Source organism: Leeuwenhoekiella polynyae, from assembly GCF_004104075.1.
GTDB classification, from domain to species: domain Bacteria; phylum Bacteroidota; class Bacteroidia; order Flavobacteriales; family Flavobacteriaceae; genus Leeuwenhoekiella; species Leeuwenhoekiella polynyae.
On the sequence record NZ_QOVK01000012.1, the window covers coordinates 57672 to 114492 of the forward strand.

Annotated in this window: 44 protein-coding genes and 1 pseudogene (1 of these 45 running past the window's edge); 19 read left to right on the forward strand and 26 right to left on the reverse strand. The window is 37.2% G+C overall.

Annotated elements, in window-relative coordinates:
- Positions 1 to 2092 carry the 5' portion of a transglycosylase domain-containing protein gene (locus DSM02_RS12930; RefSeq protein ID WP_128766040.1) on the reverse strand. 416 nt of this gene lie to the left of the window's left edge, so 2092 of the gene's 2508 nt are visible here — the first part of the coding sequence; its start codon is at positions 2090 to 2092; its stop codon lies beyond the left edge, outside the window.
- A gap of 373 nt (positions 2093 to 2465) precedes the next feature.
- Complete coding sequence (locus DSM02_RS12935) at positions 2466 to 4277, reverse strand: SLC13 family permease (RefSeq protein WP_128766041.1); 1812 nt, start codon at positions 4275 to 4277, stop codon at positions 2466 to 2468.
- Positions 4278 to 4413: 136 nt separating this feature from the next.
- Here DSM02_RS12935 and DSM02_RS12940 point away from each other — a divergent pair, with 136 nt between their 5' ends.
- On the forward strand, positions 4414 to 4995 hold the full coding sequence (locus DSM02_RS12940) for a Crp/Fnr family transcriptional regulator (RefSeq protein ID WP_128766042.1): 582 nt from the start codon (positions 4414 to 4416) through the stop codon (positions 4993 to 4995).
- Between the two features lie 99 nt (positions 4996 to 5094).
- On the forward strand, positions 5095 to 5838 hold the full coding sequence (locus DSM02_RS12945; protein WP_128766043.1) for an SDR family oxidoreductase: 744 nt from the start codon (positions 5095 to 5097) through the stop codon (positions 5836 to 5838).
- A gap of 101 nt (positions 5839 to 5939) precedes the next feature.
- Here the strand turns inward: DSM02_RS12945 and DSM02_RS12950 are convergent, their stop codons facing one another.
- From DSM02_RS12950 to DSM02_RS12990, 9 genes are all read right to left on the reverse strand, one after another.
- The gene (locus tag DSM02_RS12950; RefSeq protein ID WP_128766044.1) at positions 5940 to 6314 is read right to left on the reverse strand and encodes a hypothetical protein; all 375 of its coding nucleotides are present in this window, start codon (positions 6312 to 6314) and stop codon (positions 5940 to 5942) included.
- A gap of 1 nt (position 6315) precedes the next feature.
- A complete protein-coding gene (locus DSM02_RS12955; RefSeq protein ID WP_128766045.1) occupies positions 6316 to 6762 on the reverse strand; it encodes a hypothetical protein in 447 nt (148 codons plus the stop codon).
- A 150-nt stretch (positions 6763 to 6912) separates the two neighbouring features.
- Positions 6913 to 7752, reverse strand: coding sequence for an OmpA/MotB family protein (locus tag DSM02_RS12960; protein ID WP_128766046.1), 840 nt, complete (start codon positions 7750 to 7752; stop codon positions 6913 to 6915).
- 162 nt (positions 7753 to 7914) lie between these two features.
- Positions 7915 to 8364, reverse strand: a complete 450-nt coding sequence (locus DSM02_RS12965; RefSeq protein WP_128766047.1) for an FKBP-type peptidyl-prolyl cis-trans isomerase — start codon at positions 8362 to 8364, stop codon at positions 7915 to 7917.
- Between the two features lie 131 nt (positions 8365 to 8495).
- Complete coding sequence (gene lepB / locus DSM02_RS12970; protein ID WP_128766048.1) at positions 8496 to 10067, reverse strand: signal peptidase I; 1572 nt, start codon at positions 10065 to 10067, stop codon at positions 8496 to 8498.
- A gap of 82 nt (positions 10068 to 10149) precedes the next feature.
- Positions 10150 to 10848, reverse strand: a complete 699-nt coding sequence (gene dapB / locus DSM02_RS12975; protein WP_128766049.1) for a 4-hydroxy-tetrahydrodipicolinate reductase — start codon at positions 10846 to 10848, stop codon at positions 10150 to 10152.
- 3 nt (positions 10849 to 10851) lie between these two features.
- Positions 10852 to 11442, reverse strand: a complete 591-nt coding sequence (locus DSM02_RS12980) for a DUF5683 domain-containing protein (RefSeq protein WP_128766050.1) — start codon at positions 11440 to 11442, stop codon at positions 10852 to 10854.
- Entirely contained in the window at positions 11432 to 12337 is a 906-nt protein-coding gene (locus DSM02_RS12985) for a ParB/RepB/Spo0J family partition protein (RefSeq protein ID WP_128766051.1), read from the reverse strand. Before DSM02_RS12985 ends, DSM02_RS12980 begins: the two co-directional genes overlap by 11 nt.
- A 2-nt stretch (positions 12338 to 12339) precedes the next feature.
- Positions 12340 to 13107: a ParA family protein gene (locus DSM02_RS12990; RefSeq protein ID WP_128760931.1), complete on the reverse strand. Its 768-nt coding sequence runs from the start codon at positions 13105 to 13107 to the stop codon at positions 12340 to 12342.
- A gap of 513 nt (positions 13108 to 13620) precedes the next feature.
- Between DSM02_RS12990 and DSM02_RS12995 the strand changes: the two genes are divergently transcribed.
- Together DSM02_RS12995 and DSM02_RS13000 are read left to right on the forward strand one after the other, a co-directional pair.
- Positions 13621 to 14433 carry a hypothetical protein gene (locus DSM02_RS12995; RefSeq protein ID WP_128766052.1) on the forward strand — a complete coding sequence of 271 codons (813 nt, stop codon included), beginning with the start codon at positions 13621 to 13623 and terminating at the stop codon, positions 14431 to 14433.
- A 1-nt stretch (position 14434) separates the two neighbouring features.
- A complete protein-coding gene (locus DSM02_RS13000) occupies positions 14435 to 15601 on the forward strand; it encodes a hypothetical protein (RefSeq protein WP_128766053.1) in 1167 nt (388 codons plus the stop codon).
- Between the two features lie 228 nt (positions 15602 to 15829).
- Here DSM02_RS13000 and DSM02_RS13005 read toward each other — a convergent pair whose 3' ends face one another.
- From DSM02_RS13005 to DSM02_RS13055, 11 genes are all read right to left on the reverse strand, one after another.
- Complete coding sequence (locus tag DSM02_RS13005; protein WP_128766054.1) at positions 15830 to 16711, reverse strand: SDR family oxidoreductase; 882 nt, start codon at positions 16709 to 16711, stop codon at positions 15830 to 15832.
- Between the two features lie 76 nt (positions 16712 to 16787).
- Positions 16788 to 19019 (reverse strand): TlpA family protein disulfide reductase, encoded by a 2232-nt coding sequence (locus DSM02_RS13010; RefSeq protein ID WP_128766055.1) that lies wholly within the window; start codon positions 19017 to 19019, stop codon positions 16788 to 16790.
- 100 nt (positions 19020 to 19119) lie between these two features.
- Positions 19120 to 21249: a methylmalonyl-CoA mutase gene (gene scpA, locus DSM02_RS13015; RefSeq protein WP_128766056.1), complete on the reverse strand. Its 2130-nt coding sequence runs from the start codon at positions 21247 to 21249 to the stop codon at positions 19120 to 19122.
- Positions 21242 to 22603 carry a methylmalonyl-CoA mutase subunit beta gene (locus DSM02_RS13020; RefSeq protein WP_128766057.1) on the reverse strand — a complete coding sequence of 454 codons (1362 nt, stop codon included), beginning with the start codon at positions 22601 to 22603 and terminating at the stop codon, positions 21242 to 21244. Before DSM02_RS13020 ends, scpA begins: the two co-directional genes overlap by 8 nt.
- On the reverse strand, positions 22596 to 22886 hold the full coding sequence (locus DSM02_RS13025; protein WP_128766058.1) for an FtsB family cell division protein: 291 nt from the start codon (positions 22884 to 22886) through the stop codon (positions 22596 to 22598). The genes DSM02_RS13020 and DSM02_RS13025 overlap by 8 nt, the downstream gene beginning before the upstream one ends.
- Before the next feature lie 58 nt (positions 22887 to 22944).
- Positions 22945 to 23553 carry a uridine kinase gene (gene udk / locus DSM02_RS13030; RefSeq protein WP_128766059.1) on the reverse strand — a complete coding sequence of 203 codons (609 nt, stop codon included), beginning with the start codon at positions 23551 to 23553 and terminating at the stop codon, positions 22945 to 22947.
- 174 nt (positions 23554 to 23727) lie between these two features.
- Positions 23728 to 24141, reverse strand: a complete 414-nt coding sequence (locus tag DSM02_RS13035; protein ID WP_128766060.1) for a DUF6691 family protein — start codon at positions 24139 to 24141, stop codon at positions 23728 to 23730.
- Positions 24141 to 24698 carry a YeeE/YedE family protein gene (locus tag DSM02_RS13040; RefSeq protein ID WP_128766061.1) on the reverse strand — a complete coding sequence of 186 codons (558 nt, stop codon included), beginning with the start codon at positions 24696 to 24698 and terminating at the stop codon, positions 24141 to 24143. Before DSM02_RS13040 ends, DSM02_RS13035 begins: the two co-directional genes overlap by 1 nt.
- A 284-nt stretch (positions 24699 to 24982) precedes the next feature.
- Positions 24983 to 25348 carry a nuclear transport factor 2 family protein gene (locus DSM02_RS13045; RefSeq protein WP_128766062.1) on the reverse strand — a complete coding sequence of 122 codons (366 nt, stop codon included), beginning with the start codon at positions 25346 to 25348 and terminating at the stop codon, positions 24983 to 24985.
- Between the two features lie 35 nt (positions 25349 to 25383).
- Entirely contained in the window at positions 25384 to 26421 is a 1038-nt protein-coding gene (gene cydB / locus DSM02_RS13050; RefSeq protein ID WP_128766063.1) for a cytochrome d ubiquinol oxidase subunit II, read from the reverse strand.
- Positions 26422 to 26431: 10 nt separating this feature from the next.
- The gene (locus tag DSM02_RS13055) at positions 26432 to 27820 is read right to left on the reverse strand and encodes a cytochrome ubiquinol oxidase subunit I (RefSeq protein WP_128766064.1); all 1389 of its coding nucleotides are present in this window, start codon (positions 27818 to 27820) and stop codon (positions 26432 to 26434) included.
- Between the two features lie 578 nt (positions 27821 to 28398).
- Between DSM02_RS13055 and DSM02_RS13060 the strand changes: the two genes are divergently transcribed.
- Positions 28399 to 29181 carry a transglutaminase-like domain-containing protein gene (locus tag DSM02_RS13060; RefSeq protein ID WP_128766065.1) on the forward strand — a complete coding sequence of 261 codons (783 nt, stop codon included), beginning with the start codon at positions 28399 to 28401 and terminating at the stop codon, positions 29179 to 29181.
- 101 nt (positions 29182 to 29282) lie between these two features.
- Here the strand turns inward: DSM02_RS13060 and DSM02_RS13065 are convergent, their stop codons facing one another.
- Both DSM02_RS13065 and DSM02_RS13070 read right to left on the reverse strand, forming a co-directional pair.
- A complete protein-coding gene (locus DSM02_RS13065; protein WP_128766066.1) occupies positions 29283 to 30620 on the reverse strand; it encodes an MBL fold metallo-hydrolase in 1338 nt (445 codons plus the stop codon).
- Positions 30621 to 30700: 80 nt separating this feature from the next.
- Positions 30701 to 31582: a sterol desaturase family protein gene (locus DSM02_RS13070; RefSeq protein ID WP_128766067.1), complete on the reverse strand. Its 882-nt coding sequence runs from the start codon at positions 31580 to 31582 to the stop codon at positions 30701 to 30703.
- A gap of 184 nt (positions 31583 to 31766) precedes the next feature.
- On the opposite strand from DSM02_RS13070, the gene DSM02_RS13075 reads away from it, so the two are divergent.
- The gene (locus tag DSM02_RS13075) at positions 31767 to 32720 is read left to right on the forward strand and encodes a lipid A-modifier LpxR family protein (protein WP_128766068.1); all 954 of its coding nucleotides are present in this window, start codon (positions 31767 to 31769) and stop codon (positions 32718 to 32720) included.
- Here DSM02_RS13075 and DSM02_RS13080 read toward each other — a convergent pair whose 3' ends face one another.
- Positions 32721 to 34436, reverse strand: a complete 1716-nt coding sequence (locus tag DSM02_RS13080; RefSeq protein WP_164918313.1) for a SulP family inorganic anion transporter — start codon at positions 34434 to 34436, stop codon at positions 32721 to 32723. It abuts the gene before it with no gap.
- Positions 34437 to 34680: 244 nt separating this feature from the next.
- Here DSM02_RS13080 and tilS point away from each other — a divergent pair, with 244 nt between their 5' ends.
- The 8 genes from tilS to DSM02_RS13120 all read left to right on the forward strand — a co-directional run bounded on the left by tilS (position 34681) and on the right by DSM02_RS13120 (position 47986).
- Positions 34681 to 35994, forward strand: a complete 1314-nt coding sequence (gene tilS / locus DSM02_RS13085; protein WP_128766069.1) for a tRNA lysidine(34) synthetase TilS — start codon at positions 34681 to 34683, stop codon at positions 35992 to 35994.
- Positions 35987 to 37999 (forward strand): protein-disulfide reductase DsbD family protein, encoded by a 2013-nt coding sequence (locus tag DSM02_RS13090; RefSeq protein ID WP_128766070.1) that lies wholly within the window; start codon positions 35987 to 35989, stop codon positions 37997 to 37999. The genes tilS and DSM02_RS13090 overlap by 8 nt, the downstream gene beginning before the upstream one ends.
- 113 nt (positions 38000 to 38112) lie before the next feature.
- Positions 38113 to 39927, forward strand: a complete 1815-nt coding sequence (locus DSM02_RS13095) for a CocE/NonD family hydrolase (protein ID WP_382403027.1) — start codon at positions 38113 to 38115, stop codon at positions 39925 to 39927.
- A gap of 9 nt (positions 39928 to 39936) precedes the next feature.
- Positions 39937 to 41760, forward strand: coding sequence for a DUF885 domain-containing protein (locus tag DSM02_RS13100; RefSeq protein WP_128766072.1), 1824 nt, complete (start codon positions 39937 to 39939; stop codon positions 41758 to 41760).
- Between the two features lie 204 nt (positions 41761 to 41964).
- Entirely contained in the window at positions 41965 to 42183 is a 219-nt protein-coding gene (locus DSM02_RS13105; RefSeq protein ID WP_128766073.1) for a hypothetical protein, read from the forward strand.
- A 330-nt stretch (positions 42184 to 42513) separates the two neighbouring features.
- A complete protein-coding gene (gene clcA, locus DSM02_RS13110) occupies positions 42514 to 43866 on the forward strand; it encodes a H(+)/Cl(-) exchange transporter ClcA (protein WP_128766074.1) in 1353 nt (450 codons plus the stop codon).
- 410 nt (positions 43867 to 44276) lie between these two features.
- Positions 44277 to 46106: an alpha-amylase family glycosyl hydrolase gene (locus tag DSM02_RS13115; RefSeq protein ID WP_128766075.1), complete on the forward strand. Its 1830-nt coding sequence runs from the start codon at positions 44277 to 44279 to the stop codon at positions 46104 to 46106.
- A gap of 89 nt (positions 46107 to 46195) precedes the next feature.
- On the forward strand, positions 46196 to 47986 hold the full coding sequence (locus tag DSM02_RS13120) for an alpha-amylase family protein (RefSeq protein WP_128766076.1): 1791 nt from the start codon (positions 46196 to 46198) through the stop codon (positions 47984 to 47986).
- On the opposite strand, the gene DSM02_RS13125 is transcribed toward DSM02_RS13120, so the two are convergent.
- Positions 47983 to 48789 carry an MIP/aquaporin family protein gene (locus DSM02_RS13125; RefSeq protein WP_128766077.1) on the reverse strand — a complete coding sequence of 269 codons (807 nt, stop codon included), beginning with the start codon at positions 48787 to 48789 and terminating at the stop codon, positions 47983 to 47985. The two genes, DSM02_RS13120 and DSM02_RS13125, sit on opposite strands and share 4 nt — an antisense overlap.
- Positions 48790 to 49026: 237 nt before the next feature.
- On the opposite strand from DSM02_RS13125, the gene DSM02_RS13130 reads away from it, so the two are divergent.
- The 5 genes and pseudogenes from DSM02_RS13130 (at position 49027) to DSM02_RS13150 (ending at position 56590) form a co-directional block, all read left to right on the forward strand.
- Complete coding sequence (locus tag DSM02_RS13130; protein ID WP_240674056.1) at positions 49027 to 50721, forward strand: FAD/NAD(P)-binding protein; 1695 nt, start codon at positions 49027 to 49029, stop codon at positions 50719 to 50721.
- Positions 50722 to 50812: 91 nt separating this feature from the next.
- A complete protein-coding gene (locus DSM02_RS13135) occupies positions 50813 to 52351 on the forward strand; it encodes a YifB family Mg chelatase-like AAA ATPase (RefSeq protein ID WP_128766079.1) in 1539 nt (512 codons plus the stop codon).
- 129 nt (positions 52352 to 52480) lie between these two features.
- Positions 52481 to 53161: a hypothetical protein gene (locus tag DSM02_RS13140; protein WP_128766080.1), complete on the forward strand. Its 681-nt coding sequence runs from the start codon at positions 52481 to 52483 to the stop codon at positions 53159 to 53161.
- Positions 53162 to 53335: 174 nt separating this feature from the next.
- Positions 53336 to 53575: pseudogene (locus DSM02_RS13145) on the forward strand (magnesium chelatase subunit ChlI family protein); the annotation flags it as partial.
- A 147-nt stretch (positions 53576 to 53722) separates the two neighbouring features.
- Positions 53723 to 56590 carry a M16 family metallopeptidase gene (locus DSM02_RS13150; RefSeq protein ID WP_128766082.1) on the forward strand — a complete coding sequence of 956 codons (2868 nt, stop codon included), beginning with the start codon at positions 53723 to 53725 and terminating at the stop codon, positions 56588 to 56590.
- The last annotated feature ends 231 nt before the right edge of the window (positions 56591 to 56821 follow it).

The following is a 56821-nucleotide window of genomic DNA, read 5'->3' on the forward strand; positions in this document are numbered from 1 at the left end:
AGGTCACTGCTACCATATAAGGAGTAATCCCTACGAACCAACCATCTTTGTTATCCTGAGTGGTTCCGGTCTTTCCTGCAATATCGTTTTTAAGCTTATATGTATACCTTAGTCGGGTTGCGGTCCCTTCACTTACAGTCCCACGCATCATTTCTATCATTGCTTGCCTTGTAAAATTACGCATTACAGATTTTTCTGATGTCTCTGGCGTGAAATCTGCAATAGTTTTACCTGTACGGTCCACAATCTTAGTGATATAGAAAGGCTTCATTGGTTTACCTCCATTTACAAATGAAGTATAAGCAGAAGCCAGATCGCGCATTTTTATTTGTGCTGTTCCTAAAGCAAGTGAAGGTACTTGAGGTAATTTTGAAGGAATCCCCATTTTATGAGCTTGATTGATAACTTTACCAATGCCTACATCTAGCAAAACTTTTACAGCAACGGTGTTAACCGAATTACTCAAAGCTCCTTTTAAAGAATATTGTAAATCTTCACCCTCACCACCTGAATTTGATGGTGACCATTCTTTATTGTTGAAATAGTAAAGTTCTTGTTCTCCACTGTAATAAGTACACGGATCAACTCCTTGTTCTAATGCAGTTGTGTAAACAAATGGTTTAAAAGTAGATCCTACCATACGCTCACTTTGACTCACATGATCGTATTTGAAATTTTCAAAATCAATACCTCCAATATAGGCTAATACGCCACCAGTCTCAGGATCAAGAGCTACAAAACCACAATTGAGTAATGATAGGTAGTGTGCTAAGCTATCTTTAACCGAAATTGATTGTATTGTTTCATCGCTATTCCAGTCAAATATTTTTCGATTTTTTTTAAAATTGAGAGAGTCTTCAAGTGCCTCACCAGAAATACTATCTTTTGTCAATTTTTGATAATAGGGTAGTTTCTCTAAGCTAGGTTCTAAAATTGATTTGCGTTTCCAAGGAGCATAATTTCCATATGCTTTTTCATATTGAGTTTGCAAAGCGGCCATATGCTCACGCATTCCGGCCTCTGCATATTCTTGCATTTGCTTATCTAACGTAGTATGTATAATCAACCCATCCTGATAGAGGTCATAAGCGCTTCCGTCTGCTTTAGAATAATTTTTAAGAAGTTTTTTAGCCTCTTTACGTATAAGTTCTCTAAAATAGGGCGCTATGCCTAAATCTGTTCTTTGCTGATAACTCAAAACGATCGTATCTCGCTCCATGCCAATAGTATCCTGAGGTTTTAGATACTTATACCGAAGCATTTGGTTGATTACCACATCTCTTCGTTTTCTAGCACGGTCAGGATGTACACGCGGGTTATAGCTGTTATTTGCTTTTAGAGAACCAACTAATATTGCCGCTTCGTTTAAGGTTAAAAGTTCTGTGTTTTTATTGAAAAATTTCTGACTAGCACTCTCTATTCCATACGTGTTATCAGGAAACGGAACAGTGTTGAGATAGAGATTTATTATTTCGTCTTTAGTGTAAACTTCTTCAATACGCTGTGCAACTATGAACTCTTTAAATTTTGAAACAATAAGATTGAAAGTTCCTCCGCCGGGTCTTCCGTAGATATTTTTAACTAACTGTTGCGTGAGCGTACTACCACCTCCTGAAGACTCATTTTGCATAAGAAGTGTTTTGAAGAATACACGCATTAAACTTAGTTTGTCAACACCATCGTGTTTGTAAAAACGAGCATCTTCGGTAGCTATTAATGCATCTTTTAAATGTGATGGAATTTCATCAAAACCTACTGGTCTACGATCAAAAATATAATATTTGCCTATGTTCTTTCCGTTGCGATCAACAAGCTGTGTAGCTAGCGATTGCTCTAAATGTGTAAGTTCATACTTAGAAGGAAGATCTCCCCAAACTCCCATATAAATACTCAGAAAGAATATTGAAAATATAAAGAACAAAGACCCTATAACGAGTAAAGGATAACGAACCCATTTTCTTTTTATAGCACTGTGAAATTTTAAAGCAGCAAATCTAAAACTGATTTCTAGATACTTTAAAACCTTTGTAAAAAGTGTAAAAGCTTTGTTTTTAAAAGAAGTGATATTCTTATTTTCTAAGGGGTTCTTCATAAAAGAACAAATGTAATGGTAATCTTTAAAGCTATCTACAGTGGTTTACATTACTTTAACAACTATTTTTTGATTTTAGTGTAACAAAATTTGGACTGGTCCGTCTTCTTTATATAACATCAATCAAGAAGTTCTTTAAAATTCAGATTTTGTATAAAACTAATTGTCGGCTCTGTTGGCGAGATGTTTTAGAACGTGTTAGGCTTGCTTCTTTTTATTAAGGAAAAGAGCTCAATAATAGGAAGCTGATTTTTCAAGATACAATCAAATCAATCACAAACGGGCAGTTATCTGATTCTTTTAGATAGCTGCTTTTTTAGTGGCATAACCAAAAGGGTTTAATATTCTGAGGTGTTCCCCAGGTTAGTTTACTTTACAAAAGTGTGGCAAGTAGAAGCGTACCGGCAACACAAAGAATGATTGAGAGAATTCCACCTATAATAAAAAAGTGTTTGAATTTGTAAATACCCAGACTGTAAATCAAGGTGTTAGTCTGATAACCTACCGGAGTAAAAAAACTAAAATTCGCTGCAAACATAACTGCGAGTATAAAAGGTTTTGCAGAAAGATCTAAGCCACTAGCAACTGTAATAGCAATTGGGGTCATAATTACCGCTGTAGCATTATTTGAAATACTGCCACTTAAAACCATCGTTATTAAGAATAAAGCCCCCAATACAAATAAATTATCCTTCCCCTCAAAAAGCATAAGCAAATGCTCAGATAGCCAAATATCTGCTCCGCTGTTTGTCATTGCAACTCCTAATGGAATCATACCGGCCAATAAGAAAAAAATCTGCCAGTCAACTTTGTGATAAATTTTATTCATCTCCAAGCTATTAGTTACTAATAACAAAGCAATGCCGGTAAGCGAACTAGCCAAAATACTTAAAATACCTGACGCTGCCAGACCTATAACCGTCAATAAAATAGCAAGTGTTATATACTTTCTGGTCTTGTTTTTAGGTTCAAAGGGTTCATGTGTTCTAAGAATTACAATACCTTCTAAATTCTCTAAAGTATTGAGTTCTGCCTGAGTTATTTCTAATAGAATTCGATCCCCTGGTTTTATGCGAATCTGATCTAAATCTTTACGAATTAGGCGTTCTCGTGTGTTGCGAATATTTTTTCGTTTTTTAATCGCTACGGGCAGTGCTCCTTCAAGCTTAAAACGCTTTAAACTGTTAAGCGTATTTCCTATAAAAGTAGATCCCGGCAAAATTAAAACTTCCACTAAATGGATTTCAGATTCTGGATTCTCTTCTCCATTCTCTTCCTCATTCTCTTTTGATTGTTCAGTATTTTTCTTTGAGAGTCCTTCTTCGGCAGAAATTTGTTCTACCGTTTCTAGATCTGCCATGACCACTAAGCGGTCCCCTTGAGCTAAGGTGATGTATTTTCCGGGAGCATTTGTAACGTCACTACCGCGAATGAGTTTCAACAGTGTTACATTAGGTGTATTTAAAAATGAAATATTTTTTATTGACTTACTTATTAGGGGAGAATCATCATTAATAGTTAAGGTAGTGATGAGTTCATCAAGCTTATAATCTGACTCTAAACTTTCAGAAGCATTTTTAGCAGGTAAAAAGCGAGAAGCACTAGTTATTACTACAATACCTATAACAAGAAAAATACATCCAAAAAAAGCAAATTCAAAAAAGCCAAGCTTTTCAACTCCGCGGTTTTGAGCTATAGAATTTACAATGAGGTTTGTAGAAGTACCCATTAGTGTGCAACTACCTCCTAAAATACCTGCGAATGAAACCGGCAACAACAATTTTCCGGCAGCAATCCCATAACGTTCTGCCAATTGAAAGATGATCTTTATAAAGATAATTACAACTGCTGTTGTACTTATAAATGCTGAAATACCTGCAGTTATAAACATAAAAACAGGAATGAGCAGGAGTAGAGGGAGTATGCTTAAACGCTGTAATCCCTTAGCAAACCAAGCTATTACACCGTTATCTTCTAGCGCAACTGCTATAATCATTAAAGCTAAAACGGTTATTGTTGCCGAATTGGAAAAACCACTTATACCTTCTTCTGGACTAACTAAACCTAATAGGATTAAAGAAACCACAATAAACATTGCAATCTTGTCAACCGGAAAGAGTTCGGTCACAAAAAAGAAAATTGTTAAACCGAGGATGATGAAAACTTCAATGATTGCAATATCCATAAAATTAGGCTGATATTTTTTAAGCTAAATTTATAATGAAACTTAAAATCATTTTGCCAAATATTACTTAAACAATACACAATCAAAATAGGTTATAAGTAGAATTGATATTTTTGAATTTATCTAACTTTAGTTTATGTATGAATCTATACGGTCTCACGTAGAAGAAATTATTCAGATCTCTGATTTAGAATTTGAAGAGTTTAAGAGTATTCTAGCTCCGCAACGCTTGCGAAAAAAAGAGTTTCTCATCCAGCCCGGTTCGTTTGTAGATACAGAATATTATGTTGTAAAAGGTTGTGTAGAAGCCTTTCATACTTCAGAAGCTGGAGAACAATCTGTGGTACAGTTTGCCATTGAAGATTGGTGGATAAGTGATTTTTCGGCTTTTTTTAATGAAACACCAGCACGATTGAGCGTTAGTTGTTTAGAAGATTCTTTGGTTTTAGGATTGAAGAAAAATAATCTGGAAGAGCTGTATAAACGAATACCAAATTTTGAGCGATTTTTCAGGATCAAGACAACCAGAGCATTTATAAGTTTAACAGCTCGTGTACAAGCGGGATTAGAAAAAAACAGTAAACAACGGTATTTAGATTTTTGTAAAACTTATTCTAATATAGAAAAGCGGGTACCTAATTATAGAATCGCGAGTTATCTAGGTATCAAACCAGAATCGTTGAGTAGGATTAGAAAAGAGCTTTCAGTACTTGATTAACACTGATTAACATCATTTGAGGCATATTAACAGGTGCAACTAACATAGGTCAACTTCTGCTAGCTGTTGAGTTTTATAGTTTTGTAAAAAACAAAATTTATGAAACTAAAAAATAAAACCATAATTGTTACAGGAGCTTCAAGCGGAATAGGAGAAGCTACCGCTAAAACTTTAGCTAAAGCCGGAGCAAATCTAGTAATCACTGCCAGAAGAACTGATCGATTAAATGAATTGAAAGCATCAATAGAAAAAGCCGGGGGTAGAGCTTTAGTAGTTACTGCAGACGTTACCAGTAAAAAAGATTGGAAAAAAGTAATTGACGAAACACACAAAACTTTTGGTAAAGTTGACTCCCTTGTAAATAATGCGGGTCTAATGCCTCTTTCATTTGTTGAAAATTTGAAAACGGATGAGTGGGATAAAATGGTAGATGTTAATATTAAGGGTGTTCTTAATGGTGTCGCTAGTGTAATTCCAGATATGAAAGAAACAAAATCTGGTCACATTATTAACATATCATCTGTTGCTGGTAGAAAAATTATGCCAGCAGGAGCTGTTTATTGTGCCACAAAATATGCTGTTAGAGCATTAAGTGAAGGGATTCGTTTAGAAATGGGACCTAAGTATAATACTAAAGTTACTGCTATTGAGCCCGGATTTGTAGATACAGAATTGACTAATACGATCACAGATGAAGATGTACAAGAGATGATGTCTCAGTTTGAAGACCTTACTCCATTACAGGCACAAGACATTGCAGACTCAATCTATTATGCTTTAACGCAACCTGAGCACAGCAGTGTAAATGAAATTTTAATACGTCCGACTAATCAGGATTTATAATATTGAGACTAAATTTTATGCTAAAAAAAGCTTCCGGTTTCTGGAAGCTTTTTTAGTATAGCTATAAGTGAGCAAATAGCAATCTATATAATTTAATGCTTTTAGCAAATAAAAGCAATATTTAGAAGTCCCAAGATACCCAGAATTAAAGCGATGATTCCTATAATTACTTTATATGGATTCAGAAAAGCAGCCGACTTGTTAAAGAAGTCTTGAAGAGACTGGCTGTTTTCAAACGAACCACCTAGCAATGATAATCCTGCCAGAATACCTATTATATCTCTAAACGTACAGAACGGTCTGAATAAAAACCAAATACCTATAAGTAAACATATTCCGCCTATAACGGCTGCAAAAGGTTTAAGCGTGTTTGCAGCTTTTGCAAAAATCTGAGTGCTGCCATCCCATTTATCTAGCGCAGTAATCCCTAGTAAAATACCTGCGCATATAAGTGCAAGTTCAAAGAGTATAACCATATTAGTTTTCTTTTAGTTTCTTAAAGTCAGTAACATGAACAAGGTCTTCTTGTTCATGAATAAAATTAACTGCTTCAAGTAAACTTTCAAAAGAAAATATCTCGCCTTTATAAAAAAGACGTTCCATAATTAAATTGTGTATGGCTGTTTTGCGATGAATAACAACTGCGAATATATTTAAGAGATCATATTGATTTAAGTACGTAAGCCAATCTTGAGGCTTTATAGAGTAATCATTAATTCGATTTGATATATAGTTTATTTTTTGATGTTTTTTTTTATAGAATTGTTTACAAGCTTTAATGACTTCACAAGCTTTATTCCACTCAAAAATTTCGCCTTCATATATTTCTGAAATTATATAGTCATCAAAAAAATAGAATACTCCAAAATCAAACTTGTGTTCTTCTCTTATAAGATTAGATAGGTAGGTATCTCTCACTTTCATATTTCAAACTTTTTGATTAATAGAAGTAGGGCATATCTTAAAGTTAGACATTAAGACAGAGCATAAAAATCTTTTTGCTTACTTATTCGTTTTATTAAACAAAAAAAGCCACACAATGGCGGCTTTTTACAAGTAGAAAAAAATATAATATTAGTCAGTACTACCTACAAGCGATAAAAACTTATCAAGATTAGGTAGAATTACAATACGGGTACGTCTATTTTTAGCTCTGTCTTCTTTAGTTGCGTTATCAACTAGAGGTAAATAACTACTACGTCCTGCAGCAATTAATTTTTTAGGATCTACATTATAATTATCCTGTAACTCTCTAATTATAGCTGTAGAACGTTGTACACTAAGTTCCCAATTATCTTTGATATAAGCTCCAGATTTTACAGTTTGATCATCTGTATGACCTTCAACCATTACTTCTATAGCTGGTTCAGAATTGATAACGTCAGCAAGACGCTTTAATAAGTTATCAGCTTTATTACTCACTCTGTAGCTTCCGCTGTTAAATAATAATTTATCTGAAACATTGATCATCACAACAGTCTCATCAATATCAACCTGAATATCATCATCTGAAGACACGCTGGCATCCAGATTTTTCTTCAAATTATAAGATATTGCAAGATTCATAGAATCTTCAAGACTTTTAGCTTGTGCTAATTGGCTCTGGTCTGCATTTTTTAAAGTAGCGCGCATTTTGTCTTTGGTACGTTCAGACATTACAGCAAGATTCTCTACAAGATCTAATTTTTGATAATTATCGTCTCTCAATGAATTTATCTTACTGTTGTAGTCTGCAACACGGTTTTCAATAGCGCTGTATTTCGCTTCTAATTCTTCTTTTTCTACTTGTGTTTTGGTAAGCGAAACCCGAGTATCATCATATTTGGTTTCAAGTTCTGTGTATTTCTTTTTAGACACACATGATACGGTAAGTATGGTCGCTCCTAATAGGGCAACCGTATTAAATGTTCTCATTATATTCATAAATTTAGTTAGACACTTATAACAAGTGTTATTTCAATTTATTTTTTTGAGAATCCTATAATTTTGTTAATACAGATTAAATGTTTTACGATTAGGTATAAAAAAAGTCCGTAAACACTAGGTTTACGGACTGTATACAAATAATTCAGTTTCTTATTTTATCGCAACCACTTCTAGGTCAAAAACTAGATCTTGACCCGCTAATGGATGGTTTGCATCGATAACGATACTCTCGTTACGTACTTCTGCTACACGAAGTTGACGCTCACTACCATCAGGGTTTTTAGCCACAAGACCCATACCTACTTGAGGATCTATTTCTGATGGTAATTCAGCTTTAGGAACCTCTTGAAACAGATCTTTTCTTACTTCTCCATAAGCTTCACCTTCAGGAATAGTTACTGTTTTTTTCTCAGTAACCTTCATATCAATAAGTCCGTTCTCAAAACCTGGGATGATTTGTCCCTGACCTAGTTGAAACTCTAAAGGCTCCTTATCTACAGAGCTGTCAAAGATTTGACCGTTGGTTAATTTACCGGTGTAATGTACCTGCACCGTATCGTTATTTTTTACTTTACGTGTATTTTTTTCCTGTGTTTCCATAGGTGACAAGCTAAAAAACAGGTCGAGTAATACCTAGCTATTTATGTTAAAATGTAAATTTTTAGGACATCAAAAAAGAAAAGCATCAAAACCTGAGGAATTGATGCTTTTTAGTGTTGTTTAGTTGATAATTAGGATTTAGCCTTCTTATTTTTTATGACTTTTGAAATAACAAAATAACCTACTAAAGCGATTATAAAGTATAAGAAATACGAAACTGGTTTTCCGTTACCCCCTACAGTAGTAAATAAGCGTTCCCAACGTATTTTTTCCATAATACCTTTACCATTACTATCCCAGCTAAACCAGATAAAGACCGGTTTACCTACTATATGATTTTCAGGTACAAAACCCCAAAAACGGCTGTCTTCACTATTATGACGGTTATCACCCATCATCCAATAGTAATCTTGTTTGAAAGTATATTCAGAAAGTGGTTCACCATTCAAGAGAACCTGATTTCCATTTACGCTTATTTCTCGTGGCTCACCCATTTCTTCCCCTTCATAGATTTCAATCAAGCGTTTATAAAGCGGTAAATTTTCAGTTGAAATAGGGGTGGTAGCTCCTTTTTTCGGGATATATACTGAAGCGATCTGGTCACGGTTTCCTAAGCTCGCATTTCCTTTAGGAAAAATTGACGGATCTTTTTGATCTGGAGTTGCAATCAATTTTTCTAAAGAAGCAACATTAGGATGATTTTTAAAGCGCTCTGCATTCTCATCGGTTATCGCTTGGGTAGCAAACTGGGTGGCATTATAGAATCGCAGATTTGTGATTTTATATTGATCATACAGATTTTTTGCGTTAAACCCGCCACCTTTAGAAGTACCTTGATAGCTGTATTGCAGTTGAGCACGATCTGGTAATTCGAGAGGTTCATTATTTACAAAAACTTTACCATCAACAACTTTTAAACTATCACCCGGTAATCCCACAGCGCGCTTAACATAATTAGATTTTTTATCAATTGGCTTGTGGTAATACTTACCATCGTCCAAACCATAAAACCGGTTAACCGTATCTACCGGCCAACTAAAAACCACAATATCACTCCGCTTAACATCCTGAAAACCGGGAAGTCTGAAGTAGGGGAGTTGTGGTTTATCTAAATACGATTTAATTCCAACGCCGGGAATTGTATCGTGAACCATAGGAAAACTTACCGTTGTCATAGGTGTACGAGCTCCATAATGAAATTTACTCACAAAAAGAAAGTCTCCTATAAGTAGCGTACGCTCTAATGAGCCCGTAGGTATTGTAAAGGGCTGCATCACATAAGTGTGCACGATAGTAGCAGCAACAACTGCAAATAAAATAGAGCTTACCCATTCTCCAGAAGCACTTTTAGGAACCAAAGAACGTTCGGTTTTGTAGGTTATATTCTCTACATAATTTAAATAATACAGGTAAAAACCTAATGTTACAATAACCAGAACTGTATCTGTGGTAGTGTTCTTACCAAAACTACGCGCCGTTTCTACCCAAATAACCGGAAACATAATTAGATTGACAATGGGTATAAACAGTAAAATCGTCCACCACCAAGGGCGACCTATTATTTTCATTAAAATTACTGCATTGTATACGGGAACTAAAGCTTCCCAGGCTTGTCTTCCGGCTTTTTTATAAAGCTTCCAGGTGCCCAAAAAATGAATTACCTGTAATGCCAGAAAAAAAATAAACCATTGCATTAATGTCATCGGTATGTTTGTTATGCAAGTCTCTTAGGTATCAGAAACGATTGCGGTTTAATGTTGTATTAGTTGAAATTTTTAAATTTTGTTACGATAAATTTAAAACATCTTTCATGCTGTAAATGCCGGTTTTGTCTTTTAACCATTCTGCGGCTATAATCGCTCCTAATGCAAATCCGTTACGATTGTGCGCTTTATGCTCAATGGTTATTTCATCAACCTGACTCTCATATTTTATTGTGTGTGTACCGGGAACCTCACCTTCACGTTCAGCTTTAATGGTGATTTTATCAGTTTCTTCTTTATCGAGAACCCAGTCTGTATTGTTAGAGTGGTCTAAGATTCCTTCAGCCAATGTTATAGCAGTACCACTGGGTGCATCTAGTTTATGAATGTGATGCACTTCAGTCATAGATACGTTATAATCTTTAAGATGTTGCATCATTTTAGCAAGATGCTTATTCAGTTCAAAAAAAATATTGACCCCAACACTAAAGTTAGATGCATAAATAAATGCTCCATTGTTTTTTTTACATAGCGAAACCATATCGTCATACTTAGCTAACCAACCTGTAGTTCCAGAAACTACCGGAACACCAGCTTTTAAGCAAGCAGAAATATTATTTACTGCTGCGTCTGGGACACTAAAGTCTATCGCAACTTCTGCACCGTTAAAATCATAATCATCATCCTGATCAATAGTTTTAACAACAGTATGACCACGTTCTGTAGCTAGTTTTTCTATAGTTTTTCCCATGCGGCCATAACCAAGAAGGGCAATTTTCATAATCTAAAAAGTATAAGTTAACCGCATTCCAAAGGTGTTGTTGTAATCAAATGTGTTGCGCTCCATAAAAGGAGAGAAGCTCAAGCGGTCTTCAACCTCATATTGAGAAAGGTGGGCGTCTACATTTGCTTCTATAATTTGCAAAACATAGATTCCTGCGGTAATTAATATTGAAAGTTCTTTATTTCTTCTGTAGAAATCCTGAGCACGAATTAACTGATCTTCTGTAAAAGTTTGAGTTAGAGTACCATCATCAGCAACAATTGTAAACTCATCAATTCTACCAGCTATGCGATCTTTATAAGCCGTACGATATTTTTGAAAAAGGTCATGATTGTAAATAGCAATACCCACTCCCGTACCTACAGCACCATATACGATGGGCATTTTCCAGTAATCTTTATTGTAAGCTTGACCTAGACCCGGTAAAATAGCAGAATAAAAAGCTGCTCTTGCAGGTTTTAAAGGTTCATATTCTTTAAAAGGTTCGTCTATTTCTTCGGCTTCTATTTTAGGAGCAACTGGCTCGGTTTCCTGAGCATAGCTTAACGAATATAGAAATAGGAATGAAAGTAGCAGGAATTTATTTGGCACCAGAAATTAGTTTTTTAAGTCGCTTAAAGTCTTCTTCTGATGAAAACGGAATAATTAATTTTCCATTGCCTTTGTTGGCAACTTTCACATCTACTTTAGCACCAAAATAAGAGGAAAATTCCTTTTTTGCATTCTCAATATATTCTGGAGTTTTACTTTTTGCAGGTGTAGATTTACTAACACTTTTACCTTCTTTATAGCTTTTTACTAAGGCTTCGGTAGCACGTACAGATAAAGCGTTTTCTAATATCTTTTCATAAATATCTAATTGATCAGAAGTGCTTTCGATATTTATTAAAGCTCTACCGTGTCCCATAGATAAAAAACCGTCACGCATACCGGTCTGAATAATAGGATCTAGTTTTAATAATCTCAGATAATTTGCGATAGTAGATCTGTTTTTACCTACCCGCTCACTCATTTGTTCTTGAGTAAGATTTATTTCTTCAATTAAACGTTCGTATGAAAGTGCAATTTCAATAGGATCAAGATCTTCCCGTTGAATATTTTCAACAAGAGCCATCTCTAATGACTCTTGATCATTTGCAATACGTATGTATGCAGGTATGGTTTCTAGACCAACGAGTTTAGAAGCTCTAAAACGTCTTTCTCCGGAAACTAACTGATATTTATCAAAATCAATTTTACGTACCGTAATAGGTTGTATAACCCCTAACTCGCGTATTGATGAAGCTAATTCTTTTAAAGCGTCTTCGTTAAAACTACTTCGTGGTTGAAACGGGTTGACTTCTATATTGTTAAGTTCTAATTCAACAATATTACCCACCACCTTGTCTGCACCTTTATCTTCGGCAGTTTTAATATCATTATCGGGATCTTTCAATAATGCAGAAAGACCGCGTCCTAAGGCTTGTTTTCTTACTGCTTTAGCCATCGTTATGCGTCATTTTTTGTGATTATCTCCTGTGCTAAACTTAAGTAATTTGCAGCACCTTTACTGCCGGCATCGTAATTAATTATGCTTTCACCATAACTTGGCGCTTCACTCAAGCGCACGTTACGTTGAATAATAGTTTCAAAAACCATCTCGTTAAAATGCTTCTGAACTTCATCAACCACCTGATTAGAAAGGCGTAAACGAGAATCAAACATAGTTAGCAAAAGGCCTTCTATATCTAAAATCTGATTATGGATTTTCTGTACACTTTTTATTGTGTTTAGGAGTTTTCCTAACCCTTCTAATGCAAAATATTCACACTGTATGGGTATAATTACAGAGTCTGAAGCAGTTAACGCATTAAGCGTTAATAAGCCTAGTGATGGCGCACAGTCTATAAGAATATAATCATAAGAATCTTTAAGATGTCGTATTGCTTTTGCCATCATATACTCGCGTTGCTCCATATCTACGAGTTCAATCTCAATAGCAACTAGGTCAATATGTGCCGGAATCAAATCCAGATTTGGAGAATCTGTTTTGATAATAGTTTCTTCCGCTTTGCTCGAATGTTCCAATAATTGATAGGTACCCAGTTCAACAGTTTCTACATCAATACCAAGTCCAGATGTGGCGTTAGCCTGGGGGTCTGCATCAATAAGAAGTACTTTTTTCTCTAAAACGCCTAAAGAGGCAGCAAGGTTTACAGAGGTTGTAGTTTTACCAACTCCTCCTTTTTGATTAGCAATTGCTATTATTTTACCCATAAATTTTTGACTGAATTGTTGTGCGAAAATACAATTTATAACCCGCAAATGAAATGCTTTTTGTTAACAGGTTGAAAGGGTTTTTTTTAAATTTTACAAAGAATGTATTGGGGTTTAATATAAAAATCAAGAAATATTCTGATTTTCTGTGGTTTTATCTGAAAAATCCGAGTGTTGACGATTAAATTTTTCAGGTTTTTTGTTCTATAGTAATTTGTTATAAGTTTTAATTATTAACCTAAAACATAATTAGTATGAAAGGGTTTCAACACAAGCTAGAAGATTTCTCTTTTGAGAAACTTGAAGAACGTAAAGAATTTACTTTTTATTACTCAAGCCACGATTCGGGATGTGCAAAAACGCATCATTCATGTAATCCATGTCCACCCCCACCAACATGTGGAGGAAGTACTCCGGGTTAATGTATTGTTACAAGTTATTATTGGTTAAGTGTTTAGCTTAAATCAGAAAAGTTCAAATTATATTTTAATTTGAACTTTTTTACATTTATATATGTCACAAAATTCAATTTCTACTTATTTTTTTACACAGCTACTTAATTTTATAAGTCCATTATGTGCTATAGACAATATAGCTGATTTTGAGTCTTTTAAAAAAGCAGTTGAGCGGTATACCTTCTATACATTTAGTATAGATGCATTGATAGATACTGAAATTGATTTTGATTCATCAATCAATCCCACTACACATAGACTGGTAAAAGCCCATTTGTCAAACACCCGCTCTTTAAGAACACTTGCTACTTTATTTAATAAGGATTCAAATTTCTGGATAGTGATGGATAATTATATGAGTGCATATTATACCGGTCTTGTTCTTGAAAAACAAAACAGTAGTAAAAATATAGTTCATAATCTAGAGAGTTTTAAGTCTTATGCGCTGGCAAAACATGCCCCGGCATTTGTACCTTCAAGTGGAATGCTGATCCTTTTTAAATCTAAAACCACACAAGCTGAGTTGGAAAATATGTTGACTCCGTTATTTTACGGTATGCAAATGTTAGATGATCTAGAAGATTTTGATAAGGATATACAAAACAATCAACTTACGTATTGTATAAGTCAGGTTCAGGAATACATTAAAGCTGAAAATCTGGAAGTTCGTACAGACCTGGAGCGTTTTGAAGAACGGGTATTTTATCTTTCAGGAATTGCCAAAACCTGTAATGATTTTGCGGAAGCACAGTTTACTAAAGCACAGCAAATAGCGAAAGATTTGGGATTACTGGAGCTGGTTCAATGGATTGACAGTGTGTTTGAAATGCTAGAACATAATCGTGATATAATTGATCAGGTAAGTAAATAATATGGAGGCTTTATTGGAAACGTATACCTTATCGCAATATGAAACCGACTCTTGGGTTTTGGAAAGTAAGCAAGGCCACTACATTATTACGAAACCTGCAAAAGAATTACTCGAACTGTTAAACGAAGCCAAAACTATTAACGAAGCCAAAACTATTTTTAATACAATTTATGGCTATACATTTACTGAAGAACAATTCTTAGCGTTTATAATAAATCGCTTAGGATTTACAGGGCTGTTAAAGAATCATCAGCCCGAAATACAAGAGGATAAAAATTTTATAAGTCTTCAGTTTACGATTTTTAATGCTTCACTGGCCGGTAAATTGGCCACCCCATTGCAAACTCTGTTTAATAAACCATTCTTTTTTTTCGGTTTTACCGTCTTATTATTTTTAGCTGTTTATAGTTTAGTCACAATTAGTTTTCAAAATACTGGGTTTTCAATAGTTAATTTGATGGCATTGTATTTTATTACTATTATTCTTCATGAATTGGGTCACGTTGCTGCCTGTAAAAAGTTTACGGGCAAGAGCGGAGAAATAGGTGGAGGGTTGTATTTAATCTTTCCTGTTTTGTTTTCTAATATATCAGCCTTATGGCATGCCTCGAAAATTGAGCGAATAATAGGTAATCTTGCTGGGGTTTATATGCAATTATGGTGCTTATTGATATTTTATGTCTTACACCTGATTTATCCTGAAGTAGTGCTTTATACTCAAATCACATTTACACTTGCTCTCTATAGTATTCTGCAATTGGTTCCCTTCATACGTTCTGACGGATACTGGTTGCTTTCTGATGCTACCAGCACGACCAATTTGCTATCAAAAGCCAACAAATCATTAAAAATATTTTTGTCAGCACCGGTAGCTTATTTTAAGGATGCTACAAGCTCTAAAGCCAGTTTTTTATTGTTTTATGCAGTATTTAATAATTTGATTATTCTCTACTTTGTAGGACTTCAGTTGTTGCAAAATCGCGAGGCAGTTTTCCATTTTCCGTTGTATTCAATTGAATTACTGGAACATCTGTTGCGCTTTGAAGCGGTTGCTTTTGATTTTTCATATTTCCCGGTAATCATATTTTATATTGTGATATTTCAATTCATTAAAAGGGGAATTACATCCTTGTTCGGTTCAAAGAATAAGCAATCTCAGGCAGCTTAGTTTTTTATTGGCACCACCAAAGGGTTTAAAACCCCGAGGCTTGCCGCGAAATTGAAAATTGGTTTCTAACGAATACCTCGTGGGCTTGCCCCGAGATAGTTTAACTCTCAACTTGATTTAAATAAAAAAGCCTTTAAGACTTCATTCTTAAAGGCTTTTCCATAAAATTTATTGTCTATTCGGTTTCTTCAGGCATTAATGCACCTATAAAAAATTGGAGCGGGATTTCTAGCCTTTTCGCTTGGCCTTAACCATAGCTTCGAGCTGATCCCATAATTCTTCCGGGATGTCTTTAAGAAGATTGAATTGTCCTGCACCTTCTAGCCATTCTCCACCGTCAATCGTGACGACTTCGCCGTTAACATAAGCTGAAAAGTCTGATACCAGATATGCTGCCAGATTAGCCAGTTCCTGATGATCGCCTACGCGACGTAGCGGAACTTTTTTAGATAGATCAAATTTTTCTGCCAGATCTCCGGGAAGTAAACGTTCCCAGGCGCCTTTAGTAGGGAAGGGGCCGGGTGCAATCGCATTAGAGCGTATGCCGTATTTCGCCCATTCAACAGCTAGCGAGCGCGTCATCGCCAGTACACCGGCTTTAGCAGTTGCGCTGGGCACTACATAGGCAGAACCGGTCCAGGCGTAGGTCGTTACTATATTGAGGATGGCTTTATTTTTTTCTCCGGAATCAATCCAGTGTTTACCAAATGCCAGCGTACAGTTTTTACTTCCTTTCAGAACAATATCAATCACCACATCAAAAGCATTTGCTGAAAGCCGCTCAGTAGGAGAAATGAAATTACCTGCAGCATTATTCAACAATACATCGATACTGCCAAATTTCTCAATAACCGCATCTCTCATGGTCTCTACCTGCTCGTAATGGCGTACATCGCATTGAACGGCAAAACAGTTGCCTCCGGTTTCTTCCTCAAGTTCCTGAGCAGTATTTTTTAATTTATCGAGATCGCGCGAAGTTATGGCAACGTTAGCACCCAGTTCGAGAAAGTATTTGGTCATAGATTTTCCCAGACCGCTTCCGCCTCCGGTTACTACAATGGTTTTTCCTTTTAGCGCATCATCGCGTAGCATTTTATGGGTATAGTTCATTTTAGTGGTACTTAATTGCTTTTTTTAAATGTACATGTTTTCACAATGATTCAATCTACTAATTATATTTTCTAAACTACTTATACTTCTTGAGGATTTTTGGTAGTTTAAAATCAAAGCTATGCATTGCAAAATCGGCATCTACCACATTGCCTGCTTTATCCAGAACGATATATTGAGGAATTCCATTAAAACTGAATAAATCTCTAAAGCGCTGATAGGTACTCTGATCTACTCGATACACGTGTTCCAGTTCTTGTTCTTTAATAAAATCCTCATATTTAGGAGATTTACTACTTTCATCTGTAATAAAAATAAACTCAAAATCAGGGTTGTCTTTATATTTTCTACGGGTTTCCTTCATTCTTTCAATAGTACCTATGCAGGGACCGCACCATGTTGCCCAAAAATCAATAAAGAGAATTTTACCTTTAAATGGGTCTGTGATGTTGCGGAAGGCCGCAGTGCCTTTCCCTTCAGGAAGTATAAGAGTATTTTCTTTAAAAGTTTCGGCTGTAGGAATATCTGCATCTACAATCATTTCGTTATCGGATACTTGAGGATACGTCTGTTCATAAATCCGTTGTCCTTCAGCTTTTAAAAACGGGTTACCTATATTTTCTTTAAGGCTTGCCCAGACCAGCTCTGAAGTTTCTTTTCCCCAAAAATCAAAGAAAAATTTAAGACTACGCACTTTAATAATATCACTGGCCAGATCTTTGTCTACACCAAAGAAATGGACCAGCAAACTGTCTTTTTGCTTCCATTTATCCAATACCACTTGCGCTTTGTCCTCGGGAGTGGCTTCTACATATTTTTTAAAGTATGCTTGTGATTCTGTCTTATATTTTTCATTGAATTCTTTTGCCAACTTTATTCGCTCCAAAGAATCAAGCTTCGATTTTTTGTCATTTGGTTTTAAAAAAAAATTATACTTTTCTTCTAAAGCAATACCTTCTTCTTCAAAATATTCCAGTATCGTTCTTTCTGGTTCCCGAAATATTGAAAGTTGTGAATCGTGTTCTACTTTGGTAAATACATTGGTATACTCGAGACGGTTTATTAGAGTACTATATTGATTAGTGGCCAAAGCAGCCGGTTCATTTACTGGTAATAAGGTTTGCATGCTCTCATAATAGGAATCGGGCACTTCAAGTTTAAGAATGGCATGGGTAGTATCTTTCTTTTTCAAATAATCCCTGCGATCTACGAAATTGAACATATCAGTACTGGCGATTAGCTTAATATGGGCTCGGTGAAAATCCTCCGCTTTTTTGGAGATGCTATTTTCAGATAAGAATGTGTTTAGTCTGGCTTCATTTTGAGTATATAGATTAAGGATTTTAGATTGAAAATCTAGAGGAGCAAGGGTGCCTACCCATTTTTGAAATTCTTCTCGGTAATCAGGGCGTAGGGGAGAAAATGCATTTAATTCCCGGTTCATTTTAGCTAGCGGCCCATGATATTCAATACTTTCAAATTCGTACCGACGGTCGCGATAACGGTCTGCAAGCAAAAACTCTTTCCAGTCTAAAATAAGACCCAGGGTAGTACCGGGTTCCAGATAAAAGGTAAAACCTTTCTCATTAATTACCAAATAGGTCTCTAAGGGTTGAACCAAAGGTATTTCGGCTTCAAATCGTCCATCAGGTGCAATTTCTACAACGGTGGGATATTCTTCCCGGGTTAGTTCATTGCCGATATAAATCATTCCGGTCTCAAAACCCAGTCTGGGATCGTAGCCTTTCATATAACCCACAATACGCCCCATTTTTCGATGGAAAAAATTGTCCGAATCAAAACGCTTCAATGCTGGATCTGATTGTGCTACTTCATCCTGAATCCAGTTCATCACATCTGATGGTACTTCTTTTGTAGTTTCAGAACTGCTTTGAGTAAGAGAAACCCCAAAAATAGTATTGGAAGCATCTACGTAATCAATCGTTTGAGTAGAAGCGGGGAGTGGTTCAAAAATGAGCTCGGTGAATTGTTCCCCGGAATCTGGTGTCCTGAGTTTTTCATCAAATTCGGCATCTATCACTTTTTTGATCATGTATTTTTTATCGGTAGCTGCATCCCGTAAATAGGTGTCTTTTGTAAAATTGATCCACCAACCAGGAATAAATTTAGAATGCATGGTGACGCGGGTTTCTTCAGGGGAGGATTCTATACGTTGGATGTACGTAATTCCGCTAGTGGTTACTTCATAATCCGGATTATCAATAACCCTCACATTTTCCTGAGCCTTACAAAAGTTGGAAACGAATAAAAAAACGAAGAAGGTTAAGCTGTGAATACTAATTTTCATGATTGATGAATTTGTTAAAATAGAAAATTAGAAAATTTCTGCTTTATAGAATCTTAATTCACAGCATAATATATGTGTTTAGAACATTTAAAATAAAAATCTATTCAAATGTCTGCAGTAAAATCTCTAAAATAGAAATTGCAGCCTCACTGATTTTTGATCCGGGACCAAAAACGGCAACTGCTCCGGCTTCAAATAAAAACTGATAATCTTTACGCGGAACGACACCACCTACAATAACCATAATATCCTCGCGTTCGAGTGCTTTTAATTCTTGAATAACTTGCGGAACGAGTGTTTTATGTCCACCAGCTAAAGATGATATTCCCAATATATGAACGTCATTTTCTACAGCTTGCTTTGCGACTTCCTTGGGCGTTTGAAACAACGGGCCAATATCTACATCAAAGCCAACGTCAGCATAACCGGTCGCTACAACTTTAGCTCCGCGGTCGTGACCGTCCTGCCCCATTTTAGCAATCATAATACGGGGACGTCGCCCCTCGAGTTTGGCAAAACGATCTGCGAGTTGTTGGGCTTTAGCAAAAGCGGGATCTGTTTTTATTTCTTTACTGTACACACCACTAAATGATTTTATTTGGGCTTTGTGTCTGCCAAAAGCTTTTTCAAGAGCATCTGATATTTCTCCCAGAGTAGCTCTTTCTCGAGCAGCAGTTACAGCTAAAGTTAGCAAATTACCAGTTCCTGTTTTTGCACATTCGGTTAAATCTGTTAACGCTTTTACTACCTGCTTAGCATTGCGATTGGCTTTTAAATTTTCAAGTCGTTGCAATTGAGACGCACGTACCGCATCATTATCTACCTCAAGTGTGACGAGATCATCTTCTTGATCTAACTGATATTTATTCACGCCAATAATCAAATCATTACCGCTATCTATACGGGCTTGTTTACGGGCAGCAGCTTCTTCAATACGTAGTTTTGGGATTCCTTTTTCAATGGCTTTAGTCATACCGCCCAGCTCTTCAATCTCTTCAATATGTTCCCAGGCTTTTTCAGCAATTCCGTGTGTTAAGCGTTCCACATAAAAGCTACCGGCCCACGGATCGACTGTGCGTGTAATTTCGGTTTCCTTTTGTAAATAAAGTTGAGTGTTACGGGCAATTCGCGCCGAGAAATCAGTAGGCAAAGCAATTGCCTCATCTAACGCATTAGTGTGTAAACTCTGTGTTCCGCCAAAAACTGCAGCAGCAGCTTCAATAGTAGTGCGCGCAACATTATTAAACGGATCTTGCTCAGTAAGTGACCAACCACTGGTTTGACAGTGTGTACGCAAGGAAAGCGATTTTTGATTTTTAGGATTAAACTGCTTCACGATCTTCGCCCATAGCATACGTGCAGCACGCATTTTTGCAATTTCCATAAAATGATTCATCCCAATTCCCCAGAAAAAAGAAAGACGCGGGGCAAATTTATCAACATCTAAGCCGGCTTTAATTCCGGTGCGTAAATATTCTAAACCATCTGCAAGTGTGTATGCCAACTCAATATCACAAGTCGCGCCTGCTTCTTGCATATGATATCCCGAAATGGAAATCGAATTGAACTTAGGCATTTGCTTTGCCGTAAATTCAAAAATATCTGAAATGATACGCATCGAAGGACCTGGTGGGTAGATATAGGTATTTCTCACCATAAACTCCTTCAAAATATCATTCTGAATTGTCCCTTGCAGGTGTTCTGATTTTACGCCTTGCTCTTCTGCAGCGACTATATAAAATGCCATAATAGGCAAAACAGCTCCATTCATCGTCATCGAGACGCTCATTTTATCGAGGGGAATTTGGTCAAACAACACTTTCATATCTTCAACCGAATCGATAGCTACACCGGCTTTACCAACATCACCTTCTACGCGCTCGTGATCACTGTCATAGCCGCGATGCGTGGCCAAATCAAATGCAACCGAAAGTCCTTTCTGACCTGCTTTAAGATTGCGTCTGTAGAAAGCATTACTTTCTCCAGCTGTAGAAAAACCGGCATATTGTCTGATGGTCCACGGTTTGCGCACATACATCGTGCTGTACGGTCCACGTAAATATGGCGGAATCCCAGCTGCAAAATCCAGATGTTCAAGGCCTGCCAGATCAGCTTCAGAATATTCCTTTTTAATACGTATTTCTTCTGCAGTAGTCGCCACAGAAGTATCTATCGATTCTGTGCTAATCGATTTTTTAAGGCTAAGATGTTGCAGGTTTTTTCTACTCATCTTCTAATCGTTTTTGTTCTAATGCTTCTGTCAGGCGTTTTGGAATAACAGGTTCTATTAAAGTTTTACGCGGTTTGATTTTCAGAAATGGAAAAATCTCAAGCTCATTTTTCATTTGATCTTCGGTGTTCTGAAATACATTGCTGCCTATCACAGTCTTTTCTCCAGAATCAAAAGCCTCCTGTTCTTTAACAGCAGATTCTTTAATTTTCTTCTGAATTTTCCCGTCTATAAGTTGCGTTATAAAACCACCGCCTGCTTCAATCTCTTTAAAAAGGCTGATTGCTTTCTCTGAGAATTGCTGCGTTAATTCTTCAATATAATATGTTCCATCTGCAGGATTAGCCACTTGATCAAAATAGCTCTCGTGCTTTAAAATAAGCAATTGGTTCCGGGCAATTCGTTGACCAAATTCATTGGTTTTATGATAAATCGCATCATAAGCCAGATTACAAAAACTATCAACCCCACCCAGTATGGCACTCATAGCTTCTGTTGTGGTGCGTAAAAGGTTTGTATTGTAATCGTAAAGGGTTTTATTCCGCAAAGCGGAAACAGCAAGAATGTGGCAATTTTGTGGCAAATTATATGCCTCTGCAAGCGTTGCAAAAACCAACCGAAGTGCTCTTAATTTTGCAATTTCAAAGAAATAATTAGAACCTGTAGCAATCTTAAACGTGATGGTCTGGGTTTTTAAAGCATCTCCATACTGGTTGAAATATTCATTGACGTGTGCCAATGCATAAGCCAATTGCTGAACCGTGTTTGCGCCAGCATTGTGATAGCCTGTTAAATCAACACCTATAACGTTATCGTTTTCAGCGTTTAAAAAAACCTTTTCCAAACTTTGAAAATCACTTTTCTGGTTAGAAAACCAGTTTCCTGACAATGCCAGATTGCCTACAATATCTATGTTTAAAAAAGCTACGTGATTTTTAGCTTTCAGTTTTAGGCTCAATTCGGTCAAGAAATCAGCATCCAAAAAACTAAAATTGAAATAGATTGTCAACTCTTGCTGTGGTAGATTATTAACCAATTCATCTACATTGAATTTCTTATCTGCTTTAAAAAGCAGCGATTCTGCACCTTTAGAAAGCGCAAGACAAGCCGTTTCTGCAGAAACCTTAGGGTCTAAAATAAAAATCTCTTCAACAATATTCCAGTTTTTGGGTTGACCGGGAATGGTAAGTGGAGTAGTGTCTTCGCTGTGGTAAAAGGGTTTTATATGTATTCCTTCAGGAGCATTCCAGACCAGTGTTTTATTATAGTCCAGGCCCTCAAGATCGTATTGTATCTTTTGCTTAAAAGCTTTAGCCGAAACCGGTTGAAATTCAGAAAATAAATGTTTACCCATCTTTATCTGTTTTTAAGCTGTCTTCAAATTCAATGATAAAAATTTCTTCGTTTTCTTTTTTCATCAAATATTCTTCCCGCGCAAAACGCTCCAATTCTTCAGAATCTTTAAGCTTATTGATCTGATTTCGATCAGATTTAATTTCTTGTTTAAAATATGCACGGTTTCCTTCTAACTTCTCGATCTCATCGTTAAGTTCTTTGTGAATAAACCACGAGTTGGTATCAAAAAACACCATCCAAACCGTGAAAATTACCAAAATAAGCACGTATTTATTTCCCAAAATACGGAACCATTTTTTTTGACGGAGTTTTTTTAAAGACACAAGAAAGGTGTTAAGGTTAAACCAAACGTTGATTTATAATACTACGAACGATATCTATGGCTACGTTGTTGTATCGGTTATAAGGTATGATAATATCTGCATATTCTTTAGTGGGCTCTATAAATTGTTGATGCATGGGTTTTAAGGTAGTTTGATAACGCGTTAAAACTTCTTCCAGATCACGGCCGCGCTCGGCAATATCACGCTTTAATCTTCGTATAAGTCGCTCATCAGAATCTGCATGAACAAATATTTTAATATCAAACAATTCACGTATTTCAGGATGGGTCAGGATCAAAATTCCTTCTACGATGACCACCTTTCGCGGATGCGTAATCACCTTGTCACTGGTACGGTTGTGCTTTACAAAAGAATATACGGGCTGTTCAATAGTTTCCCCGTTTTTTAATTGCTCAAGATGCTTACACAACAATTCAAAATCAATAGATTTTGGATGGTCAAAGTTGATTTTAACCCGCTCATCATAACTGAGGTGTGAGGTGTCCCGATAGTAAGAATCCTGTGAGATAACAGTAACTTCACCTTCCGGTAATTCTTGCACAATTTGATTAACAACAGTTGTTTTACCGCTACCAGTACCCCCAGCAATTCCTATAATTAACATACACTCACTTTTCGGCAAAAATAGGAAACTTACGCGATAATCGCGCTTAAAAGCTTTGAGCCTTATTCTGGAATTAGAAGTATTTCAAGATGAAGATTTATACGCTTAATTCAGAGTTATTTAATCTTCTTGAGTAAAATCTTTATACAACTATAGAAAAGTTAAAGAATTTTGCTAGTGCGGAAGTTTATGTTTGAGCAATCCATAAACGAAAGTGCCCAGCAATGCACCGAAAATCACTACAAATATCGAAACATAACCAGCACCGGCAAGTACATACATAGGACCTGGACAGACACCTGCCAATGCCCATCCCAAGCCAAATAATACACCACCAATAGCATAGCGAGCAATGCTTTTATTTTTTGATTTTAATTGCATCTCCTGCCCGCCAATAGCTTTGATGTTGAATCGTTTTATGAGCTGTACACCAAGAATACCTAAAATCAGCGCAGTGCCAATAATGCCATACATATGAAAAGCTCCAAACTCAAACATTTCAAAAATGCGAAACCACGAAGCTGCTTCAGATTTATACATTAGGATACCAAAAAAAGTACCTATAACTAAATATACAAGGGTTTTCATTACGTGAAAATTAAGGGAAAAATAAAGTGAACCATTAACAGACCTCCTGCAAAAAAGCCAATTACTGCAATAAGAGAAGGTAACTGAAGGTTGCTCAAACCTGATATAGCGTGACCTGAAGTACAGCCACCCGCATAGCGTGCTCCAAAACCTACAAGAAATCCACCTATTAAAAGAATAGCTATGTTCTTAGGGCTGGATAATGCTTCTAAACTAAAAAGTTCCGTAGGTAGATAAGCTTCTCCGGCGCTTTTGATACCGTATACATTCAATTTGGTAATGACATCAGGAGCGACTTCAACGGTGTTGTTTGAGAGGTATTGAGAGGCAATAAAACCACCTATTATTGCACCTAGCATCACGGTGAGATTCCAGCGTTCTTTTTTCCAATTGAATTTAAAAAAGTCTGCGGCTTTATCTGCACCAGAAGCAGAACACAGCGTTCTCAAGTTAGAAGACATTCCGAATTGCTTACCTGCATACAGCAAGATAAACATGGTGAATGAAATTAATGGGCCTGCGATATACCAAGGCCAGGGATCGTAAATCCAATTCATAGCTAGATTTGAGGGGTTTTTATAGTTATTTTTTTAGGGCCGTACAAAGAACCACAAACTTCTAATAAGTCTACGTAACACGTGTTACATACTTAAAAATAAATAAGCTTGATGCATAACTAGAATTTAGGGTTCTCATTATTTTTAAAACATCAGTAATATGAATCTTTATTTTTTTAGGGCCTTTTATACTTATTCTAAAAACCTCTTCCAGAAGCCATATACATACCAAGGTTAGAAAAGTTTGTTATTTCATTTCAAGCTTTTTTGTAGCACAACCCCATTTAGAAAAACCCATTCTTATTGGGAGAATCTTTTTCAATGATTTGTGCCAGATCCCATAATTCAACAATTTTTGAATTCTGAAATCTAAAAATATGCACTACGGCTATTTGCATAGATTCTTTAGTAACCAAGGAATGTGTAATCACCTTATCAGCATCACTAAAACAGGATTTAATCTCTATGGCAACATTTGGGTTTGTATTGTGATCTTCTTGCATAGCATTCAATAAAGCTTCCCGAGATCCTTCAAAATACTGATTGTGATGTATAAAGTTTGTTGCAATGTATTTTTCAAACCCTTCTGCAACACGCCCTAAACCTGCGGTTTTTAAAAAGGATTCTGCTCTTTCTTTATTGTGTTTCATTGCAGACTGTTTTAATTTATTGCAGGTGATCTGTATTAATAACTATGATCATCTAGCTTGACCTTTCCTCTAAAAGTTCGATATACAAAAAAGGTGTAGCCTAATACAAGTGGTCCTCCAATGGCGACGAACAGGAGCATAATTCCCAGTGAACGTTGTGAGGAAGCCGCTTCATAGACATCTAAACTGTATTTAGGATCTACAGTTGAGAATAACAGATTAGGATATAATTCAATTGCAACAAGAACCAAAAGCAAACTGATGGTCAACGATGAAAAGAAAAATGCCAGTTTGTATTTTTTTTTATTTGCCAGCCTAGGGACGTTTGCTATGGCCATAAAAGTTAATACAGGTATTATAAAAAGCAATGGATTACTTTTAAAATCATCAGATAAATGCGGAATATAAAGCAGCGTGTAGAGTGTTGTAATCGCAAAACTTACCATAAAAAAGATCATTCCCTTTTTGAGTAAAAAAGTGAGTTTAGCAAAAAGACGTCCTTCGGTTTTAAGTAGAAGGTAAATAGCACCATGAGACATAAATAAAGCCAGTGTAGTGATACCGGTCATTATTGCATAAGGATTTAAAAATTCAAAAAAACCGGCACCCTCATACTCAAAGTTTTCTCCAATAGCTATTCCTTGCAATACATTCCCCAGAACTACACCAAGTAAAAAAGCTAACATTATACTTGAAATACTGTAACAAATATCCCAAAGTTTACGCCACCATAGCATTTCTTCTTTTCCACGGAACTCAATAGCAATCGCTCTAAAAATGATAAAGATCAAAAAGAGCATAAACGGAATGTACATCGAAGAAAATAAGGTAGCATACATAATTGGGAAGCCGGCAAAAAGCGCTCCGCCACCAATAACCAACCATACTTCGTTGCCATCCCAAACAGGTCCTACGGCGTTCAGCGCAATACGTCTGCTGAGTTCTTTTCTGAAGAAGAGATGCCATGCTCCTGCTCCAAAGTCAAAACCATCTAAAATAGCATAGCCCGAAAACAAGCCTCCTATTACTAAAAACCACCAAGTGGGATAATCTATACCTAAAATTGTTTCCATAATATCTGTATTAGCCGGTAACTACTTCTGAAATTTCTTTGGTTAATGGACGGTCATCGTCTCCGTCATCATCTGCAGCTTCCTCATACGGTCCGTGCTTTATTTTCTTATTTAAGAGGTAAACAAAAAGCACGAAAAGTAAGGTATACACAGCCATAAATAATATCAGTGAAAACAGAATCTGATTTGCAGACACCGCTTGAGAGAATGCCTCGTCTGTGCGTAAGAGTCCGTATACCACCCATGGTTGTCTGCCCATTTCGGCAGCAAACCAACCGACCTGATTGGCTATTTGTGGTAATAATGCGGTAAAAACAAATACCCAAAGCAACCATTTTTTATCGAATAATTTTTTCTTTAAAAGTAAATAGGAGCCGAGTAAGGTTAAAGCTATAAGAAACATACCTATCGCAATCATAATATGATAAAACTGAAAGACCGCATTGAGCTGCGAAGGCCGTTCATCTTCAGGGAAAGCATTTAAACCCGTAACCGGAGTGTCAAAATCCTGATCTAACATAAATGAAAGCCCACCGGGAATTGCGAGACCGGTGACTTCTTGTTTTTCTTTATCTACCCAGCCAAAAAGATATAGATCTGCAGGGGCCTTTTTTTCAAAATGACCTTCTAATGCAGCAAGTTTTGCAGGTTGATTTTTAGCAACGCCATCTGCAGAAGCATGACCGGCAACAAGTTGAGCCAATGAAGCAACCGTCGCAACAACAAGCGTAATTTTAAAAGCCTTTTTAGAAATCGCTACAAAACGACCTTTTAAAATATAATAAGCGTGAACGCTAAGAATTAAGAACGTACCCGCTAGAAATGCTCCCAGCCAAACGTGAGCAATACGTTCTACACTAGAAGGGTTGAAAACCATCGCCCAAAAGTCTGTAATTTCTGCTCTTGCCATTAACCCTTCGCCAACGATGTGATACCCAGCCGGAGTCTGTTGCCAACTGTTAGCAACCACAATCCATATTGCAGAGAACATAGACCCCAGAAAAACACCAATTGTTGAAACCAGATGTACCCAGGGTTTTACACGATTCCAACCAAATAATAAGACTCCTAAAAATCCACTTTCTAAAGCGAATGCAAATATACCTTCAGCGGCGAGTGCGCTTCCAAAAACATCTCCTACATACCGTGAATAGGTTGCCCAGTTGGTGCCAAATTCAAATTCCATAACAATACCGGTAACCACACCAATACCAAAAGTAAGCGCGAATATTTTAGTCCAGAATTTAGCAAGAATGTGGTAATCTTCTTTTTTAGTCTTTATATAGAGACTTTCAAAAACAACCATCAGAAGGCCAATCCCAATGCTTAAAGGAGGGTAGATATAATGAAAGGCAATGGTAAAGGCAAACTGTATTCGGGCAAGTAGTTCTACATCCATTTTGTACGGGATTTATAACTATAAAATTACGACCCAAATCGCTGTTAATCCCTTTATTCAAAAGGAAAGTTTGTTAAATGTCTTTCATTTTAAAATGAAAATAAAAGGAAGCTATGTGTGCTTTTTAAGATTCTTGAATGGTTTAGGAATTTTGTAAAGAATACGTTGTTGTTAATAGATTCTTTTATAGTTAAGTAAAATACTAATCGATCTGTTTAATAGATTAATATGTTGCTGAAATGCTGATAAGAGATAGCTTTAAGCTATCATGAAACCGTTTAGGATTTAAGATTGAAAGTTGATCTGCATCTCAAAATCTGCCCTTTTTGTAACAGAATTTTTAATTATTACAAGTTTCAAGTAAAAAAAAGTGGGCGTTTGGTAATCTAAGGACTCTGTATTAGCATTTATCTATTTAAAAATCAGTTTTTAAAGAATACAATAATAATTTATAATTCGTTAGATTTTTTATTTGTAAGCGCTTCATTTATTCGATATTAGTTGAAATATTAATTTAATTATTCTCGATCTCAATACCTAATGAAGCAGTCGCTACTGGGTGTTTTTAACTTTGATCTATGCGTCTAAAAATAAGTTGTAATTTAAAATTTGAGATTTCAACACCCACTCCGTTTATTCTCATGTTAAGACCACGTAGCGGAAGTCAACAGTGGGTTGAACAACAGGAATATGAGATTAAACCAGGTACACCTGTTTTTGAGTTTACAGACGATTATGGTAATCTTTGTCAACGTCTAATTGCACAATGCGGTCTGTTCGCTATCAGCACATCTTCAGTGGTAGTAACATCAGATTACAGCGATGAGGCTTATGGAGCAGAGTTTGTAGAAATTCAGAATTTACCTGATTCTGTTTTGAGCTATTTATTACCCAGCAGGTACTGTGAATCTGATTGCTTTAACGAACTTGCCGTGCATATCACACAGGGTCAATTATTGGGATATAACCAAGTCGCTGCGATTACAAACTGGTTGCGTTCTACTATAAGCTATATACCCGGCAGCAATAACGAACCTTTATCTGCAATACAGGTAAATAATAACGGATATGGGGTATGTAGAGATCTTGCTCATTTAGGAATAGCGTTATGCCGAAGTTTGAGTATTCCGGCACGTATTGTAGTAGGTTATTTACACAACTTGCAGCCTATGGATATGCACGCCTGGTTTGAAGCATATATAGGCAACCGCTGGTATACGTTTGATGCAACGCAGTTGGGATCGCCTGGTGGTTATGTAATTCTTGGGCTAGGGAAAGATGCTGCTGATGTTGCTGTTTTTAATCAATTTGGTCCTTCTGTTTTTCCTATTGAACAGCAGGTGCGAGTTGAACAAATTTGATTAGTACAGGTTTACAAATTCTAAGAATGATGTATTTTCAAATTCCCGTAACAACTAAAAAAGGAAGTAGGATTTTTTAAGCTACTTCCTGTTTCTTAGGTTTATTTAAATTCGTTAACCGCTTCGCCTAAATCGTAAACGGGAGTTTTTAAGGCATCTGCGAGTATGCTGCTCCCCGCGGCACTGCGATAGCCTCCTGCACAATGTACCACAATAGGTTTTTCGGTTGGGATTTCGCCTGTACGTTCCCGCAATTCGTGAAGAGGAATTGTCCATGCGTGATCAAAAAATTTCCCGCTTTCGGTCTCACTGGTATTTCTTATATCTACTACCGTAAAAGCTTTTGGATCTTGTTTAAAAGCTTTAAGATCGATGAGTTCTTGGGTTAAACCAAAATTCGATTCAAGAGTTATTACTCGCTTTACCTGATTCTCATAGCCTATTTTAGCAATACGATCGAGCACTTCGTGTGCGTGTGCCGCATTGGATACAACTACACTAAATTCCTCTTCAGGCTTTACAATAGCCCCCAGCCAGGTTTCAAACTTGTGCTCTGGTTTTAGTGCCATAATATTAAAGCTGTTGCGTTTGTGACCCTTTTTGAAGTCTGCTTCGCTGCGTGTATCAATAACCAATGCATCGCCATTTAATTCGCTTTCAAAAAGTGAAAAGGGAATATCGGCAACTGCATTTCTCAGGGTAGCAGCCCCGGTTTTATTGAGATCTACATTGTAGCCAAAGTAATGCGGGATAAAAGGCTGCGAATCGAGTAAATGATTGCTAAACGACTCTTCTTCGTCCATTTTAAAAGCCCAGTTGGTCTCACGTTGTTCGCCAAGTGTACTCCGGGTCTGATCTGCGCTCATGCCTTTTCCGCAAAGTGAGCCTGCACCGTGTGCGGGGTATACGAATGCGCTATCGGGCTGATCGTTAAATTTTGTCGTCATGGTATCAAACATAGACTTTGCCAGATCATGGCGTTTGGCTTTTTGGTTACCGGCTTTTTCTCGCAAGTCAGGTCGTCCCACATCGCCAATAAATAAGGTGTCACCTGTAAATAAAGCAGTTTTATCTTTGGCTTTGGCTACAATCGTAATACTGTCTGGGCTATGACCGGGAGTATTGAGTGCACTAAAATTTACATTTCCCATTTTAAAATGATCGCCTTCATCAAAATGCTGATGTGTATAACCGGCCCCTAATTTTTCGCTATTGTATATAACAGCACCGGTTTCTTTATGTATTTGCAAGTGACTGCTGATAAAGTCAGCGTGTGGATGTGTTTCAAAAACCGCTACGATTTTAGCATTGTGTTCTTCTGCAAAAGCATAATAAGCAGCAGGATCACGCTCCGGATCTACAAGTGCTACGAGTCCTTCGCTTAAAATCGCGTATGAAAAGTGAGAAAGGGGTTTGTATTCAAATTGTTTAATGACCATAATTCAGCAAATTTTGATACAAAGGTATATATGCTTGTAGCTTTAGGCTGTAACATTTGATACAGAATATAAACTATGAATTAATTTTCTAGTTTACTTTTAAACGGAAAAATGACCTGTTCGCTAAAATCCTGAGGAAAGTTCTCATCACCTTCAAAACCTATTTCTATATTCTTTCCGCTCTGCGGAATATAAGCCGTACCGAAAAGATAATCCCAAATACTCAGGCTTAAACCAAAATTCATCCCGTATTTATGTTCAGGAGGTAGTTTCTTAGCATGATGCCAGATGTGCATACGCGGATTGTTAAACACGTAACCGAATGGGCCATAACTCCAATCAAGATTCGCGTGATTTAAATGCCCTACAAAAACGGTAAACATATGCACTATAAAAAATTGTTCAATCCCAAAACCGATCATCGCCAGTGGAATATATTGAATGCTTTTGTAAACCAGGGTTTCTACAAAATGAAACCGGAACTGCGCCGCAAAACCCATTTCTTTTACACTGTGATGTATTTGATGAAATTTCCACAGCCAGGGAACTCTGTGCAACATGCGGTGCACATTCCACTGTATAAAGTCGGCTATGATAAACATAATGACTAGCTGTGCCCAAACGGGAAAACTCTGAATCTCTACAGCTACCAGATTGTTGATTCCAAAGAGTTCCAGAAAGTCATTAAAAAGTTCAACTCCCACATTAGAAAGTGCATTGTAGCCGATAAGGGAAAATAGAAAAAAATTGAAAAGTATATAAAAAGCGTCTAGCCAAAAGCCCTTTCTTATAACGGGTTGTTTCTTTCGCCACGGAATTAATATCTCTAACGCAAAGACCAATAAAGATAAACCTAAGAGCCAATAGAAGTAGTTGGTCCATCCCGGGTTTGTGATCTCATCAATCAGATAATTAAAATATCCGGAAAATGAATCTTGAATAATCTTTAAATACTTTTCCACGTTGATTTGGTCGGTTTTCTATCTTTAAAATTACGAATTGTATACTTCGCTATGCTAATAAAGGCAACAGGTTAATTATCGCCAATAAATAATAGTATATAAGATCTTAATTCTTAAAAACAAGCTAAATGTATATTTCTAAAAAGCTTTTGTACAATTTTATAAAAGAAGTTAGCTTGCAAGAATGAAAAAACAGGCTGTTTTAGTCTTCTTACTTTTAAGTTTTTGCTTTTTAAAACTACAAGCGCAAGCCAAGCCTGTTTACCGTTATGAGGTTTTGGCAGGTCACGATAACGATTTTACCATTTTTGGGACACATACAGACTGGCATTACACTTACGGAATACATCTTGGAATGGGGTGGAGGCCCAATTCTGAAAATTTTATTTCTAAACTTTTTCCTGAAAAGAAAGCTTTTAGTCATCATATAGGTGCACATATACAGGCGTATACGCCAGATTACGCGCGTACCTATCAGATTGTAAAAACCAGACAACCTTATGCCGGTTGGGGATATTTTGATTTTACAACCAACTATGGTTTTAAGCGTTCTTTTTTTCAGTTGAAAATTGACCTGGGAATTCTGGGACCGGCGGTACAGGCAGGAGAAATACAGAATTTTATTCATGAATATTTTTCAAAAGATATCTTTGTGGATCAATGGGAGCAGCAAATTCCGAATCAATTTGGGTTCAATTTAAGAGCCAATTATGCCCAGGATATTTTTACTGAAAACTTGCTGAATATTTATGGAATAACCCGTGTTTCAGCTGGTAATATTTTCACATTTATTGAACCGGGGGTTTATTTTAGGTTCGGAAAATTTGAAACCATCTCAAAATCTGTCGCGCGCCAGCAAAGTCTTTTAGGTAACGGAAATACAGAGATTTTTCTTGAGGCCGGTTTCAATATGAATTTTTCAGTATTTAATGCAATTATTGAAAATGCGAACGCCTACGGTGAAAAAGTGGTTCCCCGAGATCTGGTAAATCACAGTATTCTCAACGGCCACGTGGGGTTATTTTTTGCAAAAAAGCGCTTCACAATGGGTCTAAAATGGAATTATACCGAAGGTGAAATAGAAGGCAATAAACCGCATCGGTTTGCAGTATTAGCCGGCACCTATAAATTCAATTGATTAATATTTTTGGCGAGAAACCCGGTCTTCAATTTCTGTTCTGGGGTGCACACCATCTACATATTCTACAGCTTCAACTACCCGAACAAATAAATTCTCTTGCCCCAGAAGGTCTACAACACCGGTTTTAAATAGTATATCACGCGTAGGACCTGTTGCCGCAGCAATCATCAAGGTTAATTCGCGTTGGCGTAATTCAAGAATGAGAAATTTTAAGATATAAATAGCGCTGCTGTCTATATAATTTATGGCTTCTGCATTGATGATTATTGTTTTGAGATCATAGCCTTTTGCCTTGATGTGACGTTTAAGTTGTTTGTAGAAATAATCTTTATTCCCAAAGAATAATTGTGCGTCAAAACGAACCACGAGGATGTCTTTTCTATCTATGATATCTGTTGCAAAACGGTTGATGTTTTTAAAATAAGTAGTTCCTTTAATTTGACCCAAAACAGCCATATGCGGTTTTGAAGTTCGGTAAACCATCAACAGTAACGAGAATAAAACACCCAGAATAATTCCTTCCTGAATACCCACAAACAGCGTGATAAAAAACGTAGCCATCAGTAAAAGGAACTCGTCTTTCTGATTTTTATAAAGTTCTTTAGGATATTTTAAATCAATCAAGCTTCGTATCGCAAGCATAATGATTGACGCCAAAATCGCATTAGGTAAATAGTAAAATACCGGTGTTAAAAAAAGCAGGGTCAATGCAACTAAAGTAGCGCTAATAAAAGCCGCAATACCCGTTTTTGCACCGGCCTGAAAGTTAACCGCCGTACGGCTAAAACCTGCTGTTGTAGGATAGCATTGAAAAAAAGAACCTAGAATATTTCCGGTTCCCAGCGCGATGAGTTCTTGATTGGCATTAATGTTATTAGACTTCAATTTTTCTTCTAAAGCTTTCCCTATTGAAACAACTTCCATAAAAGCAATTAAAGACATTGCGAGAGCAAGCGTAAATAGTTCGCCAAGACTCGTCCACGGAATATCTGGTATTTTAAAACCGGGAAGCCCTTCTGGTATTTTCCCGACTAATTTTAATCCGTAGTTTGTAATTGGTGTAAAATAAGCTAGCGCGATACCCAAGATAACTACGACTATCGCTGCTGGTATCTGACTATGAATGCGTTTTACGAGCAACATAATTCCTATGCCACTTAAGCCTACAAGCAAGGCCATAGGATTAATCGCATCGAGTTGATTAAATGTTTGTTGAAAGATCTGTAAAGTTTTGTTACTGGTCACGGTGATTCCCAGTAAATGCTTCAGCTGACTGATTCCTATAATTAAGGCCGCGGCAGAAGTAAAGCCACTAATCACAGGTTTTGATAAAAAATTAACCAAAAATCCCATCTTTAAAAACCCCAGCAAAACTTGTATAACCCCAATGAATAAGGCTAAAAATATAGCCATCGAGATGTACTCGTTTATTCCTGTTAGTGCAAGTGCTCCCAGGCCACTTGCGATCAATAAAGAATCCATTGCAACGGGGCCAATTGCCAGTTGGCGCGAGGTTCCCATTATCGCATAAATCACTTGCGGAATAAGCGCAGCATACAGCCCAAAAACCGGTGGTAAACCAGCAATCATTGCATATGCCATTCCCTGTGGGATCAACATAACCCCAACGGTTATTCCGGCAGAAATATCACCTGATAAATAACTTTTTTTATAGTTAGGCAACCAACTTAAAATGGGGAAATACCGTTTCAATAGCTTTTGTTTTGCGGTCAAATATACAGTCTTGATTCAAACTCAAAAGTAACTCAGGTTACTTAGGACTGATTTTAAAAATACAATAATTATCAAGCCGCTCATTTTAAAAACCTATGTGAATTTCTATTTTATGTATCATAAAGGCATTACAAACTCCACTCAAAGTCTGTGAACTCTTGGAGCCTAAAATTGTATATTTACGGCTTTAGCGGAAATTGGCTCCGCATTGTTTACACTACATATGATTACTGCTTTTAAAGAACACTTAGAAACCCATTTTTTTCAGCTTAAAAACAAGCGAGTCTTGTTAGCGGTAAGCGGAGGTATAGACAGTGTTGTTTTAGCGCATCTTTTCAGTAAAAGTGACTGGGATTTTGAGATTGCACATTGTAATTTTTCGCTACGCGGAAAAGAAAGCGATGCAGATGCTGTTTTTGTAGAACAATTAGCTGCAAACTTAAACGTGAGATTTCATATTCAAAAATTTGATACTGAAGCCTTCGCTAAAGCCGAAAAAGTTTCAACTCAAATGGCAGCTCGTGAATTGCGCTATACTTGGTTTGAAGAAGTTTGTAAAGAAAGCCAATTGAATTACGTAGTTACAGCCCATCACGCTAAAGATGATCTGGAGACTTTTTTAATTAATCTTAGCAGAGGTAGTGGTATAGAGGGGCTCACCGGTATGGATGCTCAAGGTGATTTTGTTGTAAGGCCTTTATTGCCTTTTAGCCGAGAGGAAATCGCCAAATACGCACAGGATCACAACATCAAATGGCGGGAAGACAGCAGTAATAATTCTGATAAATATCTACGGAATCATTTGAGACATCACGCGATCCCGGCATTAGAGGAGGCTGCACCACAGTTCCTAAGCCAGTTTAAAAAAAGTATGCAGCATTTGCAAGAATCGGCCAATCTTCTTGAAGATTATACTGCATTGTTATTCTCAAAGATCGTAACTCAATCTTTTAAAGGTTATGATCTCCATATTACGCAGCTTAAAGCAACTCCTAATACTAAAGCGGTATTATACCAACTTTTAAAGAATTTTGATTTTACAGCCTGGGACGATATTTATGAGTTATTAGATTCCCAACCCGGAAAGTACGTAGCTTCAAAAAACTACCGACTGATTAAAGATCGGGATGTGTTGATCTTAACCAAAAATACAGAACGAGAAAATTCAGTATATAAATTTGAAAGTGCACAACACGAATTGCAGTTACCCGATTTAAAGCTAAAAAAAGAAAGCGTACCCGATTTTAAACGACCAAATAGTAGTGAAGCTTATTTTGATCTCAATCTTTTAGAGTTTCCATTACTGATACGCAAGTGGGAGGAAGGTGATACTTTTTATCCATTTGGTATGAAGGGTAAAAAGAAACTGAGTAAGTTGTTTAAAGATTTAAAATATTCAACAATTCAAAAAGAAGCTGTTTGGCTTTTATGTTCTCAAGAAGATATTATCTGGGTAATAGGTGAACGCACCGATGACCGTTATAAAATAAATTCAACAACCTCTAATCTTGTAAAATTTACAGCAGAATATGATTAAATACCTATTACTATTAAGTGTTTTACTTTGTAATTTAATGAGCAATGCTCAAGGGTTTGGAGGCCCTAACAGTTCTATTGATCCTGTGCTGTGGAGCGCTCAAGTAGAAGCTGGTGAAGCTGATAGCTATACACTCGTTTTAAAAGGACAAATAGATCCAGAATGGCATGTGTATTCCCAGTTTACAGATCCTGATGGTTCGTTGCCTTTAGAGCTAGAATATTTAAAAGCAGGTGAGGCTTACACATTAGAAGGTCCTACTGTAGAAAGTGAGACAGAGACTGTTTACAGCGATATCTTTGAGGTTGATGAAACTTTTTTCAGTAATGCTATGAGTCTGACTCAAAAGATTAAAGTGTCTGACAAAAGCGTAAATTTTGTTAAACTGATACTTAAATATCAGGTTTGTAAAGAGGTTTGTATCAATGAAGAACGCTATGTGATTTTTGATCTAAATAAGGGAGATGGAAAAATTTTAACCGATTTTAATACGTTTCAATCTTATGGAGAAATTCAGGAAAAGGTTGAAGAAAAAGTAGCAGAGATCAAACCGGCTGCAGAAGTAGTAAAAGAAGAAGAAAAGCAAGACCTGTGGACAATCTTCTTTCTCGCGTTTGCATCTGGGTTTTTAGCTTTATTGACACCATGCGTGTTTCCTATGATCCCTATGACGGTTAGCTTTTTTACAAAACAAAGTAAAAACCTTGCTGTAGGACGCAGAAATGCCATTTTATATGGAATTTTTATTGTTGTAATTTATGTCCTTTTAGGAACCCTTGTAACTGGTGTTTTTGGCGCAGATGCCCTAAATGCTTTGTCTACAAATGTTTGGTTCAATATCATTTTCTTTATTCTACTTGTGGTATTTGCCATTTCATTTTTTGGGGCTTTTGAAATTATGTTACCCAACTCCTGGGCAAATGCAGTAGATCGCAAGGCAGATCGTGGAGGTATTATTGGGATTTTCTTTATGGCGCTGGCACTTGCAATTGTTTCTTTTAGTTGTACAGGACCCATTGTAGGAACACTTCTAGTACAAGCAGCTGCAGAAGGTGGTCTGGCTCCAATTTTAGGAATGCTGGGCTTTTCATTGGCAATCGCTATCCCGTTTGCATTATTTGCGTTGTTTCCCGGTTTGATGAATTCGTTACCCAAATCCGGAGGCTGGTTGAACTCGGTTAAAGTGGTTTTAGGATTCTTAGAACTTGCACTGGCTTTTAAATTTTTATCTAACGCAGACCTTGTTTTGCAAGCTCATTTCTTAGAACGCGAAGTCTTTTTAGCAATCTGGATCGCTATTTTTGGAGCTTTAGCATTATACCTATTCGGTAAAATAAGAACTTCACACGATACACCTGTAGATCGTATTTCTTCGGGGAGAATGGTTTTTGGAGTTTTTGTTTTGGCATTCACAATTTATTTAATTCCCGGACTTTGGGGAGCGCCACTTAAATTGATTAGTGGTTTTCCTCCACCTATGAATTACAGTGAGTCGCCTTTTGGTGTAGGATATATGAAAGGTGGTTCTGCAGGTACTGCTTCAGAATTACCGGAGGAAGCAGAATACGGTCCGTATCAATTGATAACTTTTACAAATTATGATGCCGGTATGGCTTTCGCAAAAGCCGAAAATAAACCCGTGCTTTTGGATTTTACGGGTAAAGCATGTGTTAATTGTCGTAAGATGGAAGAACGCGTTTGGGGTGAACCGCAGATTTTAGGTAAACTTCAAAACGATGTTGTGCTTATTTCACTTTATGTAGATTTGAAAGAAGCGTTGCCAGAAGCTGAGCAATACGTAAGCGAAACTACCGGAAAACGTGTACAAACAATAGGGAATAAATGGAGCGATTTTCAGATTAAAAACTATAAAATCAATGCTCAACCGTATTATGTATTACTGGATGCAGATGAGAACGAACTTAATCAGCCTGTAGGATATACACCAGATGTAGATGAATTTGAAGCCTGGTTAACAGAAGGTATAAGCAACTTTAAAAATTAGTTACGTTGATGCAACGCTGCAAGAACTAGAAATGAAATCAATTTTAAATTCGATAACCGAATATTAATTTAATAACCCTCTAAATGAAAAACCTTAAAAGATGCATTGTCCTAATGCTATTATTTGTTGTTTGTTCTATACAGGCGCAGACTGAAGACTATGTAAGAGCACATTACGACAAGAAAGAAGTAATGATAGAAATGCGTGATGGTGTCTCTTTGCATACCACTATTTATTCTCCAAAAGATAAAACTCAGGAGTATCCTATTTTAATGATGCGTACGCCATACAGTTGTGCACCTTATGGAGAAGATAATTTTAAGGGTAGAATAGGACCTAACCAGTTTATGGTTGAAGAGGGAAATATTTTTGTACAGCAGGATGTGCGGGGTCGCTGGAATAGCGAGGGCGTTTATGATAATATGCGCGCTTATATTCCTAATAAAAAAGGAAAACAAGTTGACGAGGCTAGCGACACCTATGACACGATTGACTGGTTGGTTAAAAACATAGCTAATAATAACGGAAATGTAGGAACCTGGGGAATCTCATATCCTGGTTTTTATGCAACCTATTCCTTATTAAGCGAGCATCCGGCATTAAAGGCAGTTTCTCCACAAGCGTGTATTTCAGATTTCTTTTTTGATGATTTCCATCATAATGGCGCATTTTTAGAAAGCTACTGGAGAGCCATTTCTCTTTTTGGTTATATGAAAGACAAGCCGGTGACCAAGCCGTGGTATGCATTTCCTGATTTGCCTAGTGAAGATCAATATCAGTTTTTTTTAGATGAAGGTCCGTTGACTAATCTTGATGCGTATTATAAAGAAGATAACGTGTTCTGGCAGCAAATAAAAGATCATCCCAATTATGATGAATTTTGGAGAAGCCGTGGTATTATTCAGCATTTAAAAGATATCAAACCAGCAGTGATGGTTGTAGGTGGCTTATTTGATGCAGAAGATTTATACGGTCCCTTCAATACTTACAGAAAGATAGAAGAGACCAGCGACAACTATAATATTTTAGTTTATGGACCTTGGAGTCATGGTGATTGGGCGCGTTCTAGTGAGCGTCAAGCGATAGGAAATGTATATTTTGGAGACCATCTTTCTAGAGATTTTCAAAAGGATTATGAGACTAAGTTTTTTAATCATTTTCTAAAAAATAATGGTAAGGGTGACATTGATTTCCCAGAAGCGTCAATGTATGACAGTGGCTCTCGAGAATGGGATAGCTATGCACAATGGCCACCAAAAGCTGCGGAAACTAAAACTTTTTATTTAGTCGAAAACCAAATGCTTACCGAAACAGCTTCGGCTGATTATGCAACTACATTTGTAAGTGATCCCTCTAAACCGGTTCCGTATTCAGAAGATATAAAAATGGTGTTTACACCTAGAAAATATATGACCGATGATCAGCGTTTTGCTGCCAGAAGACCAGACGTTTTAGTTTATGAAACCGAAGCTTTAAATGAAGATATGACTCTAAGCGGAGAAATACTGGCAAAACTGCAAGTGGCTACAACAGGCACTGCTGCAGACTGGGTCGTAAAAGTGATCGATGTATATCCTCCTGATGCTGAAGATTATCCAGAAACTCAAAAGTATCTTAAAATGGGGAATTACCATATGATGGTGCGTAGTGAAGTAATGCGTGGTCGTTTTAGAGAAAGTTTCAGTGAACCTAAAGCCTTTGAGGCTAACAAGAAAACCGAAGTTGATCTAACCCTTCAAGGTGTGAATCACACGTTTTTAAAAGGACATAAACTTCAGATACAGATTCAAAGCACGTGGTTTCCATTGATAGATCGTAATCCGCAGACTTTTGTTCCTAATATCTATAAAGCAAAAGCAGAAGATTTTACAAAACAAACACATACGGTTTTTGGAGATTCAGAAATTCAGTTTAGCGTTTTAAAATAGAATGATTTTATGAAAATAGTATCCCGTTTACTCCTGTTTACATGTTTGATACTGGTAATTTCATGCAATACCAAAAAAACTGATACGTATACTGAAGCTGAGATTGCATCTTCTAGTGCAGCACTTAATGCGTGGTTTGATGAGCAGTTTGATGCTGATGTAGCGCTATCGCCACAATGGCAAACCAGTTTAGGGTTTAAAACTAATTACGGTAAATGGGATGATATTGCTTCAGATCAAATGGCCGAAGAACTGGATCGTGCAAAAGAGCGTCTGCGCTATTTAAATAATGAGGTTAGTGTTGAAGCGCTTGATACAGTTACCGCAATCAGTTATAACTTATACAAACTGAATCTGGAGCATACCATAGAGGATTATGAATACCGATTTTACAATTATCCGGTGAATCAGATGTTTGGTTTGCACGCGAGTGTACCGGCATTTTTAATCAATAAACACCGTATAGACAGCATTAGTGATGCTAAAGCGTATATTGAACGTATTAGAGGCGTGAAGCCTTTATTTAAGGAACTTCAGAATCAGTTAAGCATTCGCGAAACCAATCAGATTGTTCCTCCTAAATTTGTTTTGGATCGGGTTCTGGATGACAGTAAAAACATTCTAAAGGGAAGACCATTTGAAAAATCTACAGAGCAAATGCCCATTCTGGCCGATTTTCAGTCTAAAATTGAAAAATTAAAGTTGGATGATGAGACTCAGAATATGCTGATCAAAGAAGCTTCTGAAGCTCTAATAGACAGTTTAAAACCTGCGTATGAAGCGTTGGTTGCTTTCGTAGATAATCAAAAGATTAGAGCCACTACAGATGATGGCGCTTGGAAGTTTCCTCGCGGTGATCAGTACTATGCTATTGCTTTAAACAGGTCTACAACTACACATATGAGCGCAGCAGCGATTCATCAGTTGGGCTTAGACGAAGTTGCTCGTATTCATGGCGAAATGGAAACGATTAAGAAAAATGTAGGTTTTGAAGGTAGCTTACAGGATTTCTTTGAGTTTATGCGAAGTGATGAGCAATTCTATTATGAAGATTCTGATGCTGGAAGAGCAGCGTATATGAAGCAGGCAAAAGCAATTATTGATGCGATGCGTGGTCGTCTTGATGAATTATTTATCACCAAGCCTAAGGCTGAAATTGTTGTAAAGCGCGTGGAGGCATTTAGAGAGAAAAGTGCCGGTAAAGCCTTTTACAATTCGCCAGCTTCAGATGGATCACGCCCGGGTATTTATTATGCAAATCTTTATGACATTAAAGCTATGCCTAACTATCAGATGCAAGCTTTAGCATATCATGAGGGAATTCCTGGCCATCACATGCAATTGGCAATAGCTCAGGAACTAGATAGCTTGCCGAAGTTTAGAAAATTTGGCGGTTACACGCCGTATATAGAAGGTTGGGGCTTGTATTGTGAGTATTTACCTAAAGAAATGGGAGCTTATAAAGATCCCTATGCCGACTTTGGACGACTTGCAATGGAATTATGGCGTGCCTGCAGACTAGTTGTTGATACCGGTATTCATGCTAAAAAATGGACTCGTGAAGAAGGTATTGCATACTATAAAGAAAATACTCCTAATGCTGAGAGTGACTGTATCAAAATGGTAGAGCGTCATATAGTGATGCCGGGCCAGGCAACTGCTTATAAAATAGGAATGAATAAAATTCTTGAATTGAGAGCAAAAGCTGAAAAAGAACTTGGCGAAAGCTTCGACGTTCGTAAATTTCATGAGGTCATACTCGGTCAGGGAGCGTTACCCCTTGCCGTTTTAGAAGATCGCGTGATTGAATATATTGCAGCTTCTAAGGAGTAGGAAAAGATACATTTTCAAATAAGTCTAAAAGCAGGTCCTGTTGACCTGCTTTTTTTTATGGCCAAATCCACAGGCTAAACACGATTTAAACAATAGAAGATTCTTCTAATAAAAAAGGGAATTGATTTACCCTACGCATCTGCTCTGAATGCCGGTTAAAATCAGTAGTTTTGAGGTTTAAATTTCCAAACGCCTGAATCCGGTTTGATCTATATTAGAATTTTATTTGTTGCGCTGGTGCTATTTGAATTGCGCTATAAAAAATTCAAATCAACACAAGAATTGATTTTTTGGGTCGCGCTCGTGGGTATTTTTAGTTGGTTTGGCTATATTATTTTCCTGTTATTTAGAAAACGTATACTGGTGCGCAGAGATCGTTTTAATCTGGAACTGAAGAAGCCTAAAGAGAATCAGTTGGAGTAGGTTAGGGGTCTGGTTATGTATGTAGTAAGGAAATTTAATTGATTAGTTAAAAGTGCTAGCCCGAGCGTTTAATTATTGTTTTTACCAAGTTAGTGTATAGCAATTACCTTTCTTTCGATATTTTCTGTAATTTCGTTTCTTCCAATTCGATTTCAGTGATAGCTCTATCTCCGTATTTTAATCGTTGCTTAGACTTTTATTTTTAAAAGGTTTGAATAGCTCTTGATGCTGTACTTTCGCATATTGTACAGGTAAGATGCTATCGCTTTAATTGGAAACTGAAAAAACTCAAATCAATGAGATTAGGGGGATGTAAAAAAGTAATGACCGGTGAAGCTTAATCTTAAAAACCCCGTTAAACGTGCAGCCTTTAATAAGCAATTTCATATTGCTAATACCGAAAATTACCGGCTTTTAGTGCTCGCTTTTGGTATTGGGAGTATTGTGGGAATATTAGGATCAGGCTTTAGACTTACGCTAGGGTATCTGGAAAATTATCGTAACGTTATACAGATAAGTGCACAAGCCGGAAACCTGGTACACATTTGTTTTATAGTATTAGGTGCTATATGTGCTATTGCTTTATCCCTGTATTTAATCAAAAAGTACGCTCCTGAAGCTTCTGGTAGCGGAATACAAGAAATTGAAGGTGCTTTAGATAATGTGAGACCTGTTCGTTGGAAGCGGGTAATTCCCATAAAATTTATCGCTTCTATATTGAGTTTGGGAAGTGGTCTTTTATTAGGCAGAGAAGGGCCTACTATTCAAATAGGCGCGAATATAGGCAGAATGGTCAAAGACCTGACCCAACAACCTGATGTTGAAGATAATTCGCTTATTTCAGCTGGAGCTTCAGCAGGACTTTCTGTGGCTTTTAATGCACCCTTATCCGGTATCCTATTTGTGATTGAGGAAATGCACGAACATTTTAAATTCACTTTTTTTTCGGTTGCAACTATAATGATAGGAGCGGGAACAGGAGATTTTGTAAGTCGCTTGATTTTAGGAGATAATCCAGAGTTTATGCTTCAATCCTTTGCTGCTCCACTTTTAAAAGAGTACTGGTTATTTAGTGTATTAGGAGTTGTTTTTGGTGTTATCGGACTGGTTTTTAATAAAATGCTGATCGCAGGTATGAATTTTGTGCAGCATTATCTAAAGTCTAGAATACTACCCGTTGCGCTAATCTCTGGATTGTTGATTGCAGGAGTAGGCATTTTAAATCCTCAATTAATAGGTGGTGGCTATGATTTAATAAATTCAGTTTTTACAGATAGCCCGGGTTTTGTCGTTTTGTTTTTCTTATTTAGCGTACGTTTTCTACTGTCTATATTTAGTTATAGTACAGGTACTGCAGGTGGGATATTTCTTCCGCTATTAACACTGGGCGCATTACTGGGAATGCTTATGGGTATTTGTTTTAATACGCTGTTTCCTGATTTGGGCATTAACCCTTTGAGTTTCGCTATTGCGGGTATGGCAGCTATTTTTGCAGCAACCATACGAGCACCGTTAACCGGTTTAGTTCTGGCAGTAGAAATGACAGCAAATTATGGGATGATGCTTCCCCTAATCATAACGAGCGTTTCTGCTTCGATAATTACCGTTTTAGTAGGAAATGAACCATTATATGCCACGTTGTTAAGAAGAATTTTAACGAATAAGGGAGCAGCTAAGCTATAAATCAATGGCCAGGGAAAGGTGTAAAAAAAGAAAAACACCTTGCTCGCGCAAAGTGCCTTTCACCCCTAAATTGTCAATGACATTGTAAATCTACAAAATAATTTTACAATTCATTATGTTAATTTTATACTAAATCGTTTTAAGATTTTTCAATTTCTTAGAAACTATCTAAAAAAGAAAAACACCCTGCTCACGCAGAGTGCCTTTCACCCCTAAATCATTAATACGTTTAAAATATAATTCCCCTAATAATTAGAAATTAAACGGTATCAATCATTGATTAATACAAGATAAAATTACCTATAAACTTCTATGTTACAAAGGGGAAAAACACCCGTTTTACACCTAATTTGATTTAATCGTTTTAGTTTGCTATACGTAAATGTTGATGTATCTTGAGAACGTTTATAATGAATAACCTGAAGCATTTGAAAGCAAGTCATGTTTTAAAACGAGTTGAGCCCCCGCACTGGTGGGCTGGTATGTACATAAAAAAGTTCCAATTGCTTTTTTATGGGGACCATATTTCAGAATATACTATTACTTGTTCATCTGACCTGAATATACTACAGGTCGAGAAGACTCAAAATTCTAATTATCTTTTCGTGACCCTTGATACTTCAGAAATTCAAGCAGGAATGTATTCTTTTAGCTTTCAAAAAGAGAATCTTCCTGAATTTACAATTTCCTATGCGTTTAAATCAAGAGTTGAAGATTCAGCAAACAGAACAAGTTTTGATAGTTCTGATGTATTTTACCTTTTGATGCCAGACCGTTTTGCTCATGCAAACCCGTTGATCAATTCAGTTAAGCAACTTTCTGAAAAAGCTAATCCATACGATCTTAATGGAAGACACGGTGGAGATATTCTGGGAATAATTAATAATCTCGATTATTTAAAAGATTTGGGAATAACCACGTTGTGGTGCACACCTTTGTGCGAAAACAACAGCGCCACTGGTTCCTATCACGGGTATGCACAAACAGATCTTTATAAAATAGATGCACGTCTGGGGACTTTAGCAGATTATAAGAAGCTTTCTCGTGAGCTTCACAAGCGAAATATGAGATTGGTGATTGACTATGTGATTAATCATTGGGGAAGTGAGCACTGGCTTATTAAAGATTTACCTAATGAAGGTTGGCTAAACCAATGGGAGCATTTTACCAATACTACTCACAAAACGACAACGCTTATTGATATGAATGCATCGGTATTTGATAAGGATCAGCATGAAAAAGGCTGGTTTGTATCTACAATGCCAGATCTCAATCAGCAAAATCCTTTAGTATTGAATTACCTCATTCAGAATGCGATCTGGTGGATAGAAGAAGCAGGTTTAGACGGAGTCCGAGTGGATACCTTTACTTATAGTGATAAAGAAGCGGCTGTAAAATGGCTGCAAGCCATTAAAGCGGAATACCCTAACCTCAACATTGCAGGTGAAGTATGGCTGCATAATTCAGCTCAGCTTGCTTATTGGCAAAAAGACAGTAAAATAGGCCAGATGGCAAATTATAATTCTCAATTGCCATGTCTCACAGATTTTCCGTTACACAACGCGCTTCAGGATATTTTTTATGCAAAACATAAAAAAGTAAAAGGCTTAGAGAGTTTATACGAGACTTTTGTAAATGACTTTTTTTATCCCAGTCCGCAAAATTTGATGCGTTTTATAGAAAATCACGATACACAGCGTTTTAATACGCAAAGTGGTGGCGATCTCAATGCTTATAAACTGGCATTGACTGTTATTTGCACTACTAGGGGAATACCGCAGTTATATTACGGTAGCGAGATCGGGATGCAGGGCGATAAGAGTAATGGAGATGGCGACATACGGCACGAATTTCCCGGCGGTTGGAAGAAGCATAAGCAAAATGCTTTTTTGCCTTTAACAGTTAAAAATGGCCGCAGTGCCTACCAAGAACGTTTTCATGCATTTACTAAAAAACTTTTAAATTGGCGGAAAGATAAACCAGTAGTTCATTACGGTAAATTTTTACATTTTGTTCCTGTAGATAATGTATATGTTTATTTTAGGTATTTAGGGGAAGAAAAACGGGTTATGGTAATTATAAATAACGCGAAGACTAAAAAAATACTAGCATTACAAAAATTTGCAGAAGGTTTAAACGGCAGCAAAGCAGGAAACGAGATTTTATCTAACCAAATATTGGATTTGTCAACAAAATTATCTGTACCCGCCAGAACTCCATATATTATAGAACTAACCTAATATGGTAAAAACAAATACTTTTTTATACCGCATTAACGCTTAGTTTAACCGCTTGTAAAAATCAAACAAGCGAAGAACCAATATCAACTATGAAAACTGAAAACACCCCAAAAAAAGAAGTTGTTTATCATGTATTTACGCGCCTATTCGGAAACACCAATACAACAAATAAACCCTGGGGAACGCTAGAAGAAAATGGGGTGGGTAAGTTTAACGACTTCACGGCTAAAGCCTTAAAATCAATAAAAGATCTCGGAGTTACCTCTGTGTGGTATACCGGGGTACCCCATCACGCAGTTATCACAGATTATACAGAATTTGGTATTTCTAATGATGACCCTGACGTGGTAAAAGGCCGTGCAGGATCGCCTTATGCAGTTAAAGATTATTATCAGGTAGATCCTGATATGGCTGTTAATCCTGCAAAACGCTTGCAAGAATTTGAAGCTTTGATCAAACGCACTCACAAAAACGGATTGAAAGTAATCATCGATATTGTACCCAATCACGTTGCGAGAAAGTATGAAAGTCTGAATACTCCAAAAGGTAGTTTTGTTTTTGGAACAACAGATAATGATAAGGTTGCCTATGCAAAGGACAATAACTTTTATTACATTCCCGGTGAGGATTTTAAAGTTCCACAATGGCAAAATGGGTATCAACCTCTAGGCGGTGAAAAGAATCCGCTAGCAAATGGAAAATTAAATGAATCGCCAGCAAAATGGACAGGCAACGGTAGCCGGGCTGCACAACCGGATCAGAACGATTGGTATGAGACGGTAAAAATCAATTACGGGATTAGTCCTGATGGTCATAAAGATTTTGAGGAGTTACCTGCAGACTGTGGGCACTGGGATTTTGAGCAGCATGCAAATTTCTGGAAAGACAAAGAAGTTCCTGCTTCCTGGATACAATTTAAAGATATCGCCTTATTCTGGACGAAAAAGGGTGTAGATGGTTTCCGTTTTGATATGGCAGAAATGGTTCCGGTTGAATTCTGGAGTTATATGAATTCAGCAATAAAAATGAAAAATCCAGATACGTTTTTGATGGCTGAAGTTTACAATCCGTCATTATACAGAGATTATATTTTTAAAGGAAAGATGGATTATCTCTATGATAAAGTAGAATTGTATGATACCATAAAACATGTTATGCAAGGTCATGGCAGTACAGATCATTTTGCTCCAATTATTGAGCATCAGCGAGATATAGAGATCAATATGTTGCACTTTTTAGAGAATCATGATGAGCAGCGTATTGCAAGTCCGGATTTTGCAGGCAATGCCGAAAAAGGAAAACCCGCAATGGTAGTTTCGGCTTTAATTAGTAAATCACCGGTTATGGTCTATTTTGGCCAGGAATTAGGAGAACCTGCTGAAGAAGATCTGGGTTTTGGAGATCCTACCCGAACTTCTATTTTTGATTATGGCAGTGTTCCTTCAGTTGTGAGATGGGTAAATGATAAAAAGTTTGATGGCGGAACGTCTACCGATGACGAACTAAAGCTGCGTGATTTTTACAAGCGCCTCTTGAATTTTAGTCTAGAAAATTCTGCTGTGATGGGATACTATGCAGATATTCATTGGTACAACAGGCAACATACAGAATGGTATAATGATCGGGTGCACTCTTTTGTACGTTGGTCTGAAACTGATAAATTAATTGTGGTTACCAATTTTGATGCGAACGATACATTTGGGTTTGAATTGCAGGTTCCACAGCATATTATTGAAATCTGGGGATTAGTTGATGGTGATTATAATGTACTTGATCAACTTTATGAAAAACAAACCGGTAATTTGAAAGTAGAGAATGGTTTAGGAAAAATTCGTGTGGATATAAAACCTCTAGAATCTTTTGTTTATAAATTAAACTAGAGCTGTTGGCTTGCTTTATCGTGCATTGCCGGTTCTACGATTTTAGTAAAAAAGAGTCCGGCAATCACGGCACCTACACTAGGCGCGAGAATATAAACCCAGAAAAATCCGCCTACTTGATCGGGGAAAGCAGCGCTTCCCCAGCCCATCATCCAGGCGACTAATCTGGGACCAAAATCCCGTGCAGGATTAATTCCGCATTGGGTTAAGGGTGCAAGTAAGCAAATGATTATTGAAACTGTAATACCTATAAAAACAGGTGCCATTGTGTGATGCGGCCTGCCTACATTGCTTCCTTCAGTAAACCCAAAAATAAACAGCAACAGTAAAAAAGTACCAAAACCTTCTGCAAAAATGGCCAGGGGTAAACTCACAACAGCAGTGCTACCGGCCTGTGTGTAGAATTCGCCAAACATTTTTGCCGTAGCTACACTTTCAGGAGTTCCGCGTAGAATTTCGTTTGTACTTTCAAAAGCAACAATAGATGGATTAAAGAGGAGATAGAGTAAAAGTCCGGCACAAAATGCACCTAAGAATTGCGCTAAAATATAAGGAACTAATTTTTCGACAGGCATCCGCTTACTTGCAATCATAGCCACGGTTACAGCCGGATTGAGATGCGCATTAGAAAGATGACGGGTAAGATAGATAGCCAGCGTTACAGCAATTCCCCAGGCAAGCGCAATTTGTAAAATACTTTGATACCCATCAAATAAAATAGTCACCGCTACAGAACCAATACCAAAAAGTACCATTACAAACGTACCCAATAGCTCACCTAAAAACTCTCGTTTTTTAATCATAAAAAGTTTATTCTAAACGAGCTAAGATATTAAACCTTAGCAAAATTGACACTCTTTGATTTATTAATTAAATGTTGTTATTCTAAAAGCTTAGTTTTATGATAATCTTAATAGGTTTGAATCCAGGGTTTAGCGGCTGAGATCGCTGTGAATTGTACCTTTACAAAACGTATTTACCCAATAAAAAATATCTGAATTTATATCTTGTCAAAACTTTATAAAATTGCAATCGTAGGCGTGGGACCGAGAGGACTAGCCGCTCTTGAGAGTCTTTATCTCGCAAAGAAAAACTCTAATTCAAGCAAAAAGTTGAAAGTTGTTTTATTTGAAGCTTCTGCATATCCTGGGGCTGGACAGATCTGGACTCCCAACCAAGTTGAGACCAATTTATCTAATATTCACGAGCGTAATTTGTCTAATAATTTAGCAGGAAGAGAGGCTTTATATTTTGATGATGTTTTTATTCCGGAGTTTCCCAGTTATAAAAATTGGTTAACCACCACTGATGATGACTATTCTGAAAAAGATGTTTTTCCTTCAAGAGCAAAACTTGGTAGTTATTTGAATGAGCGATTTAATACGTTTAGAGAAGCTTTAATAGGTTCTGATTTGGTCGATTTTTACCAGAAAGAGGTTACTAAAATTGAACCATCAGAAACCGGGTGTCTTGTTTATACTAAGGATGATCAACAGATTGAAGTGGATGAAGCTGTTTTAACCATTGGTCATCAGCCAACCTATGATTCAAAACAATTGACAACCTGGGGAAAACACGCAGAAGAAAATAATCTAAAATTATATGAAGATCCTTACCCTGTAGGAGCCTTAGAAACCGATTCAATTTCTGCCGAAACCACTGTCGCTTTACGCGGTTTTGGTTTATCTATGGTAGATCAGGTAAGAGCCTTGAGTATTGGTTTTGGGGGAGTTTTTAAAGAAAAAAAAGATTCCATTAAGTGGGAATATATTCCTTCTGAAAAAGCCCCTAAGCACTTAGTCGTTTTCTCTTTAAATGGGTTGCCGCCTGCACCAAAACCTGTAAGTGCAACTATAGATAATTGGTTTAAACCGAATGAACAAGAAAAACAGTCTTTTATACGTGCTATTGAAAAAGCCGAACAACGTGCAGCATCTATAAAAGATGCTTCCTTTTTGATTGAAGCACTTGCAGAAATGGCGGCTTCAGTTTATCTAAGAATGTCTGTGCATAGCAGAAAACATAAACTTTCCCATCAAGAATTATCACAACTGACAATACAGTTGATTAAAGATCCAGATACGGCTCACGATCTCATTTTAAAGCATGATTTACCGGCACTGGAAGCCATGGAGCATTTGCTGCAAATGGCTTTTGGTAAGACGGCTATTAGTCTTGATTACTGTTTAGGACAAGTCTGGCGGTTTGCTTTAGGAATTTTATACCACGATTATACGTATTTAAATTTACCAGATGCGGCAATGGTTGATGTTGTAAACTATATAGAGGCGAGTAAACGCTACTCTTATGGACCGCCCGTGAAAAGTTTACAACAATTAATGGCATTGGTAGAAGCCGGTGTTCTCAATCTCGATTTTGTAAACAACCCGACAATTACACCTGTTGAAAACGGATGGAAATTGGAGAAAAATAACCAATCTATCATCACTCAGGTTATGGTAAACTCAGTAATAGATGCGCCCCAACTCGTTGCTGTTTCTAGCCCGTTGATTCAAAATTTGCTTGAAGATAAGCGCGTTGACCCTGTGAGTTATAAACTGGGGTTGCACACGCTTGAAGATGGAAGTATCATTAGCAAAAACGGAAATAGTCATCAGCATATTTCTCTTTTAGGCCGTCTGGCTAAAGGAAGTATTATAGGAGTTGATGATTTGATAGAATGCTTCGGAAAACCCGCTCATAAATGGGCAGATTCTCTAATTGAACGTTTATAATTTAAAATTTTGTAATCCTCTAAAAATGAAGGGTATAATTTTTTAGGAAGTGGAAATAATATTGTTTCTTTAAAATTCCAACTTAGAAATTATGCTTACAAAGGTTTATGGCTCAGCAGTTTTTGGCGTTGAAGCATCTACGATTACTATCGAAGTAAATATTGACAAAGGTATTGGTTATCATCTTGTAGGATTGCCTGATAATGCGATTCGGGAAAGCAATTACCGTATTGCCGCCGCACTTCAAAACAACGGTTTTAAAATTCCCGGAAAGAAAATTACGCTCAATATGGCTCCTGCAGATTTACGCAAGGAGGGAAGTGCGTACGATCTCACACTTGCTATTGGCATTTTAGCAGCCAGCGGACAAATTAAGGCTGAGAATCTGGATGAGTATATCATTATGGGCGAACTCTCTCTAGATGGGAGTCTGCAGCCTATTCGGGGCGCTTTGCCCATAGCAATAAAAGCTCAGGAAGAAGGTTTTAAAAAATTTCTATTACCCAGTCAGAATGCACGAGAAGCCGCAATTGTAAAAGACCTGGAAGTTTACGCGATTGATAGTATTGCACAAGTCATTGATCACTTTGATAAGGATACAGTACTCGAGCGTACGATTGTAGATACGCGAACTGAATTTTTCAATGCCTTAGAGCATCCGGAGTTTGATTTTGCAGATGTAAAAGGTCAGGAATCCATCAAACGCTGTATGGAAATCGCCGCTGCCGGTGGTCATAATATCATTTTAATAGGTCCTCCTGGCGCAGGAAAAACCATGCTGGCGAAACGCCTGCCTTCCATCTTACCACCTATGACGTTGCGAGAAGCGCTGGAGACTACTAAAATTCACAGTGTTTCCGGGCGTATGCGGGAACATGTGGGATTGATGGCACAACGACCATTCCGAAGTCCGCATCACACGATTTCAGACGTCGCGTTAGTTGGCGGCGGTGCTTATCCACAGCCGGGAGAAATTTCACTGGCTCATAATGGCGTATTGTTTTTAGATGAGTTGCCGGAGTTTAAGCGTACCGTGCTTGAAGTGATGCGTCAGCCGTTGGAAGACCGGGAAGTAACCATCTCAAGAGCCAAATTTACCGTGACCTATCCCAGTAGTTTTATGCTGGTCGCTAGTATGAACCCCAGCCCCGGAGGCTATTTTAACGACCCCGGTGCTCCCGTGACCAGTACTCCCGCAGAAATGCAACGGTATCTGAGTAAAGTTTCCGGTCCGTTATTAGATCGTATAGATATTCACATAGAAGTTACACCTGTTCCGTTTGAAAAATTGTCTGATGAGCGCAAAGCGGAAAGCAGCATTGCAATACGCAAACGCGTGACCGAAGCCCGCAAATTGCAAACTGAACGTTTCCGAGAAAGCGAAAACATTCATTATAATGCACAAATGAGCGTAAAACAAATAAGAAAGCATTGTGCATTAGATTCTGGTTCTAAAGAGCTGTTGAAAAACGCTATGGAAAAACTGAACCTTTCCGCAAGAGCGTATGATCGTATTTTAAAAGTATCCAGAACAATAGCAGATCTGGAAGCTTCCCCTCAAATAGAATCACACCACATTACCGAAGCGATTCAATATAGAAGCCTGGATCGTGAGGGTTGGTTGGGGTGAAAGCTAAATCGCTTGTTTACAGTTTGTTAGTTTTAAAAGATGAGGATTCATAAAATTATTGTTAAAACTTTTTTTGATATTGTTAACGATTTTTGCCATTATTGTTAAATATTCTTAAAAATCATAACAATGAATCGAGATGCTCAACTGGCTTTTTGTAAAAAATGTACCAACCGCGAAATGAACTTGAAAGAAGGTTTACTTTGCGGAATCACCAATCAAAAAGCATCTTTTGACAGTACGTGTATGGATTTTAAAGAAGATTCTTCTGTAAAAATTGTTGCTCACGAAACAGAAGGCTTAGAGCTAAGTCAGGTAATAGAAAAACTTTCTGAAGAAGATTTAAATTATGTAAAAAGTCAGGAGAATTTAATTCCGGCGGTCATATGCGGTGCAATAGCAGGCTTAATAGGTGCTATTTTATGGGGAATGATCACGGTAGTTACAGATTTTCAAATAGGCTATATGGCTGTTGCTATTGGTGCAGGGGTTGGTTACACTATTAGATTAGTTGGTAAAGGTGTAAGTCAGATATTTGGTTTTTGGGGTGGAGCGATTGCTTTTGTTTCAGTTGTTTTAGGGAACATCTTTAGCATTATGGGGGTGATTGCAAATGCTCAGGATATCAGCCTTCTTGAAACGATGTTATATTTAGATTACACTTATCTTCCAGAATTGATGTCAGAAACGTTTAGTCCTATTGATTTGCTTTTTTATGGTATTGCTATTTACGAAGGTTATAAGTTTTCATTTCGCGTTCTTACCCAAGAGGAATTAGAGAAAATGAGAATTGAAAATTCTAATCAATAAATATCGAATTACTACTAGATTCCTTTTGTTTTAAGTTAGACAGGCACTTTTCACTTTTTTTTGTAACGTGTTATTGTAGGTTGTAAGACACTCAATTATATCTTTTCATTGCGTTGAAACTAATTTTGAAACTCAGTTATATCATCCATATTATAAGGAAGAACTAGATCCCGCATTGATTATAATGCACCAATGAGCGTAAAACAAATCAGAAACTATTGTGCTTTAGACTCTGTTTCTAAAGAGCTGTTGAAAAGCGCTGAAAAACTTAATCTTTCCGCAAGAGTGTATGATCGTATTTTAAAAGTATCCAGAACAATAGCAGATCTGAAAACTTCATCTCAAATAGAATCACACTACATTACCGAAGCAATTCAATATAGAAGCTTAGATCGTGAGGGTTGGTTTCGATGAATAAACTTGTTCTTTTAATGAATGTGCATTAAAATTCAAAAATCATTAAATAAACCCTAATAGTTTTGTAACTTTTAGACTTTAAATGCGTCTTTTTTAAAAGTTTTAAGAACGTATTCACCATTTATTAATCAAAAATTAAGATCAATGATCAACACAAAATGGACTCCGGTGGCACTGATGCTGTCGTTATTTGTGGCAACGCTGGTTTCTTGTGAAGATAAGGAAGCCGATAAAGATGTCGCAGATGCAAAACTATCTATCGACTATGAAAAGTATGAACTTGAAAACGGTTTGAATGTCGTACTTCATCAAGACAAGAGTGATCCTATTGTTTCTGTAGCTATTCAGTATGGCGTAGGGTCAAATCGCGAGAAAAAGGGACGTACCGGCTTTGCACACTTGTTTGAGCACATGCTTTTTCAGGAATCTGAGCATGTTCCGCAAGATCAATTCTTTAAAACCATTCAGGATGTAGGTGGTACGTTAAATGGCGGTACCTGGCAAGATGGTACTGTTTATTACGAAGTTGTACCTAATAATTCGCTTGAGACTGTTCTTTGGTTAGAATCAGATCGTATGGGGTTCCTGATCAATACGGTTACAGCATCTGCTTTTGCTAATCAACAAGAAGTGGTTCAGAATGAAAAACGGCAGCGTGTAGATAACAATCCTTACGGGCATACGAGTTGGGTAATTGACAAGAATTTATTTCCTGATGGGCACCCTTACAGCTGGCAGGTAATTGGTGAACTTGAAGATCTTCAGAATGCGACCGTAGCAGATGTAAAGGAGTTTTACGATAAATTTTACGGTCCTAATAATGCTACTCTGGTTATTGCCGGGGACTTTGAAGAAGGAAAAGCTAAAGAACTTGTAGAAAAGTATTTTGGTGAAATTAAGAAACGCCAGGAGGTTGCACCTTTAGCCGTTATGAATGTGACGCTTGATGAAACCAAGCGTCTGTATCACGAAGATAATTTTGCTACAGCGCCTCAACTCAATATGGTATGGCCTACCGTGGAGCAGTATACAGATGATGCGTATGCATTAGATTTTTTAGGTGAAATTCTTTCTGACGGAAAAAATGCACCGCTTTACCGCGTTCTGGTTGAAGATATGGAGTTGGCCTCAGAGCCTTATGCGTGGAATGGTTCTGATCAGATCGCGGGAAAATTTAGAATTTCGGTCACTGCAAATTCTGGTGTAGATTTAGACAGTGTAGAAACCGGTATTACTAAGGCATTTGCACTTTTTGAAGAAGAAGGGGTAAAAGAATCGGATATTGAACGTATAAAAGCAGGTCTAGAAACCGATTTTTATAACGGAATAAGCAGCGTTTTGGGTAAATCTTTCCAGCTGGCACAATATGATGTATTTACCGATGATCCGGGTTTTATTGAGAAGGATATCGAAAACATTAAAGCAGTTACTGCAGAGGATGTAACGCGCGTTTATGATAAGTACATTAAAGGAAAACCTTTTATATTAACCAGTTTTGTACCTAAAGGTCAAGTAGAATTGATTGCTGAAAATTCAGAAAAAGCAGAAGTTGTAGAAGAGGAAATCACAGAAAATGTTGAAACGGAGGTTGTAGATGCTGATGTAGAGATCGAAAAAACACCTTCTAAATTTGATCGTTCTGTAGCGCCTGAAATGGGTGAGACTCCAAAATTAAACATTCCGGATTCCTGGACAGCTAACTTGCCCAATGAGATGGAAGTTTATGGTATTGTTCAGGATGAGCTGCCACTGGTAAACTTTAGTCTGGTCATAGATGGGGGTCATTTACTAGATGACCTTAGTAAAAATGGTGTTGCAAATCTAATGAGCGACATGATGATGGAGGGTACAGCGACAAAAACACCTCTTGAGCTTGAAGAAGCAATAGATCGTCTTGGAGCAAGTATTAACATGTACACAACAGATGAATCTTTAGTTTTAAGAGGAAATACCCTTGCTCGTAATTTTGATGCAACAATGGCACTGGTACAAGAGATCTTATTAGAACCACGCTGGGATGAAAAAGAATTTGCACGTATCAAAACCAGCACAATTAATGGAATCAAACGTTCTGACGCAAATCCTAATGTGATTGCAAACCGGGTTTATAATAAAATGCTTTATGGTGAGAATCATCCGCTTGCACAGCCTACTTCAGGTACGGTTGAGTCTGTAGAAGCGATTACTATTCAGGATCTAAAAGACTACTATACTAAATATATTTCACCATCTGTGAGTCGTTTCCATGTAGTGGGAGATGTTTTAGAAAGTCAGGCGCTAGCTGCTTTAGACGGATTGAAAGAAAATTGGGAAGCAAAAGAAGTTAGAATTCCTGAGTTCCCTATTAAGAACGATCGTGATAAAGCATCTTTATATTTTGTAGATGTTCCTAACGCAAAACAATCTGTTATCAATATTGGTTACATAGCGATGCCGCGTACTGATGAAGATTTCTATCCTGCTGAAGTAATGAATTATAAACTAGGAGGTTCTTTTAGTGGTAATGTGAATTTGGTTTTACGTGAAGAAAAAGGATATACCTACGGGGCGCGTTCCGGGTTTAGCGGAACAAAAATTCCAGGTACGTTTACTGCTTCTTCGAGTGTAAGAACCAATACTACGGGCGAATCTGTTTCGATCTTTAAAGATGAAATAGCTAACTATAAAGCGGGGATTTCTGAAGAGGATTTGGCATTTACTAAGAATGCGTTAATCAAATCAAATGCAAGGCGCTTTGAAACACAAGGTTCATTATTGGGAATGCTTCAGGAGCGTAGTGCTTACGGTCTTGATCCTAATTACATCGCTGAAGAAGAAGCGACGATTAATAATATGACTTTAGAACAACACAAAGAGTTGGCTAACAAATATCTTGATGAGTCTAAAATGGCATATTTGGTTGTAGGTGATGCGGCAACGCAGTATCAGCAGTTTAAAGATATGGGCTTTGATGAAGTGATGCTGTTAGACAAAGATGGAAATGAAGTAAGGCTTGAGGAAATCAAGAAGTAATAATCTCCAAGATAATTCATTTGAAACCCCAAAGGTTCGCTAGAATCTTTGGGGTTTCTTATTTAATGGATGTTAGGTAATACTAAGACTTTGATGATTGTATGATCTTAATTATTTTATTGGCGCCGCCAAAGGGTTTAATACCCCGAGGCTTGCCTCGAAATTGAAAATTTGTTTCTAACGAATGCCTCGTGGGCCTGCCTTTGTCGGCAGACAGGCTTGCCCCGAGGT

Excerpts from the sequence above, each read along its gene's own strand:
- DSM02_RS12935 (WP_128766041.1), bottom strand. The coding sequence starts at position 4,277 with ATGGATATTGCAATCATTGAAGTTTTCATCATCCTCGGTTTAACAATT.
- DSM02_RS12940 (WP_128766042.1), top strand. The coding sequence starts at position 4,414 with ATGTATGAATCTATACGGTCTCACGTAGAAGAAATTATTCAGATCTCT.
- DSM02_RS12945 (WP_128766043.1), top strand. The coding sequence starts at position 5,095 with ATGAAACTAAAAAATAAAACCATAATTGTTACAGGAGCTTCAAGCGGA.
- DSM02_RS12950 (WP_128766044.1), bottom strand. The coding sequence starts at position 6,314 with ATGGTTATACTCTTTGAACTTGCACTTATATGCGCAGGTATTTTACTA.
- DSM02_RS12955 (WP_128766045.1), bottom strand. The coding sequence starts at position 6,762 with ATGAAAGTGAGAGATACCTACCTATCTAATCTTATAAGAGAAGAACAC.
- DSM02_RS12960 (WP_128766046.1), bottom strand. The coding sequence starts at position 7,752 with ATGAGAACATTTAATACGGTTGCCCTATTAGGAGCGACCATACTTACC.
- DSM02_RS12965 (WP_128766047.1), bottom strand. The coding sequence starts at position 8,364 with ATGGAAACACAGGAAAAAAATACACGTAAAGTAAAAAATAACGATACG.
- lepB (WP_128766048.1), bottom strand. The coding sequence starts at position 10,067 with ATGACATTAATGCAATGGTTTATTTTTTTTCTGGCATTACAGGTAATT.
- dapB (WP_128766049.1), bottom strand. The coding sequence starts at position 10,848 with ATGAAAATTGCCCTTCTTGGTTATGGCCGCATGGGAAAAACTATAGAA.
- DSM02_RS12985 (WP_128766051.1), bottom strand. The coding sequence starts at position 12,337 with ATGGCTAAAGCAGTAAGAAAACAAGCCTTAGGACGCGGTCTTTCTGCA.
- DSM02_RS12990 (WP_128760931.1), bottom strand. The coding sequence starts at position 13,107 with ATGGGTAAAATAATAGCAATTGCTAATCAAAAAGGAGGAGTTGGTAAA.
- DSM02_RS12995 (WP_128766052.1), top strand. The coding sequence starts at position 13,621 with ATGTCACAAAATTCAATTTCTACTTATTTTTTTACACAGCTACTTAAT.
- DSM02_RS13000 (WP_128766053.1), top strand. The coding sequence starts at position 14,435 with ATGGAGGCTTTATTGGAAACGTATACCTTATCGCAATATGAAACCGAC.
- DSM02_RS13005 (WP_128766054.1), bottom strand. The coding sequence starts at position 16,711 with ATGAACTATACCCATAAAATGCTACGCGATGATGCGCTAAAAGGAAAA.
- DSM02_RS13010 (WP_128766055.1), bottom strand. The coding sequence starts at position 19,019 with ATGAAAATTAGTATTCACAGCTTAACCTTCTTCGTTTTTTTATTCGTT.
- scpA (WP_128766056.1), bottom strand. The coding sequence starts at position 21,249 with ATGAGTAGAAAAAACCTGCAACATCTTAGCCTTAAAAAATCGATTAGC.
- DSM02_RS13020 (WP_128766057.1), bottom strand. The coding sequence starts at position 22,603 with ATGGGTAAACATTTATTTTCTGAATTTCAACCGGTTTCGGCTAAAGCT.
- udk (WP_128766059.1), bottom strand. The coding sequence starts at position 23,553 with ATGTTAATTATAGGAATTGCTGGGGGTACTGGTAGCGGTAAAACAACT.
- DSM02_RS13035 (WP_128766060.1), bottom strand. The coding sequence starts at position 24,141 with ATGAAAACCCTTGTATATTTAGTTATAGGTACTTTTTTTGGTATCCTA.
- DSM02_RS13040 (WP_128766061.1), bottom strand. The coding sequence starts at position 24,698 with ATGAATTGGATTTACGATCCCTGGCCTTGGTATATCGCAGGCCCATTA.
- DSM02_RS13045 (WP_128766062.1), bottom strand. The coding sequence starts at position 25,348 with ATGAAACACAATAAAGAAAGAGCAGAATCCTTTTTAAAAACCGCAGGT.
- cydB (WP_128766063.1), bottom strand. The coding sequence starts at position 26,421 with ATGGAAACAATTTTAGGTATAGATTATCCCACTTGGTGGTTTTTAGTA.
- DSM02_RS13055 (WP_128766064.1), bottom strand. The coding sequence starts at position 27,820 with ATGGATGTAGAACTACTTGCCCGAATACAGTTTGCCTTTACCATTGCC.
- DSM02_RS13060 (WP_128766065.1), top strand. The coding sequence starts at position 28,399 with ATGCGTCTAAAAATAAGTTGTAATTTAAAATTTGAGATTTCAACACCC.
- DSM02_RS13065 (WP_128766066.1), bottom strand. The coding sequence starts at position 30,620 with ATGGTCATTAAACAATTTGAATACAAACCCCTTTCTCACTTTTCATAC.
- DSM02_RS13075 (WP_128766068.1), top strand. The coding sequence starts at position 31,767 with ATGAAAAAACAGGCTGTTTTAGTCTTCTTACTTTTAAGTTTTTGCTTT.
- tilS (WP_128766069.1), top strand. The coding sequence starts at position 34,681 with ATGATTACTGCTTTTAAAGAACACTTAGAAACCCATTTTTTTCAGCTT.
- DSM02_RS13090 (WP_128766070.1), top strand. The coding sequence starts at position 35,987 with ATGATTAAATACCTATTACTATTAAGTGTTTTACTTTGTAATTTAATG.
- DSM02_RS13095 (WP_382403027.1), top strand. The coding sequence starts at position 38,113 with ATGCTATTATTTGTTGTTTGTTCTATACAGGCGCAGACTGAAGACTAT.
- DSM02_RS13100 (WP_128766072.1), top strand. The coding sequence starts at position 39,937 with ATGAAAATAGTATCCCGTTTACTCCTGTTTACATGTTTGATACTGGTA.
- DSM02_RS13115 (WP_128766075.1), top strand. The coding sequence starts at position 44,277 with ATGAATAACCTGAAGCATTTGAAAGCAAGTCATGTTTTAAAACGAGTT.
- DSM02_RS13120 (WP_128766076.1), top strand. The coding sequence starts at position 46,196 with ATGAAAACTGAAAACACCCCAAAAAAAGAAGTTGTTTATCATGTATTT.
- DSM02_RS13125 (WP_128766077.1), bottom strand. The coding sequence starts at position 48,789 with ATGATTAAAAAACGAGAGTTTTTAGGTGAGCTATTGGGTACGTTTGTA.
- DSM02_RS13135 (WP_128766079.1), top strand. The coding sequence starts at position 50,813 with ATGCTTACAAAGGTTTATGGCTCAGCAGTTTTTGGCGTTGAAGCATCT.
- DSM02_RS13140 (WP_128766080.1), top strand. The coding sequence starts at position 52,481 with ATGAATCGAGATGCTCAACTGGCTTTTTGTAAAAAATGTACCAACCGC.
- DSM02_RS13150 (WP_128766082.1), top strand. The coding sequence starts at position 53,723 with ATGATCAACACAAAATGGACTCCGGTGGCACTGATGCTGTCGTTATTT.